Genomic DNA, 57,671 nt, shown 5'->3' with positions numbered 1-57,671 from the left:
CGCAACCCGTTGCCGAAGCGAAACCGGTTAACCCGGTAAAAGACAAAGTTCGCGCGATGCGTGAGCTGTTGTTGTCTGACGAATATGCCGAGCAGAAAAAAGCGGTCAACCGCTTTATGCTGATTCTGACTACACTCTATTCACTGGATCACCACGCGTTTGCGGAGGCGACGGAGTCGTTGCATGGCCGCACGCGCGTCTATTTTGCGGCGGATGAACAAACGCTGCTGAAAAATGGGAATCAAACTAAACCTAAGCACGTTCCCGGCACGCCGTACTGGGTGATCACCAACACCAACACCGGCCGTAAATGCAGCATGATCGAACACATCATGCAGTCAATGCAATTCCCGGCGGAATTGATTGAAAAGGTTTGCGGAACAATTTAATCCTTGCATTAGAAGGACCAGGCAATGGCAATCCACAACCGCGCAGGACAACCCGCGCAACAGAGTGATTTGATTAACGTCGCCCAACTGACGGCGCAGTATTATGTACTGAAACCGGAGGCAGGGAATGCAGAACATGCCGTGAAATTTGGCACTTCCGGCCATCGCGGTAGCGCAGGTCGTCACAGTTTCAACGAACCGCATATTCTGGCGATCGCCCAGGCGATTGCTGAAGAGCGGGCGAAAAATGGCATTACCGGCCCCTGCTATGTGGGGAAAGACACCCATGCGCTCTCGGAACCGGCCTTCATTTCCGTGCTGGAAGTGCTGGCGGCAAACGGCGTAGACGTTATCGTGCAGGAAAATAATGGCTTTACGCCAACGCCTGCCGTGTCAAATGCTATCCTGGTCCATAACAAAAAAGGCGGCCCGCTGGCTGATGGTATTGTCATTACGCCGTCGCACAACCCGCCGGAAGATGGCGGTATTAAATATAATCCGCCCAATGGCGGCCCGGCGGACACCAACGTCACTAAAGTGGTAGAAGATCGCGCCAATGCGCTGCTGGCGGATGGCCTGCAAGGCGTTAAGCGCATCTCTCTGGATGCGGCTATGGCCTCGGGCCACGTTAAAGCGGTAGATCTGGTACAGCCGTTTGTCGAAGGGCTGGCGGATATCGTTGATATGGCGGCGATTCAGAAAGCCGGTCTGACGCTGGGTGTCGATCCGCTGGGCGGCTCCGGTATTGAATACTGGAAACGTATCGCTGAGCATTACAAACTTAACCTGACGTTAGTTAACGATCAGGTTGATCAAACCTTCCGCTTTATGCACCTTGATAAAGATGGCGCGATCCGTATGGATTGCTCCTCCGAATGCGCGATGGCGGGTTTGCTGGCGCTGCGTGACAAGTTTGACCTGGCCTTCGCCAACGACCCGGACTACGACCGTCATGGCATCGTGACGCCTGCAGGGCTGATGAACCCGAACCATTATCTGGCGGTCGCCATTAACTATCTGTTCCAGCATCGTCCGCTGTGGGGCAAAGACGTGGCTGTCGGTAAAACGCTGGTCTCTTCCGCGATGATTGACCGCGTGGTGAATGACTTGGGACGCAAGCTGGTGGAAGTGCCGGTAGGCTTCAAATGGTTTGTTGACGGTTTGTTCGACGGCAGCTTTGGTTTCGGCGGGGAAGAGAGCGCGGGCGCTTCGTTCCTGCGTTTCGACGGTACGCCGTGGTCTACCGATAAAGACGGTATCATCATGTGCCTGCTGGCGGCGGAAATCACCGCCGTTACCGGGAAAAACCCGCAAGAGCATTACAATGAACTGGCAGCGCGTTTTGGCGCCCCGAGCTATAACCGTCTGCAGGCGAGCGCGACCTCCGCGCAGAAAGCGGCATTGTCTAAACTGTCTCCGGAAATGGTCAGCGCCAGCACGCTGGCAGGCGACCCGATCACCGCGCGTCTTACCGCAGCGCCGGGTAATGGCGCATCGATTGGCGGCCTGAAGGTAATGACCGATAACGGCTGGTTCGCCGCGCGTCCATCCGGTACGGAAGACGCTTACAAGATCTATTGCGAAAGCTTCCTGGGGGAAGAGCATCGCAAGCAGATTGAGAAAGAAGCCGTTGAAATCGTTAGCGAAGTATTGAAAAACGCCTGATGGGCGATATGGAAGAAAAAGGAGCCGTAAGGCTCCTTTTTTATATTAACGGCGTTGCGCTTATCAGGCCTGTAAATCGCCTCCAGGCCGGATAAGGCGCTTGTGATATCTGACTTATTCGCTCTGAGTCGCCAGATGTCGGCGGCAGGTGAGGGCGTCGCATTCGATACGCACCACGCAAACCGCTTTCATCATATCTTCCCGATAATTGAAGGTTTTTCCCGGATCGGTCTGGCGCATAATGACGTCCAGGCCGTAGCGCATCTCATCGCGTGTTTGCAATATCGATGCCAGTCCGGTGGCGAAAACGCTGGTGTAGGCGTAGCTATAATCACAGGGGTCATCGGCACGTAGTAATGCATGGTCGCCGTCCATTTCAATGCATACTGCCGGGTTCTTACGTAACAGACGCATCTTTTTCCCGGTGCGTGCGCCGTGAAAATAAAATATCCAGCGTCCGTTCTGATACTCGTAGCCAAAATTTACGGGGACAACATACGGACAGAGATTGTCATTAAACCCTATCCGACACACTTCGTGTTTACTGAGAATAGCCAGTATTTCTGCTATATCAGTGACTTCCCGTTCTGGATTACTCATTTCTATTATCTTATTCAAAGAGTGAAAATGCCCGGACTACCGTTACCGCAGCCCGGGCGCGCCATCAGCCGTGTTTATTTTTCAATTCAAAACGCGGTGAGACCAGGCCGTATAACGTCCAGCCGAGGAAGGTCACAATTGAGCCGTACAGCATGGCTTCTTCACCGGAGGAATATAGCGCGTAGAAGCTATACATGGCGCCAACGAAGGCTACGAAGTTAGCGACTTTCGCTTTTGATGACGGCACATTCGCCATTTTCTGAATGATAACCAGCGCGGCCATCGACAGAATATACGGAATAATGTTCGTCACCACCGCCAGGTTAACCAGGACGTTAAACTGACTATTCAGCGACGGGCTAATGGTCATCAGCGACAGGCCAGTCTGAATAATCACAATAATCAACATCCCCTGAACCGGCGCGTCGACTTTCGTTACACGAGAGAAGACTTTCGGGAAATAGCCTTCGTCAGCGGAGGATTTAAAGACCTGAGCGATAGTGAACTGCCAGCCCAGCAGCGAGCCGCAGCAGGACATTACCATCAGCGCCATGATCACTTTACCTACCGCAGGCGTGAACATCTGTGCAAACGCCAGACCAAACGGCGCCGTGGAGTTCGCCAGATCCATGTTCGGCACAATCCCGGCAATCACGTTAGTCGAAACGATATAGATGACCGCCGCGCCCAGCGTACCGCCCAGTACCGCAATGGGGACGTTCTTTTCCGGATTCTCGACCACGTCTGCGTTGGCGCAGGCGGATTCCAGTCCAAGAAATGCCCACAACGTCATGGCGATGGAAGAACCGACCGCGCTAAAGAACGGAACATGGTGCGGGTTCCATGACGCTACGTACATGCTGGGGCTAAACCAGAACCAGCCAATGATGCACAGGCCGACAACCGGAATGATGACGCCCCAAACGGTAACGCTACTGATCTGTCCGGTAATACGCGCGCCGCCAAAGTTTGCGATAGTACAAACCCACAATACGGCGATAGTCGCCAGGCCGATCTGGAGCGGCGTCAGCGCGGCGCCGAACAGTTCGGTGCCATAGCCGACAGCAGAGATGGCGATAGCCACGTTGGCGATCAGCAGCGAGACGCCGTAGGTATAGTTCGCCATAAAGTTGCCGGATTTACCGAAGGCATATTCGGCGTAACCGCCCATGCCGCCGGATTTACGGCTAAACATACCGCATTTCGCAAACGCCCAGGCCAGCGCCATCGAGCCGACGGCGGTGACCAGCCAGGAGATAATGGATATCGTGCCGACTTCAGACAGTTTGGTCGGTAGCATGATGATCCCGGAGCCCATCATGTTGACCATAGTCAGAATTGTGAGCTGCACGACACCCATTTTATTGGATTTAGGTTTACTCATAATTTTTCCTCCTTCAGCAGGGAGCGCTGCGCGTCACGAGGTTTAATGACGTAGCACCAGACCTGCTTACGGCCGTCGTGTTCTTCGATATAAACGCCCTGCAGTTCAGGCGCAAAGCCCGGCAGCAGGTTGATCCCTTCTTCCAGGGCGCTGAAGTAACGCAGGACAGAACCGCCCCAGATTTCACCCGGAACTACACACAGCACTCCCGGCGGGTAAGGCAGAGCGCCTTCAGCCGCGATACGACCTTCCGCTTCCGGCAGGCGAACCAGTTCGACCTCGCCGCGCAGATAGGCATAGTTGGCCTCTTGCGGATTCATACTGACTTTCGGGAAATGCGATTTACGGAACATCTCTTTTTGCAGCTGTTTCACGTTGTGCCGCGCATAGAGATCGTGCATCTCCTGGCAAAGCTGACGCAGGGTATAGCCGGCATAACGCGCTTCATGCTGTTTGTAGATGGACGGTAATACTTCCGCTAACGGCGCATCAGCTTCCAGCAGTTTTTCGAAACGAGCCAGCAGGGCGACAAGCTGTTGTAACTTCGCCATGTCTTCTGCCGGCGTCAGCAGGAACAGAATGGAGTTGAGGTCGCATTTTTCCGGCACAACGCCGTTCTCGCGCAGGAAGTTGGCGAGGATCGTGGCAGGAACGCCAAAGTCTTCATATTCGCCGCTTGCTGCATTAATGCCCGGTGTGGTGAGCAGCAGTTTGCAAGGGTCGACAAAGTACTGATGTTCGGCATAGCCTTCAAACGCATGCCAGTGTTCTCCCGGAACGAAGTGGAAGAAGCGTAGATCGCTGGCGATCTCTGATGTCGGGTATGACTGCCACGGCTTACCATCAATCAGTTCCGGTACGAACGGACGGATGTGATGACAGTTTTCGAGGATCAATTTACGAGCATCGATGCCGTTAACCACGCAATCCATCCACATATTGCGACCGCTGACGCCTTCGTGCATTTTGGCGTTAACGTCCAGCGCGGCGAACAGCGGATAGAACGGGCTGGTGGAGGCGTGCATCATAAAGGCGTTGTTCATGCGCTTATGCGGAACGTAGCGCGATTGCCCTTTGATATGGCTATCTTTTTTATGGATCTGCGAGGTCTGGGAGAAACCGGCTTGTTGTTTATGAACGGACTGCGTCACCAGAATACCCGGATCGTTTTCGTTCAGTTCCAGCAGCAGCGGCGAACAATCGGCCATCATCGGAATAAATTGTTCATAGCCGACCCAGGCGGAGTCAAACAGGATGTAGTCGCACAGATGACCAATTTTATCGACGACCTGACGGGCGTTATAAATGGTACCGTCGTAGGTGCCTAACTGGATGACGGCCAGACGGAATGGACGTGCTTCGCGGGCGCGCTGCGGCGCGACTTCGCTAATCAGCTCGCGCAGGTAATCTTCTTCGAAGCAGTGAGCGTCGATCCCGCCGATAAAACCATACGGGTTACGCGCGGTTTCCAGATAAACTGGCGTTGCGCCCGCCTGCAATAATGCGCCGTGGTGGTTAGATTTGTGGTTGTTACGGTCAAACAGAACCAGATCGCCCGGCGTTAACAGCGCGTTGAGTACGACTTTGTTAGAGGAGGAGGTCCCGTTCAGCACAAAGTAGGTCTTATCGGCGTTAAAGACTTTCGCCGCATGTTGCTGCGCAATGCAAGGCGCGCCTTCGTGAATCAGCAGATCGCCCATCGCCACGTCCGCGTTGCATAGGTCGGAGCGGAAGAGCGTTTCGCCAAAGTATTCCACAAACTGATTACCGGCAGGATGACGGCGGAAGAATTCGCCGCCCTGATGCCCCGGGCAGTCAAATGCGCTGTTGCCCTGGTTGACATAATCCACCAGCGCGCGGAAAAACGGCGGACGTAACTGCGTTTCGTAGTGGCTTGCCGCGGTTTCCAACTGGCGACCATAGAAGGCAGTACGGGATTCATTATATTCGAATACACCAGAGATACGCGGCAAATACTCAGGCGGTACGCGCCCTTCGTCATGAGTCGCGACAAACACGGGAATACCGTAACCCGTTGCGTCGATTTCATCGAGTTTTCCGTGTTCAATGTCGTCGATGGATAACACGATGGCAGCCACGTCGATGAAACGACTCTCATCAACATTTACAATATTACGGTGTGTAGAAAAACAATCCGGGCAATGACGGCTAACGGCAATTTTTAATTCTGACATTTTTCATCTCTTTATTTCAGGTAATAGCAGGCCCTCAATTTCTCGCATGAGAAACTGATTCTTCCGGAAAAAATCAAAGCTATCCCGCTGATAAAAAAATCAGTAAATTAGCTTTATTTTAGATGTAATAAATCCCAACCCGTCCGGTTGCAGGAAATTCAGGATTTAAGGAGTTGAGTACTACGATATACAGGCAGAAACCGCGATAACTAAAATTGCGCTGAGTCGGAATTTCTTCTGTCAAACCACATAGTTAGCTGGCTGGGCGTAAAGGAATTACCGTACTGTCGCTTTTAACAATTCGAGTTATTTAGGCAATAGACCTGAATGACATAAGGGTCGGAAAGACCTGTATGCTGAAGTACCCGTAGCAGAAAAACTACCGGGCATTAAAGAAATGAAAGTCGAAACTATTACGGTGGGCAAACATCATAATATGCGTTGTCCGCCTTATATGGGGCATAAAACGATTATTATTTTCCATTTTGAGGTCCTTTCATTGATTTATTGAAAGCATGGATATTTTATCCAGGAAGCGCCAGCAATCTGTGAACCAGATCAACAAAAAACGATCATTTGAAAAATAATTAGTCGGCGATTATGCATATCGTGCTGTGAAATAACGGATTGTTTCTTAAATGTTAATTATATGTTTTTTATATTCTCCATAAAATATAATATCGCCGCGAAAATAATTATTCGCGACGCCGAAAATAAATGACATAAAAATTAGAAGTTATTTAAAAATAATGAATAGCTATTCACGGCATAAAGCGATAGCCAATTCCGGTTTCGGTAATAAAATGGCGTGGGCGGGTGGGATCTTGTTCCAGTTTCTGGCGTAAATGTCCCATATAGATGCGCAAATAGTGGCTATGCTCCACGGCGTTAGGGCCCCAGACCTGGTTTAATAACTGCCGTTGGGTTAATACCTTGCCGGCATTATTGAGTAATACCGCCAGCAGGCGGAACTCAATCGGTGTCAGATGGATTTCTTCGTCGCCACGGTGGATTAACCGTGCGGCGAGATCGACCGTCACGCCGGAAAAGCGGACGATCGGATCGGCGCAAGGGCTGGCGGCGTGCCGTCGCAGCGCGACACGCAAACGCGCCTGCAACTCGCCAATGCCGAATGGCTTGCTCAGGTAATCATCAGCTCCGGCGTCAAGCGCGGCAATCTTATCGCTTTCTTCGCTGCGGGCGGAAAGGACAATCACCGGTATTGCGCTCCACTGACGCAGGTCGCGAATAAAATCGATTCCGTCGCCGTCTGGCAGGCCGAGATCGAGAATAATCAGATCGGGCTTTCGCGTGGCGGCTTCCAGTAAACCACGTTGTAATGTTTCAGCTTCATACACGCGCAGGCCGTCGCCTTCCAGCGCGGCGCGCAGAAAGCGGCGGATGGCCTGTTCATCTTCAACAATCAGAACGTTTGTCACATATCCTCATGAAAATCATCAAGTTCAGGTGGCTTTCCTTGCGGCAGCGTCACACGGAAACAGGCGCCGCCCTGCGGTCGATTATAGGCGGTAAGCGTGCCGCCGTGTACCTCTACGATAGCATGGCAAATCGCCAGCCCCAGCCCCACGCCGGGGACGGCGGACTCTTTGTTGCCGCGGGCGAACTTATCGAAAATCTTCTGTTCTTGCCCCGCAGGAATACCCGGCCCGTTATCCCAGACATCCAGTTGTAAACGATCGTCCTTAACCGCAGCATCAATGCCGATACTGGCCTGCGGTCCGGCGTACTTAACGGCGTTTTCCAGCAAGTTGATCAGGACACGCTCAAATAAGGGGCCATCGACATGGATAAGCGTTAACTGTTGCGGCAGCGACAATGTAATCGGATGCAATAAACCCGGCTCTAACATCTGTAACGCGCTACCGACGACCTCTTCCAGCGTCAGCCACTCTTTTTTAAGATTAAACCCGCCGGACTCAATACGCGCCATATCCAGCAAATTATTCACCAGCCGGGTGGTGTTGAGAATATGCTGGCGGATTTCACTGGCCTGACGCGCGTGGGGCGATCCTGCGCTGGCTAAATCCAGCGTCAAAATTTCCGCCTGGCCGAACAATACCGTCAGCGGCGTGCGTAAATCATGCGACAGCGCCGCCAGCAGAGCGTTGCGAATACTTTCGCGCTCGCTGGCGAGACGCGCCTGTTCTTCGCTGGCGGTCAGCGTCAGTCGTTCCAGAGCGTTGGCGACAAGCAGAGTGAATGTTTCCAGCAGACGTTGCTGCTCCGGCACCATTAACTGACGCAAATTACCCGGTTCGACGATAGCCAGACCGTACGTTTTATCGGCGCTTTTCAGCGGCAGGATTTGATAAGGCACGCCAGGGAGGGTATCGGTGCCTGCGCCGGCAGGCTGGCCTTTATCAAAACTCCAGCGCGCAATTGCGTCGTCCCACGGCGTCATGCCTTGCTGGTGGGTGAGAGGCAGCAACTTACCGTTAGCATCAGGTAATAAAATTTGGCTGCGCGCCTGGAACGTCGAGGCGATAAACCGCTCGCTGGTCGCGGCGATATCATGTTCGCTACGCCCGACGGCCAGCGCTTTAGACATTTCATATAAATGGCGGGTACGCTGTTCCCGATAACGGGCGACGCGCGCCTGATAGCGCACCCCGGCAGTAAGATTGCCAATTACCAGACCAACCGTCAGCATCACGGCAAAGGTCAGCAAATATTGCACGTCCGAAACGGCGAGCGTACCGCGTGGCGCGATAAAAAAGAGATCGAAACTCGCCACGTTAATCACCGTCGCCACCACCGACGGCCAGCGTCCGTAAAGCAGTGCAATCACTACTACACCCAGCAAATAGAGCATTACCAGATTGGCGGCGTCAAAGGTGACAAGCCACTGCATAGCGATAAGCGTGGTGATGGCGCAAAGCGCCACGGCGACCAGACAGCCCTGAATCTGCCCACGCCATTTCTCTTTAAAAGGCCGGTTATCAGGCGTTTGCGCCAACGCGCGGGCTGGCGGCTCTTCCAGCGCGACGATCACCTGATCGAGATCCGGCGCGCGCCTGGCAAGACGGTCGGCGAAAGCGTCACGTCGCCACCAGCGTCGCGACGCCGGACGGCCCATGACGATTTTCCCCAGATTATGCTCGCGGGCATAGCGCACGACCGCTTTCTCTTCGGCGGGATCGGACAGGGTGGCGGTTTCCGCGCCAAGCTCCTGCGCCAGGCGCAGCGCGCTTAAAATAGCCCGCCGTTGTTTTTCCGGTAAGCGGTGTAACGTTGGCGTTTCGACATAGACGGCGTGCCAGACGCTGCCGAGCCGGGAGGCCAGACGCGCCGCGGTACGCACCAGTTTTTCGCTGCCGGTGTTATGCCCGATACACAGTAAAATCGCATCGCGGGTATGCCATACTTTTTCTTCGCCCGGATGCGCGCGCCAGGCGCGCATCTGATCGTCCACGCGATCGGCTGTCCGGCGTAGCGCCAGCTCGCGGAGGGCGATCAGATTGCCCTTGCGGAAAAAATGTTCAATAGCGCGTTCCGCCTGACCGGCGATATACACTTTACCTTCGTTGAGCCGTTGGCGCAGATCGTCGGGCGGCAGATCGACCAGTACGACTTCATCAGCGGCATCAAAAAAGGGATCGGGGACGGTTTCGCGCACCTGAATCCCCGTGACGCCGCTCACCACATCGTTCAGACTTTCCAGATGTTGTACGTTCACGGTGGTGAAAACGTCGATTCCCGCTTCCAGCAGCTCTTCAATATCCTGCCAGCGCTTAGGATGGCGTGAGCCAGGCGCGTTACTGTGCGCCAGCTCATCCATTAAAATCAGCGCCGGACGCCGGGCGAGGGCGGCATCCAGGTCAAATTCGCGAATTTGCCGCCCCCGGTGCGAGTGACGTCTTGGCGGCAGAATGGTCAGCCCGTCAAGTAGTGCGGCGGTCTCTTCACGGCCGTGCGTCTCTACAACGCCGATCACCACATCCAGCCCCTGCGCTCGCAGCCGCTGCGCTTGCGCCAGCATCGCCCAGGTTTTTCCGACGCCTGCGCAGGCGCCGAAGAAAATTTTCAACTTCCCCCGGTGGGGCGGGGGCGTTTGTTCCAACAAGCGATCCGGATCAGGACGCAAGGGTTCGTCGTTCATTTCGCTCTGTGTCCCTGTAGCGCATCCAGCGCCAGATTAAGCTCAACAATATTCACCACCGGTTGCCCAAGAAAGCGCGCCAGCGGCCTGTGCGTATATTCTGCAACCAGTTGCGCGACCTGTTCAACGGGAAGCTGGCGAGCCGCCGCCACGCGGGGGATTTGCCATGCCGCGGCGCCGGGCGTCAGATTATTATCCAGCCCGCTTGCCGACGCCGTCGCCAGCTCAACCGGAACCGCGGAACTCGCCTGGGGGTTAGCGGCGCGTAGCGCGGCGACACGGGCCTGTATTTGCGCATCCAGTTCGGGATTGCTGGCGGCCAGGTTGCTTCCGCCCGACGCCAGTGGATTATAAGGCGTATCGGCGGTGGCGGAGGGCCGGCCATGAAAATAACCCGCGGCGGTAAACGATTGTCCGATAAGCGCTGAGCCGCGTATCACATTGTCTTTATGAATCAGCGAGCCATTAGCCTGCCAGGGAAACCACCACTGCCCCAACGCCGTGGTCAGAAGCGGATACACGCCGCCGGTCAATAACAGCAGAAATAACATTGTCGAAAAAGCAGGACGTAAACCGATCATCATACACCTCATGCCAGACCCAGCAGGGTCAGCAGCACATCAATCACTTTGATGCCAATAAACGGCACCACCAGACCACCCAGACCATAGTTCCATAAATTACGGCGCAGCATGGCCGATGCGGAAAGCGGCTTATAACTCACACCTTTTAATGCCAGCGGGATCAGAAAAATGATAATCAGGGCGTTAAAGATCACCGCGCTCAGAATGGCGGAGTTCGGCGAATGCAGCCCCATCACGTTGAGCGCGTTTAGCTGCGGATAGGTAGCGGCAAACGCGGCGGGAATAATGGCGAAATATTTCGCTACATCATTCGCGATACTGAAGGTGGTGAGCGAGCCGCGCGTCATCAGCATCTGCTTACCGATATGCACCACTTCAATCAACTTGGTCGGGTTAGAGTCCAGATCCACCATATTACCGGCTTCTTTCGCCGCCTGGGTGCCGGAGTTCATCGCCACCGCGACGTCAGCCTGCGCCAGCGCCGGGGCATCGTTAGTGCCGTCGCCGGTCATGGCGACCAGCCGTCCTTCCGCCTGATATTGACGGATCAACGCCAGCTTGGCTTCCGGCGTGGCTTCGGCAAGAAAATCGTCCACACCGGCTTCGGCGGCAATCGCTGCCGCCGTCAGGCGGTTATCGCCAGTGATCATCACCGTTTTAATACCCATCTTTCGTAGCTGGGCGAAACGTTCTTTAATGCCGCCTTTAACGATATCCTTGAGGGTGATAACACCCAGTACGCGCGCGCCTTCCACGACCACCAGCGGCGTCGCGCCCAGACGCGCCACGTTCTCGACGTTTTGCTCGACATCGGCGGGAAAATGGCCGCCATTGCTCTCGACATGACGCCGAATCGCGTCCACCGAGCCTTTACGGATCATCCGGTTATCGATATTAATCCCGCTCATGCGGCTTTGCGCGGTAAACGGAACAAAGGTGGCATGAAGCGACTGCACATCGCGTTCACGCAGGTTAAAGCGCTGTTTGGCGAGGATCACAATGCTGCGGCCTTCCGGCGTTTCGTCGGCCAGCGAAGCGAGCTGCGCGGCGTCAGCCAGCGTGCGTTCGTCCACCCCTCGGGCGGGTATAAAATCGGACGCCTGGCGGTTGCCGAGCGTGATAGTGCCGGTTTTATCCAACAGTAACACGTCGACATCGCCCGCGGCTTCTACGGCGCGGCCGCTGGTGGCGATGACGTTCGCGCCCAACATTCGGCTCATTCCGGCTACGCCAATGGCGGAGAGTAGCCCGCCGATGGTGGTGGGGATCAGGCACACCAGCAACGCTACCAACACGGTGACGCTGACCGCGTTACCGCCCCAGGCGGAGAAGGGCCACAGGGTGGCGGTCGCCAGTAAAAAGACAATGGTCAGGGCGATGAGCAAAATCGTCAGGGCAATCTCGTTAGGCGTTTTCCGCCGCTGCGCGCCTTCCACCATCGCGATCATCCGGTCAAGAAAGGTTTCGCCAGGATTGACGCTACAGGCAATCACCAGCCAGTCGGAAAGAATTCGCGTGCCGCCGGTGACAGAGGCGAAATCGCCGCCGGACTCACGGATCACGGGCGCGGATTCGCCGGTAATCGCACTTTCATCCACCGAGGCGCCGCCTTCGATGACCTCGCCGTCGCAGGGAATAATATCGCCCGCTTTGACCAGGACAATGTCGCCTTTCCGCAGTTCAGCGGCGGGCACGTTATCGGCCTGCGCATCATGGCGAGGGGCGCGCAGGCGGCGAGCGAACGCGGTCTTTTTCACTCCTTTCAGACTGTTTGCCTGGGCTTTGCTGCGGCCTTCCGCCAGCGCTTCGGCAAAATTGGCGAACAGTACGGTGAACCATAACCACAGGCTGATAATCCCTGTAAACAAGGCGCTTCCCGCTATTTGTCCTGTTACCATAGCGAGCGTTAACAGAGTGGTTAGCACGCTGCCGGCCCAGACCACAAACATCACCGGGTTACGCCACTGGGCGCGTGGGCTTAATTTTTTTACGGCATCCGTTAGCGCCTGTACGAGTAAAACAGGTTCAAACAGCGCCAGTTGCTTGCGACTCATATCAATGTACTCCACATCGCTCAAGGTAAAGAGAAATGTTCCGCTACCGGGCCAAGCGCCAGGGCAGGAATAAACGTCAGCGCGCCGACCAGCAGTACCGTGCCGATGAGCAGTCCAATAAATAGCGCGCCGTGGGTCGCCAGCGTTCCCTGACTGGCCGGCTGTACTTTTTTACTGACCAGCGATCCGGCGATGGCCATGACAGGAATAATCACGCCGAAACGTCCGACGAACATGCAGAACGCCAGCAAACAGTTCCAGAAAGGCGAGTTAGCGCTCAGACCCGCAAAGGCGCTACCGTTGTTGTTGGCGGCAGAGGAGACGGCATATAGCACTTCGCTAAAACCGTGCGGGCCAGGGTTCAGCATTGCGCTGCGTCCGGCATCCGTCATCATCGCCAGCGCCGAACCCAACAAGACCAGCATCGGCGTGACCAGAATCGCCAGCGCGGTCATTTTCATTTCGCGCACGTCGATTTTTTTCCCCAGATACTCCGGCGTGCGACCGATCATCAGCCCCGCGATAAACACCGCCAGCAGGACAAACAGCAACATGCCGTACAGGCCTGAACCGACGCCGCCAAAGACCACTTCGCCAATTTGCATCAGCCACATCGGCACCATACCGCCCAGAGCGGTAAACGAGTCGTGCATGGCATTTACCGCCCCGCAGGACGCCGCAGTCGTGACGACGGCAAACAGGCTGCTGGCCAGCACGCCAAAGCGTGTTTCTTTACCCTCCATGTTGACGCTACTGTCCGCGCCTGCCGCCAACAGATGTGGATTTCCCTGAACTTCCGCCCACATCACTACCGCTACGCAGACCACAAAAATGAATGACATTGCCCACAGTAGCGCGCGTCCCTGACGGCGATCGCCCGCCGCTTCGCCAAAGGCGAAACAGAGCGCGGCTGGAATCAAAAATATCGCCAGCATCTGCGCCAGATTAGTGAGCGCGGTGGGGTTTTCGAACGGATGCGAAGAGTTGGCGTTAAAGAAACCGCCGCCGTTAGTGCCAAGCATTTTGATCGCCTCCTGCGAAGCAACCGGCCCCATCGGCAAGAGTTGTTTAGCGCCTTCAAGGGTGGTGATGGGCTGATAAGCCGACAGGTTTTGCGGTACGCCTTGTTGGATAAAAAACAGCGCGATAATTAACGCGACAGGAAATAATATCCATAGCGTAATGCGTACCAGATCCTGCCAGGCATTACCCAGCGTGTGCACATTCTGGCGCGTAAAGGCGCGGATAAGCGCAAAAACCACCGCAATCCCGGTCGCCGCCGACAGGAAATTTTGCACCGTCAGCCCGGCCATCTGGCTAAAGTAGCTCAGCGTGCTTTCGCCGCTGTAGGCTTGCCAGTTGGTATTGGTGACAAAGCTGACGGCGGTATTCAGCGCCAGATCCCAGGACAGCCCCGGTAGCCGCTGCGGATTTAAGGGCAGCCACTCCTGCCAGAATAGCAGGCAAAACAGGATGCCCAGTCCCAGCAGATTGAGCGTCAGTAGCGCCAGTAAATACTGACGCCAGTTCATTTCGTGGTCGGTAATGCCAAGAGTCCGCCAGAGGATACGCTCAACGCCAGCCACGCCCGGCAACGGAACGGCGGCGATGAGCCTTGCCAGGCCCGAACCCAACGGTTTCGCCAGTACCAATAAAATCAGTAAAAAACTGGCGATCAGTAAAAATCCTTGCGCGGCCATCAGAACGCCTCCGCATTAATTAGGGCATAGACCAGATAACCTAAAAGTAAGAAAACCAGCACGATGCCGGTTATCACGCCTGCACTCACAGAGCACCTCCAGTGGCATTGTTTTACTCCTGAGCAAGGTAATTTTTTGGCTGCAAAGATTTCGCAAAAATTGGCGGGCGGAGTGTAAAAAAAGTATAAAAATGGCAAAGACCATTATTTAACTAATGGTTAGTATTAATTTAACCTTTTTGTAACTAATTTACGCTTTGAATGTAAATCTGCTGGAAAAGCGTGAAAATAAGTGGTCGGATGAGTAGTAAAATTACACCGAAAGCGGTACTATTTTAATCAGGTAACGAGGTTCAATTTTTCGGTGCTATTCACCGATTCAATCTATACCGGGGCGGGTAGCGTCGGTATAAAGGGGGGAAACGTATGGAACACTATAAAGACTATCCGGCGCATGTCATTTTTGTCCGTCGTGCTTTCGCGGTGATCGCAGGCGTGCTGGCGCTGCCGGTGATGCTCTTCTGGAAAGACCGCGCGCGTTTTTATAGTTATCTGCACCGTGTCTGGTCGAAAACCAGTGATAAACCGGTATGGATGGCGCAGGCTGAAAAAGCCACCTGCGACTTTTATTAATCGCGACCAGCCTGAAAAAACCGTCAGCCGCCACGCTGGCGGTTTTTTTATGCGCCAGGGTCTACACTGTTTAACGCTATTCGCCGTGACGTTTCATCTTTCAGGAGTTGTATGCCCACCCATTTAGTCTGGTTCAGGCGCGATCTGCGTTTACAGGATAACCTTGCGCTGGCCGCCGCCTGCCGCGATGCATCCGCGCGGGTGCTGGCGCTTTATATTTCCACCCCCGCGCAGTGGCAGGCCCATGATATGGCGCCGCGGCAGGCGGCATTCATCAGCGCGCAGCTCAATGCGCTACAGACGGCCCTTGCAGAGAAAGGCATTCCGCTGCTGTTTCATGAAGTGGCGGATTTTAACGCCAGTATTAAAACGGTCAAAAACGTTTGCCGACAGCATGACGTCAGCCATCTGTTTTATAACTATCAGTATGAGTTTAACGAGCGTCAGCGTGATGCGGCGGTGGAAAAAACGCTGCCCTCTGTCATCTGCGAAGGCTTTGACGATAGCGTGATTCTGGCGCCCGGCGCGGTGATGACCGGCAATCATGAAATGTATAAAGTTTTTACGCCGTTTAAAAACGCCTGGTTGAAACGGCTAAAAGAGGATATTCCGCCATGCGTTCCGGCCCCGAAGATCCGGGTGAGCGGCGCGCTTTCTACACCCTTAACGCCAGTCTCGCTTAACTACCCGCAACAGGCGTTTGACGCCGCGCTTTTCCCGGTGGAAGAAAACGCGGTCATCGCGCAGCTACGTCAGTTTTGCGCGCAGGGCGCAGACGGGTATGAGTCACGGCGGGATTTCCCTGCGGTCGACGGCACCAGTCGGCTTTCCGCCAGCCTGGCGACGGGTGGCCTGTCGCCGCGACAGTGCCTGCACCGATTACTGGCGGAGCAGCCGCAGGCGCTGGACGGCGGACCGGGAAGCGTCTGGTTGAATGAACTCATCTGGCGGGAATTTTACCGTCATTTAATGACCTGGTATCCGGCATTATGCAAACACCAGCCGTTTATCCGCTGGACAAAACGCGTCGCGTGGCAGGAGAACTCACACTATTTTCAGGCATGGCAGAAAGGCGAAACCGGTTATCCCATTGTCGATGCGGCGATGCGCCAGCTTAACGCGACGGGCTGGATGCATAACCGTTTACGCATGATTACCGCCAGCTTTCTGGTAAAAGATCTGCTGATTGACTGGCGGTTGGGGGAGCGCTATTTCATGTCGCAGCTTATTGACGGCGATCTTGCCGCCAATAATGGCGGCTGGCAGTGGGCCGCTTCAACCGGTACTGATGCCGCGCCTTATTTTCGTATTTTTAATCCCACGACTCAGGGAGAGAGGTTCGATCGCGACGGCGAATTTATCCGCCAGTGGCTACCGGCATTACGCGATATCCCTGGAAAAGCGATTCACGAGCCGTGGCGGTGGGCGGAAAAAGCGGGAGTCGTGCTTGATTATCCTCGGCCTATTGTGGAGCACAAACAGGCGAGAATCGCGACGCTTTCCGCCTATGAGGCGGCGAGAAAAGGGGCGTGATACAGGCCCGGTAGCGCAAACTACCGGGCCTTCTGCTATCAGGATTCGACGGCCAGCGCGCGGCTTTTGAATTTGAAGGACTGATACAGCCAAATCAGCAGGACAACCCCTACGCAGGCTAACGCGCCCCAGGTGATCTGTTCAAAAACATCCACATAGGCGTTGATGGCGTAATTAACCGCGCCGCTGGCGTCGAAGGCGCTTTGCGAGGTCTGGTCAGCGATGACGCCTGCCAGATAGTTAGCTATCGCGCCGGACAGCAGCATATAAATTCCGGTTAATACGCCGGTGACGCCGGGGATATCAATGCGCGTAATTTGCGACATGGCGACCGGGTCGATAAACAGCTCGGCAAAGCCCATCACCGCCAGTCCCAGCACCATTAGCGGCATTGAAGAGTGTCCGTAAGCGGCGGACCAGCGTGCGCTCAGGGTCAGAATACAGAATCCGGCGCTCATCAGACCGAGACCCAGCGCGAATTTGCCCCAGATACGCACGGTGCGATTACCGCTTACGCTCTCTTTAACCAGCCAGGCCAGGACGACCCCACACAGCATCACGGCAAAGGCGTTCACCGACTGGAACATGGCGGTAGGAACGGAATAGCCCAGAATATCGCGGTTCACAAAGCGGTCGATATACAGGCTGATAGAACTGCCGCCCTGCTGGGCAAACGCCCAGAACAGCATACTGAACAGGGTCAGGGTGACAATCAGCCCCAGTTCTTTGCGCTGTTTGGCCGTTTGCGCCTGACGATAAATTTTTGCCAGCACGACCAGGCCGATCGCGGTCGCCACAATTAAGGCATAGACTGACCATTCTTTCCAGAACAGAACGGTAATCAGCAACGGCGCCGCTACCAGCAAAATTAACAGCCAGCCCCAGTTCGGCAGCAGGTAGTTTCTGGCGCACAACACGGCTTTATTCACGCCGGTGGTGTGGGTGAAATGACGATTTCCACACAGGAAGATCACTAACCCCGCAAGCATACCAATGGCAGCGAGCGCAAAGCCCATCGCCCAACTGTACTCCTCTTGCACATAGCCGCAGGCGATAGGCGCCACGATCGAACCAATATTACCCGCTGCGTAAAGCAGCGAGAACCCGCCGTCGCGGCGCGGATCTTCCGGCTGGTACAGTTCGCCCAGCAGGCAGCTAATATTCGATTTAAACAGGCCGTAGCCGCAGACAATGATCGCCAGCGACAGATAAAGGAATGTCGGCGCGATCTCACTGGCGCCCAGCACTAAATGACCTATAGCCATTAAAAATGCGCCCAGCATGACTGCCATTCGGTTGCCAAGCACCTTATCCGCCAGATAGCCGCCAAGAATCGGCGTTACGTAGACCAGCGAACAATAAGCGCTGAATAACTCATAGGCGTGGTTATCGTCGTATTTTAGCTGATTGGTGAGATAAAGAATCAGTAGGGCGCGCATACCATAAAAGCTGAAGTACTCCCAAATTTGCAGGGCGACAACGTAGTAAATAGCGCGGGGTTGAGATGCTTGTTTATTCATCGTATTTCCGGGATAGAGGCACTGCGGCAAGAAAGCGGGCATCTCAGATAATGCCTTTCTTTGTGGGCTTATTAAGCCTGCCGCATCGCCGTGTTTCCTTAAAGTTACCAACATGATACAGAACTGATTTTTTCTGCAATATGCGTTCTGATTGCATAAATATACATGAAATCGATCGTGTTTTGCTAAGTAATTTGCGCCAAACCCGGGGGTGATTGTTTCTTGATGTGTCAAACAAATGTTTATCGACGAACGGCTAACGGGAGGCTATGTTAACGGAGGCTGAACCCGTAACGGGAAAGTAGAACGTGGGTTAAAGGGAGCGATGATGAAAAACACCGAGCTGGAACAACTGATTAACGACAAGCTGAACAGTGCGGCAATAAGCGATTATGCGCCGAATGGTTTACAGGTCGAAGGAAAAGAGACGGTACAGAAAATCGTTACCGGCGTGACCGCAAGTCAGGCGCTGCTCGATGAGGCGGTGCGTTTGCAGGCCGATGCGGTCATTGTTCATCATGGTTACTTCTGGAAAGGCGAGTCTCCGGTTATTCGCGGCATGAAACGCCGTCGCTTAAAAACGTTACTGGCAAATGATATTAACCTTTACGGTTGGCATCTGCCGCTGGATGCGCACCCTGAGCTGGGCAACAATGCGCAGTTGGCGACGCTATTGGGCATTACCGTGAAAGGAGAAATTGAGCCGCTGGTGCCGTGGGGAGAGCTCTCAATGCCGGTGCCGGGGCTGGAACTGGCCTCATGGATTGAAGCGCGTCTGGGGCGTAAACCGCTATGGTGCGGCGATACCGGGCCAGAGAATGTGCAGCGTGTCGCCTGGTGTACCGGCGGCGGGCAAAGTTTTATTGATAGCGCCGCCCGCTTCGGCGTGGATGCTTTTATTACCGGCGAGGTGTCTGAACAGACCATTCATTCCGCGCGCGAACAGGGGCTGCATTTTTATGCCGCCGGGCACCATGCCACTGAACGCGGCGGTATTCGCGCCCTGAGCGAATGGTTGAACGAAAACACGGCGTTGGATGTGACGTTTATTGATATCCCTAACCCGGCATAACTGAGAGGTAATAAAGTGCAGCGAGCGCGTTGTTATCTGTTAGGCGAAACGGCAGTCGTCCTGGAACTTGAACCGCCGATTACGCTGGCGAGCCAGAAACGCATCTGGCGTCTGACGCAGCGTCTGGTTGATATGCCGAACGTGGTGGAAGCCATTCCCGGGATGAACAATATCACCGTGATCTTGCGGGAACCGCAAACCCTGGCGCTGGATGCGATTGAGCGTCTGCAGCGCTGGTGGGAAGAGAGCGAGGCGCTGGAGCCGGACTCGCGTTCGGTTGAGATCCCGGTGATCTATGGCGGCGCAGGCGGGCCGGATCTGGCGGCGGTGGCACGGCACAGCGGTTTGAGTGAAAAGCAGGTCGTGGAGCTACATGCCTCCGTTGAGTATGTCGTCTGGTTTTTAGGCTTTCAGCCTGGCTTTCCCTATCTTGGGAATTTACCAGAACCGCTCCATATGCCCAGACGTGCGGAGCCGCGCCTGCAGGTTCCGGCCGGTTCTGTCGGCATCGGCGGCGCGCAGACGGGTATTTATCCATTATCCACGCCGGGCGGCTGGCAGCTGATCGGCCTCACGCCGTTGAAGTTATTCGATCCGATGCGGGAGCCTCCGGTTCTGCTACGCCCTGGCGATAGCGTACGCTTTGTGCCGCAAAAGGAGGGAATATGCTGAATATTATTCGCGCGGGGATTTATACCTCCGTGCAGGATAGCGGGCGTCACGGCTTTCGTCAGTCGGGGCTGAGTCACTGCGGTGCGCTGGATAAACCCGCCTTTCAGACCGCTAATCTCCTGGTCGGGAACGATGCGAATGCCCCGGCGCTGGAAATCACTCTCGGTCAACTGGTTGTCGAATTTGAAAATGAGACCTGGTTCGCTCTTACCGGCGCAGGCTGCGAAGCGCAGTTGGATGATCAACCGGTCTGGACAGGCTGGCGATTGCCGGTAAAAGCGGGTCAACGTCTTACGCTGCATCGACCGCTTCACGGGATGCGTAGCTATCTGGCGGTGGCTGGCGGTATTGCTGTGCCGGAGGTGATGGGATCGTGTAGTACCGATCTGAAGTCCGGTATCGGTGGGCTGGAAGGACGGCTGCTAAAAGATGGCGATCGGTTGGCGACGGGTAAACCATCGCGACAGTTTAGCGGGCCGCAGGGCGTGAAGCAGTTACTGTGGGGGAATCGCATCCGTGCGCTGCCGGGGCCGGAATACCGTGAGTTCGATCGCGCCTCGCAAGAAGCGTTCTGGCGTTCGCCGTGGCAGCTCAGTCCGCAAAGTAATCGCATGGGCTATCGTTTGCAGGGACAATCGTTAACGCGGACAACGGATCGCGAACTGCTGTCGCACGGTTTGCTGCCCGGTGTCGTACAGGTGCCTTACAACGGTCAACCTATTGTGCTAATGAATGATGCCCAGACAACTGGCGGCTATCCGCGCATTGCCTGCATCATCGAGGCAGATATGTACCATCTGGCGCAGATCCCGCTAGGACAACCGATCCATTTTGTGCAATGTTCGCTGGAGGAGGCGCTCAACGCGCGCCGCGAGCGTCAGCGCTATCTGGAGCAGCTTACCTGGCGACTTCAGCATGAACATTGATTTAAATGCGGATTTGGGCGAAGGTTGCGCCAGCGACAGCGAATTATTAACGCTGGTCTCCTCCGCCAATATCGCCTGTGGTTTTCACGCCGGTGATGCGCAAACCATGCTGACCTGCGTGCGCGAGGCGCTGAAAAACGGCGTGGCGATCGGCGCGCATCCCAGCTTTCCGGATCGGGATAATTTTGGGCGGACGGCGATGGTTTTGCCGCCGGAAACGGTATACGCCCAGACGCTGTACCAAATCGGCGCGCTGGGGGCGATTGTCCAGGCGCAAGGCGGCGTGATGCGCCATGTCAAACCGCACGGTATGCTCTATAACCAGGCGGCGAAAGATCCTCATCTGGCACAGGCGATTGCGAAAGCGGTACACGACTATGATCCGTCACTGATACTGGTTGGACTGGCGGGAAGTGAGCTGATCCGGGCCGGTGAGCGCCATCGCCTGGTGACGCGGCAGGAGGTGTTTGCCGATCGCGGCTATCAGGCCGACGGTAGCCTGGTGCCGCGCACGCAACCTGGCGCGCTGATTCACGACGAAGAGCAGGCGCTGGCGCAAACGCTGGATATGGTACAAGCCGGGAGAGTGAAAAGCGTTACTGGCGTGTGGACGACTGTCACGGCGCAAACGGTGTGCATTCATGGCGACGGCGAGTATGCGCTTGCATTCGCTCGCAGGTTACGCGCCGCGTTCAATGCGCGTAATATACACGTTATAGCCTGAGAGCCAGACGATTGAAGCTATTATATTACGGCTGTGGATGTTCATTATGGCGTTCGATGTGCATTCAAGATAGTCAGAGGCGGTGTAGTCCATTAATCAACTGTTAACAAAGGATATTATCATGCCTGAAGGCCCGGAAATTCGTCGTGCGGCGGATAACCTGGAGGCGGCAATCAAAGGCAAACCCTTAACCGATGTCTGGTTTGCCTTTGCACAGTTAAAACCGTATGAATCGCAACTTACCGGTCAAATTGTTACCCGGATAGAGACGCGGGGAAAAGCGTTATTGACCCACTTTTCAAATGGCCTGACGCTCTACAGCCACAACCAACTCTATGGCGTATGGCGGGTGATCGACACTGGTGAAATACCGAAGACTACGCGTATATTGCGCGTCAGGCTACAAACGGCGGATAAAACTATACTGCTTTATAGCGCGTCTGATATCGAAATGCTGACAGCAGAGCAGCTCACGACGCACCCCTTTTTACAGCGAGTCGGTCCGGATGTGCTGGACGCGCGTCTCACTCCGGAAGAGGTTAAAGCTCGATTGCTGTCGCCGCGTTTTCGCAACCGACAATTTTCCGGACTGTTGCTGGATCAGGCCTTTCTGGCGGGATTGGGGAATTATCTGCGCGTTGAAATCCTCTGGCAGGTAGGGTTAACCGGACAGCATAAAGCGAAAGATCTCAACGAGGCGCAACTGAATGCGCTTTCTCACGCGCTGTTGGATATTCCGCGCCTGTCCTACACGACTCGCGGTCAGGCGGATGAGAACAAGCATCATGGCGCACTGTTTCGCTTTAAGGTTTTCCACCGTGACGGCGAAGCGTGCGAGCGGTGCGGCGGCATTATTGAAAAGACAACACTGTCCTCACGCCCGTTTTACTGGTGCCCGCATTGCCAGAAATAGCCGGAACCGCCATCGGCGAGCGGCTATTGCCTGATGGCGCGACGCTTATCAGTCCTACAAAGGTTGTCTGGGCGCATAGGTTGATATAAAACGGGCCACTGCTGGCCCAGTTAACAGAATGCTGAACAGCCGTAGGGTTTGCATTGCCATGATGAGCGCCATATCGGCACTGCTTCCTGCCGCGATCGCGGCAACCGTATCCAGACCACCGGGACTGGTGGCGAGATAAGCCGTCATAAAATCAATCTGCATGTAGTAAGCCATTCCCCACGCCATCGCGGCGCAAATCGCCATCAGCGCGAAAATTGACAATAAGATTTGCGGCAATGGCCGCAGCGCCATAAAAAACACCTGTCTGTCAAAACCCAGCCCAATACGCCAGCCTATCGCCATATACGCCACGGCCAGCAGCCATTCGGGTAATTCAATCTCAATGATGCCTTGCGAATGGAGAAGCGCGCCTGCCAACATGGGGAGCAGCATCGTGCCGGAAGGGATACGCATCAGGCGACCGGCAATGCCCGCCACGATCGCTAATAGCAGTGTCGTCAATAAATTACCGCTAAGCGGCGGAAACCAGATCACCTGTTGGCTGACCGCTGCCGCGCTGTCGCCGAGTATCAGGCGTGTCACCAGCACCGCCGCGCCAGCCACAAACAGTACCCGCAGATACTGCATAAACGCCACCAGGCGGATATCCGCCCCGTAATCTTGCGCCATCGCTACCATTGCCGCCGCGCCGCCCGGCGAAGACCCCCATGCGCCAGTGTTGCCGGGCAGCGAGCTGTAACGTACCAGCAGCCAGCCGACTACCGCGCTGGAAAGCAGCGTCACCAGCAACACTAAAAGCACGACCGGCCAGTAGAGGGCGAGGGTGGTCAATATCGAACCGGTTAGATTTTGGGCGATCATACAGCCGAGAATCGCCTGCGCGGCGAGAAAAATACCGCGCGGAAGTTGTAGCGTACTACCTCGCAAACTCAACACGATACCCGCAATCATTGGACCGAGCAGCATTGCCGCCGGAAGGTGCAGATAGAGAAAAATAAGGGAAATGAGCAGCGATAACAGGAACAACAAAAACCACTGCAGAATCGGCATTCCATGCTCCCTGAATGATATTTAGCGAAACCTTAATTAATCATAGAGAGTAACGGGGTAAGAATAAAATAATGAGGATAAGAAAAAAGGGAAAATGTATCGGATGGCGAGGGTTGCGTCGCCATCCGGTTGTCAATTAACGCTTCAGCGCCGATTTAAAATCGCGTTTATCGTAGCCGGTATACAGCTGACGAGGACGGGCGATTTTCATGCCGTCAGTGTGCATTTCATTCCAGTGTGCAATCCAGCCAACGGTACGCGCCATGGCGAAGATCACGGTGAACATGGAGGACGGAATGCCCATCGCTTTCAGAATGATGCCGGAGTAGAAGTCTACGTTCGGGTACAGTTTCTTCTCGATGAAGTACGGGTCGTTGAGCGCAATGTGCTCAAGCTCCATCGCCACTTCCAGCAGATCGTCTTTGGTGCCCAGCTCTTTCAGCACTTCGTGGCAGGTTTCACGCATCACGGTGGCGCGCGGATCGTAGTTTTTGTAAACACGGTGACCGAAGCCCATCAGGCGGAAAGAATCATTCTTGTCTTTCGCACGGCGAACAAATTCCGGAATGTGTTTAACAGAGCTGATTTCTTCCAGCATTTTCAGCGCGGCTTCGTTGGCGCCGCCGTGCGCGGGTCCCCACAGGGAGGCGATCCCGGCGGCAATGCAGGCGAACGGGTTGGCGCCGCTTGAACCTGCGGTACGTACCGTTGACGTAGAGGCGTTCTGCTCATGGTCAGCGTGCAGGATCAGAATACGGTCCATCGCGCGCTCTAGTACCGGATTCACTTCATAGGTTTCACACGGCGTGGAGAACATCATGTTCAGGAAGTTACCGGCGTAGGAAAGGTCGTTGCGCGGATAAACAAACGGCTGACCGATGGAATATTTGTAACACATCGCCGCCATGGTCGGCATTTTGGACAGCAGGCGGAACGCCGCGATTTCACGGTGGCGCGGATTGTTCACATCCAGCGAGTCGTGGTAGAACGCCGCCAGCGCGCCAGTAATCCCGCACATTACCGCCATCGGATGTGAGTCGCGACGGAAAGCATGGAACAGGCGAGTGATTTGCTCATGGATCATCGTATGGCGGGTGACTGTCGTTCTGAACTCGTCATACTCTTCCTGCGTCGGTTTTTCGCCGTACAGCAGGATGTAACAGACTTCCAGATAGTTGGAATCGGTAGCAAGCTGGTCAATCGGGAAACCGCGATGCAACAAAATGCCTTCGTCGCCGTCGATGAAGGTGATTTTAGATTCGCAGGATGCGGTAGAGGTGAAACCAGGGTCAAAAGTAAAAACTCCTTTTGAACCGAGACTACGAATATCAATAACATCTTGACCGAGTGTACCTTTTAGCACATCCAGTTCAATAGCAGTATCACCAGTAAGGGTGATTTTTGCCTTTGTATCAGCCATTTACGGTCTCCTTAGCGCCTTATTGCTTAAGACTGCCGGAACTCAGACTTGCCTTCTACACGTCATCTTCCTCGTCGTTAGTGCAGGGAAGATTCTGTGTATGCATCAATCAACCGTTACCAGTTTGTTATTTGGCTCGCCGCTCTGTGAAAGAGGGGATGACCTGGGTACAGAGCAATGGGCGCTTGCAGGTAACGGCTTGATTAATTTCGAATTAGCAGCAAATCAGGAACGTAGCAATCCGAGTAATGTAACCTGTCTATCACTAATAACTGTCCTGAAAGAATGGGTCAATATCATTGTACTGTTGCATAACTTATTAACAGGTGAAAGAGTGACCCCATAACTTTTACGCATTATATGCTTTTTCTGGTGTTGTTTGTAACAATTTTGTTTAATGTTTGTCAAATCAGATGATTGAAAATTAAAAAAATGTTGTTATCGTGACCTGTGTCACTGTTCAGGATAAAACCTGACAAACTATATGTAGGTTAATTGTAATGATTTTGTGAACGCCCTATACTGCCGCCAGGTCTCCGGAATACCCTGCAATCCCGAGCCACCCAGCGTTGTAACGTGTCGTTTTAGCTACTGGAAGCAGTGTTTTACATGACGCGCAGTTATAGAAAGGACGCTGTCTGACCCGCACGCAGACCGGAGGAAGGAAATCCCGTCGTCTTTCTGGCTACAGGTAGATTCACCTCTGTAACCGAAGTCTTAAGGGAATAATAAGAACAGCATGTGGGCGTTATTCATGATAAGAAATGTGAAAAAACAAAGACCTGTCAATCTGGATCTACAAACGATTCGGTTCCCCATCACAGCGATAGCGTCCATTCTCCATCGCGTATCCGGTGTGATTACTTTCATCGCCGTCGGCATACTACTGTGGCTACTGGGCACCAGCCTCTCTTCTCCGGAAGGATTCCAGCAGGCCGCCGACATCATGGACGGCTTCATCGTTAAATTTATCATGTGGGGCATCCTTACCGCGCTGGCGTATCACGTCATCGTGGGAATTCGTCACATGTTAATGGATTTTGGCTATCTGGAAGAAACATTCGAAGCGGGTCAACGCTCTGCCAAAATCTCTTTTGTTATCACTGTCGTGCTTTCACTTCTCGCAGGAGTCCTCGTATGGTAAGCAACGCCTCCGCATTAGGACGCAATGGCGTACATGACTTCATCCTGGTCCGTGCTACCGCTATCGTTCTGACGTTATACATCATCTACATGGTGGGTTTTTTCGCCACGAGCGGCGAACTGACCTTTGAAGCCTGGACCGGTTTCTTCTCATCGGCCTTCACCAAAGTCTTCACCCTGCTGGCGCTTTTTTCCATCTTGATTCATGCCTGGATCGGCATGTGGCAGGTGTTAACCGACTACGTTAAACCACTGGCAGTGCGTCTGATACTGCAACTCGTTATTGTTGTTGCGCTGGTGGTTTACGTCATCTATGGATTTGTTGTGGTGTGGGGTGTGTAATGAAACTGCCAGTCAGAGAATTTGATGCTGTTGTGATTGGTGCCGGTGGCGCAGGTATGCGCGCGGCGCTGCAAATTTCCCAGAGCGGCCAAACCTGTGCGCTGCTCTCGAAAGTCTTCCCGACCCGTTCCCATACCGTTTCCGCGCAGGGCGGTATTACCGTGGCGCTCGGCAATACCCATGAAGATAACTGGGAATGGCACATGTACGATACCGTAAAAGGGTCGGACTACATTGGTGACCAGGATGCCATCGAGTATATGTGTAAGACCGGACCGGAAGCGATTCTGGAACTGGAGCACATGGGGCTACCGTTCTCCCGTCTTGATGATGGACGTATCTATCAGCGCCCGTTCGGCGGCCAGTCGAAAAACTTTGGCGGCGAGCAGGCGGCACGTACCGCGGCGGCGGCTGACCGTACCGGTCACGCCTTGCTGCACACGCTGTATCAACAGAATTTGAAAAACCACACCACGATTTTCTCCGAATGGTATGCGCTGGATCTGGTGAAAAACCAGGATGGCGCGGTGGTGGGGTGTACCGCACTGTGCATCGAAACCGGTGAAGTGGTGTACTTCAAAGCCCGCGCGACGGTGCTGGCGACCGGCGGCGCAGGCCGTATCTACCAGTCCACCACCAACGCTCACATCAACACCGGTGATGGTGTCGGTATGGCGCTGCGTGCCGGTGTCCCGGTGCAGGACATGGAAATGTGGCAGTTCCACCCGACCGGCATCGCCGGGGCGGGCGTGCTGGTGACAGAAGGCTGCCGCGGCGAAGGCGGTTACCTGCTGAACAAACACGGCGAGCGCTTTATGGAGCGTTATGCGCCGAACGCCAAAGACCTGGCGGGTCGTGACGTGGTGGCGCGTTCCATCATGATCGAAATCCGTGAAGGCCGCGGCTGCGATGGTCCGTGGGGGCCGCACGCTAAACTGAAACTGGATCACCTGGGTAAAGAGGTGCTGGAATCTCGCCTGCCGGGTATCCTGGAGCTGTCCCGCACTTTCGCTCACGTTGACCCGGTGAAAGAGCCGATTCCGGTTATCCCGACCTGCCACTACATGATGGGCGGTATTCCGACTAAAGTGACCGGTCAGGCGCTGACCGTGAACGAGCAGGGCGAAGACGTGGTCATTCCGGGGCTGTTTGCGGTAGGCGAAATCGCCTGTGTATCGGTTCACGGCGCCAACCGTCTGGGCGGTAACTCACTGCTGGATCTGGTGGTCTTTGGCCGCGCGGCGGGGCTGCATTTACAGGAATCCATCGCCGAGCAGGGCGTGCTGCGCGACGCCAGCGAGTCTGACGTTGAAGGTTCTCTGGAGCGCCTGAATCGCTGGAACAATAACCGCAATGGTGAAGATCCGGTGGCTATCCGCAAAGCGTTGCAGGAGTGTATGCAGCATAACTTCTCCGTATTCCGTGAAGGTGACGCGATGGCGAAAGGGCTTGAGCAGTTGAAAGTGATCCGCGAGCGTCTGAAAAACGCCCGTCTGGATGACACGTCCAGCGAGTTTAATACCCAGCGTGTTGAGTGTCTGGAGCTGGATAACCTGATGGAAACCGCCTACGCCACTGCCGTATCAGCCAACTTCCGAACGGAAAGCCGCGGCGCGCATAGCCGCTTCGATTTCCCGGAGCGTGATGATGCCAACTGGTTGTGTCATACCCTGTATCAGCCGCAAACGGAATCCATGACGCGCCGAAGCGTCAATATGGAGCCGAAACTGCGTCCGGCGTTCCCGCCGAAGATTCGTACTTATTAATTGCGGAGACAGGATGATGAAACTCGAATTTTCGATTTATCGTTATAACCCGGATGTCGATAACGCTCCGCGTATGCAGGATTACACCCTGGAAGGCGAAGAAGGGCGCGACATGATGCTGCTGGATGCGTTAATCCAGCTTAAAGAAAAAGATCCCAGCCTTTCTTTCCGCCGTTCCTGCCGCGAAGGCGTGTGTGGTTCTGATGGTTTGAATATGAACGGTAAGAATGGTCTGGCCTGTATTACCCCTATTTCGGCGCTGACTCAGCCGGGTAAGAAGATTGTGATTCGCCCGCTGCCCGGTTTGCCGGTGATCCGCGATTTGGTGGTAGACATGGGGCAATTCTACGCACAATATGAGAAGATTAAGCCTTACTTATTGAATAATGGGCAAAATCCACCGGCTCGTGAGCATCTGCAGATGCCGGAGCAGCGTGAAAAACTCGATGGGCTGTATGAATGTATTCTTTGCGCCTGTTGCTCAACATCCTGTCCGTCATTCTGGTGGAACCCGGATAAGTTTATCGGTCCGGCGGGTCTGCTCGCGGCGTATCGATTCCTGATCGATAGTCGTGATACCGAGACCGATAGTCGTCTGGAAGGGATGAGCGATGCATTCAGCGTATTCCGCTGTCACAGCATTATGAACTGCGTCAGTGTATGTCCTAAGGGACTAAACCCGACGCGCGCTATCGGCCATATTAAGTCGATGCTGTTGCAGCGTAGCGCATAAGTAGTTGTAGTGGTTGCCGGATGGCGACGTACCGTCTTATCCGGCCTACAGGCGCAATCCCGTAGGCCTGATAAGCGCAGCGCCATCGGGCAATAGAAGTGCAGGAAACCTCTAAAAACTGCCATATGATTAGTAATAATCGAGATGTTCAGAGCGAGACAAGGCGCGGTCTGAACGAATCTTCGGGAGCATAGTTAACTATGTGACCGGAGTGAGCGAAGGCCGCAACGCAGTCGTAGCCTGAACAGCGAAGATTATTAGACAGTTTTTAAAGGTTCCTTAGCGGACGCAGATGACACGACAGTCCGCAACAAGTGAACCCCGGCACGCATACAGCGTATGCGTGGTTAGTATCCACGGCGAAATACTCGTCATAGTTCACGTTGCATGTGCGTTGGCTGCACTTGCTCACCCCGGTCACTTACTGGATGTAAGCTCCCAGGGATTCGCAAGCTTGCCGCCTTCCTGAAACGTGACCTATTTAGAGTATTAAATAAGCAGAAAAGATGCTTAAGGGATCACGATGCAGAACAGCGCTTTGAAAGCCTGGTTGGACTCTTCTTACCTCTCTGGTTCGAATCAGAGCTGGATAGAACAGCTCTATGAAGACTTCTTAACCGATCCTGACTCGGTAGACGCTAACTGGCGTTTGACGTTCCAGCAGTTACCTGGTACCGGAGTCAAACCGGATCAACTCCATTCAAAAACACGTGAATATTTCCGGCGGCAGGCGTTGGCTGGCTCACGTCACTCTTCTACGATTTCCGACCCTGACACCAATGTGAAGCAGGTTAAAGTCCTGCAGCTTATCAACGCTTATCGTTTCCGTGGCCATCAGCATGCAAACCTCGATCCGCTGGGACTGTGGAAGCAAGAACGCGTGGCGGATCTGGACCCTTCTTTCCATGATTTGACCGAGGCCGATTTCCAGGAAACCTTCAATGTCGGCTCCTTTGCCAGCGGCAAAGAGACGATGAAGCTGGGCGAGCTGCTCGACGCGCTCAAACAGACCTACTGCGGCCCGATTGGCGCTGAGTATATGCACATCACCAGCACCGAAGAGAAACGCTGGATCCAACAGCGCATCGAATCCGGTCGTGCGGCCTTTAGCGCTGACGAGAAAAAACGTTTCCTGAACGAACTGACCGCCGCTGAAGGGCTGGAACGTTATCTGGGCGCCAAATTCCCGGGTGCGAAACGTTTCTCGCTCGAGGGGGGAGATGCGCTGATACCCATGCTGAAAGAGATGGTTCGCCATGCGGGTAACAGCGGCACTCGCGAAGTGGTGCTGGGGATGGCGCACCGCGGTCGCCTGAACGTGCTGATCAACGTACTGGGTAAAAAACCGCAGGATCTGTTCGACGAATTTGCCGGTAAGCATAAAGAACATCTGGGTACCGGCGACGTGAAGTATCACATGGGCTTCTCGTCAGATATCGAAACCGAAGGCGGTCTGGTTCACCTGGCGCTGGCGTTTAACCCATCGCATCTGGAAATTGTGAGCCCGGTGGTGATGGGCTCCGTGCGCGCCCGTCTGGACAGACTGGACGAACCGAGCAGCAACAAAGTGTTGCCGATTACTATTCACGGCGACGCCGCGGTGACCGGCCAGGGCGTGGTTCAGGAAACCCTGAACATGTCGAAAGCGCGCGGTTACGAAGTGGGCGGTACGGTACGTATCGTTATCAACAACCAGGTGGGCTTCACCACCTCTAACCCACTGGATGCGCGTTCAACGCCTTACTGCACCGATATCGGTAAAATGGTCCAGGCGCCGATTTTCCACGTCAATGCGGACGATCCGGAAGCCGTCGCTTTTGTGACCCGTCTGGCGCTGGACTTCCGTAATACCTTTAAACGCGATGTGTTCATCGATCTGGTGTGCTACCGCCGTCACGGCCACAACGAAGCCGACGAGCCAAGCGCAACCCAGCCGCTGATGTACCAGAAAATCAAAAAGCATCCGACGCCGCGTAAAATCTACGCCGACAAACTGGAAGCTGATAAGGTCGCAACGCTGGAAGATGCCACCGAAATGGTCAACCTCTATCGCGATGCGCTGGATGCAGGCGAATGCGTGGTGAAAGAGTGGCGTCCGATGAATATGCACTCGTTCACCTGGTCGCCGTATCTAAACCACGAATGGGATGAAGCATACCCGAACAAGGTAGAAATGAAGCGTCTGCAGGAGCTGGCAAAACGTATCAGCACCGTGCCGGAAGCCATTGAAATGCAGTCTCGCGTGGCGAAAATTTATGGCGACCGTCAGGCAATGGCGGCAGGCGAGAAATTGTTTGACTGGGGCGGCGCGGAAAATCTGGCTTACGCCACGCTGGTCGATGAAGGCATTCCGGTGCGCCTGTCCGGGGAAGACTCCGGTCGCGGCACCTTCTTCCATCGTCATGCGGTGATCCACAACCAGACGAACGGCTCAACGTATACGCCGTTGCAGCATATTCACAGCGGTCAGGGACAGTTTAAAGTCTGGGACTCCGTGCTGTCTGAAGAAGCGGTACTGGCTTTTGAATACGGTTATGCCACGGCGGAACCACGTACCCTGACTATCTGGGAAGCGCAGTTTGGCGATTTTGCCAACGGCGCGCAGGTAGTGATTGACCAGTTCATCTCCTCCGGCGAGCAGAAATGGGGCCGGATGTGCGGTCTGGTGATGCTGTTGCCGCATGGCTATGAAGGGCAGGGCCCGGAGCACTCTTCCGCGCGTCTGGAACGTTATCTGCAACTTTGCGCCGAGCAGAATATGCAGGTTTGCGTGCCGTCCACCCCGGCGCAGGTCTACCATATGCTGCGCCGTCAGGCGCTGCGCGGGATGCGTCGTCCGCTGGTGGTGATGTCGCCGAAATCGCTGCTGCGTCACCCGCTGGCGGTTTCCACGCTTGATGAACTGGCGAACGGTTCCTTCCAGCCGGCCATTGGCGAAATTGACGAGCTGGACCCTAAAGCCGTAAAACGCGTGGTAATGTGTTCTGGTAAGGTTTATTACGACCTGCTGGAACAACGTCGCAAAAACGACCAGAAAGATGTCGCTATCGTGCGCATCGAACAGCTCTATCCGTTCCCGCATAAAGCGGTGCAGGAAGCGCTGCAACCATACGCTCACGTCCATGATTTTGTCTGGTGCCAGGAAGAGCCGCTCAACCAGGGCGCATGGTACTGCAGCCAGCATCATTTCCGTGAAGTGATTCCGTTTGGGGCCGCTCTGCGTTACGCAGGTCGCCCGGCCTCCGCCTCTCCGGCGGTAGGGTATATGTCCGTTCACCAGAAACAGCAACAAGATCTGGTTAATGACGCGCTGAACGTCGATTAAATAAAGGATAAATAATGAGTAGCGTAGATATTCTTGTTCCCGACCTGCCTGAGTCCGTAGCGGACGCGACCGTCGCCACCTGGCATAAAAAACCGGGCGATGCGGTTGTTCGTGACGAAGTGCTGGTAGAAATCGAAACTGACAAAGTGGTACTGGAAGTACCGGCATCAGCGGACGGCATTCTGGATGCGGTTCTGGAAGAGGAGGGGACGACTGTCACCTCTCGCCAGATCCTGGGTCGCCTGCGTGAAGGCAACAGCGCGGGTAAAGAGACCAGCGCGAAATCTGAAGAGAAAGCGTCTACGCCGGCACAGCGCCAGCAGGCTTCGCTGGAAGAACAAAACAACGATGCGCTCAGCCCGGCGATCCGTCGCCTGCTGGCTGAACACAATCTGGAAGCCAGCGCCATTAAAGGCACTGGTGTGGGTGGGCGTCTGACCCGTGAAGATGTGGAAAAACATCTGGCGAAAGGCGAGTCTAAAGCACCCGCTGTTGAACCTGCAGCACAACCCGCTCTGGGCGCGCGCGGCGAAAAACGCGTGCCAATGACCCGCCTGCGTAAGCGCGTGGCCGAGCGTCTGCTGGAAGCGAAAAATTCCACCGCCATGCTGACGACCTTCAATGAAGTCAACATGAAGCCGATTATGGATTTGCGTAAGCAGTATGGCGAAGTGTTTGAAAAACGTCATGGTATCCGCCTGGGCTTTATGTCCTTCTACGTGAAAGCGGTAGTGGAAGCGCTGAAGCGTTATCCGGAGGTGAACGCCTCTATCGACGGCGATGACGTGGTGTACCACAACTACTTTGATGTGAGCATGGCGGTGTCTACGCCGCGCGGCCTGGTCACGCCGGTCCTGCGTGACGTGGATACGCTGGGCATGGCTGACATTGAGAAAAAAATTAAAGAACTGGCTGTCAAAGGCCGCGACGGCAAGCTGACCGTAGAGGACCTGACCGGTGGTAACTTTACCATTACCAACGGCGGCGTATTCGGTTCGCTGATGTCTACCCCGATCATCAACCCGCCGCAGAGCGCGATTCTGGGAATGCATGCTATTAAAGACAGGCCGATGGCGGTGGATGGCAAGGTGGAAATCCTGCCGATGATGTACCTGGCGCTCTCTTACGATCATCGCCTGATCGATGGTCGTGAATCCGTGGGCTTCCTGGTCACCATCAAAGAGTTGCTGGAAGATCCGACCCGTCTGCTGTTGGACGTGTAGTCAGCAAGAGCATCACCTGCTACCTGTAGGCCGGATAAGGCGTTCACGCCGCCATCCGGCGATGGTGTAATGCCTGATGGCGCGCAGCTTTCAGGCCTACAGGTCTAAAGATAACGATTACCTGAAGGATGGACAGAACACATGAACTTACATGAATATCAGGCAAAACAACTTTTTGCCCGCTATGGCTTACCGGCGCCGGTGGGTTATGCCTGTACTACTCCGCGTGAAGCCGAAGAAGCCGCGTCTAAAATCGGTGCCGGCCCGTGGGTAGTGAAATGTCAGGTTCACGCTGGCGGCCGCGGCAAAGCGGGCGGTGTGAAGGTAGTAAAAAGCAAAGAAGAGATTCGCGCCTTTGCGGAAAACTGGCTGGGCAAACGTCTGGTGACCTATCAAACAGACGCTAATGGCCAACCGGTAAACCAGATTCTGGTTGAAGCGGCGACCGACATCGGCAAAGAACTGTACCTCGGCGCGGTGGTTGACCGTAGTTCTCGTCGCGTGGTCTTTATGGCATCTACCGAAGGCGGCGTAGAGATCGAAAAAGTCGCGGAGGAAACCCCGCATCTGATCCATAAAGTCGCGCTCGATCCGCTGACCGGCCCGATGCCGTATCAGGGGCGGGAGCTAGCGTTCAAATTGGGTCTGGAAGGTAAACTGGTGCAGCAGTTCACCAAAATCTTTATGGGCCTGGCAACCATTTTCCTTGAGCGCGACCTGGCGCTAATCGAAATTAATCCGCTGGTGATCACTAAGCAGGGCGATCTGATTTGCCTCGACGGCAAGCTGGGCGCTGACGGCAACGCGCTGTTCCGCCAGCCGGATCTGCGTGAAATGCGCGACCAGTCTCAGGAAGACCCGCGTGAAGCGCAGGCGGCGCAGTGGGAACTGAACTACGTCGCGCTGGACGGCAACATTGGTTGCATGGTGAACGGCGCGGGCCTGGCGATGGGCACCATGGACATCGTTAAGCTGCATGGCGGCGAACCGGCTAACTTCCTTGACGTGGGCGGCGGCGCAACCAAAGAGCGCGTCACCGAAGCGTTTAAAATTATCCTCTCGGATGACAACGTGAAAGCGGTTCTGGTTAACATCTTCGGCGGTATCGTCCGTTGTGACCTGATTGCCGACGGTATCATCGGCGCGGTGGAAGAAGTGGGCGTTAACGTTCCGGTGGTGGTGCGTCTGGAAGGCAACAACGCCGAACTCGGCGCGAAGAAACTGGCTGACAGTGGCCTGAATATTATTGCAGCGAAAAGTCTGACGGATGCAGCTCAGCAGGTTGTTGCCGCAGTGGAGGGGAAATAATGTCCGTTTTAATTAATAAAGATACCAAGGTTATCTGCCAGGGCTTCACCGGTAGCCAGGGGACTTTCCACTCCGAACAGGCGATTGCTTACGGTACGCAAATGGTCGGCGGCGTAACGCCGGGCAAAGGCGGCACCACGCATCTGGGTCTGCCGGTGTTCAACACCGTGCGCGAAGCGGTAGAAGCTACCGGTGCGACCGCATCCGTTATCTACGTGCCAGCGCCGTTCTGCAAAGACTCCATTCTGGAAGCGATCGACGCAGGCATCAAACTGATTATCACCATCACCGAAGGTATTCCGACGCTGGATATGCTGACCGTGAAAGTGAAGCTGGACGAAGCGGGCGTACGCATGATCGGCCCGAACTGCCCAGGTGTGATCACCCCGGGCGAATGCAAAATCGGCATCATGCCGGGTCACATTCATAAGCCGGGTAAAGTGGGTATCGTTTCCCGTTCCGGCACGCTGACCTATGAAGCGGTTAAGCAGACCACCGACTACGGTTTCGGCCAGTCCACCTGCGTGGGTATCGGCGGCGACCCGATTCCGGGCTCTAACTTCATCGACATTCTGAAACTGTTCCAGGAAGATCCGCAGACTGAAGCGATCGTGATGATCGGCGAGATCGGCGGTAGCGCAGAAGAAGAAGCGGCGGCTTACATTAAAGACCACGTGACCAAGCCGGTTGTTGGCTATATCGCGGGTGTTACCGCGCCGAAAGGCAAGCGTATGGGCCACGCGGGCGCCATCATTGCCGGTGGTAAAGGCACTGCGGATGAAAAATTCGCCGCGCTGGAAGCCGCGGGCGTGAAAACCGTTCGCAGCCTGGCCGATATCGGCGAAGCGCTGAAAGCAATTATAAAATAAAACTCGCTGTTCCTGCGGGAACAGATAAATGTCCGTTTTCGACATGGTTGGCCACCTTTACGGTGGCCTTTTTTATGGCTTTATTGTTTGTGGCAAAGTACGGGTGAAGCATCCGGGATATAAAATTATTGGCTTTGTAAATATTGAACTATAGGAAAATAATGCCTCATTAAAAAAACATGGTGGAGTCTAAAAATAATTGATAATAACCGTCTGGCAGCGGCAGTAAATTTACTCAGTTTGCCGGTTAACTCTTTTGCAGCAAATACAGATGCTGTCTTAGTGAAATACCTGCCGACCTCACTGGAGACGGATTATGCGCTTTCCGCCATGAAAAAAACGCATTGCAGCATTACACTATGTTGACGCTAACCTCTATAGTAAATTGACGCTTGACTCTGTGGCCGCGCATGTTTGCCTGAGCGCGAACTACATGTCTCCTCAGATGTATCGCGCTTACACAGACTGCTTGTTTAATGGCAGAATAAAACAGCTATTTTAATCATAAGAGTACCGGCATTATTTCCCTGAAGTATTAAAGATATCGTTTAATAAATTATATGAACTTTTGCTGGTTAAAAGAGGTTAACTTTAAAAATTATTAAGAACTTATTGACACTATTCGTTCGTGATTAATCATGTTTAAAGGGTATTTATGGCTGCGAATAAACAGAATTATCACTATGAGTGACGTAGAAATTGAGGGTGAATCTGTGAAGGTGATAACAGAATCTTCGCTATAATAATTATAGAGAGGTAAATACGGTGTTATTGAAATAAAGAAAAAGTAGCGAATAAAATGTTTGTTTCTGGCTATCTGGAAAGCTTATTAGCGATAATTAAGGCGATAACCTGGCAAGATGATCCTGGCCGTTAGTCGTCGGGAAAGGGAAGTTGGGGCAGGGTAATCACGGTGGGATGATGGCGCGTGTGCAATGAGATAGTTTCTTTGCGGTGTTAATTATAAGTAAAATAAAAATAGACTAAATGTATAAAATAATAAGTGTTGATAATCTGCAGAAAAAATCTGTGAGCTATTTAGCAATAATTGAACATCAATGTGGAATGTTTTTTACTGGATGCGGGGCAGTAAAAAACGCACAAAATGTTTAGCCTTATCGAATAAGCCTCTTTTTACAGGGGGTTTGAAATTACTCTTTGCAAAAACAAAAAGTTAACAAAAAATTCACCATGCATTCAATGAATAAACATTATTAACATTAACTTCAAAAATTGATTTTAATCAATATTTAAATGTTGGAAAAGAGCATCAAAACTGGTTAAATTGTCCGTGATCAAATTCCCTGAAAAGCGATAGATTAGCCATAAATTGATCGCTGTCGAAAAAAGCAAATCTGACCCACTAAAAACCTGTTTATTGTAAGGGTTTTACGGCGTAATATATTTGCGGGATCAATTTGGGTTTTTTATTAACATGTTTGTAACTTTTCATCATTACTGTTTCCTTCCCGAGGGGATAGTACGATGGAAGGCCGCAAATAAATTTGTATTGGGGCATGCGTGTGACCCTTTCTAACGGGGTTCACTCTCGGAGTCTTCATGCGATGAGCAAGGAGTCATGATGTTAGATATAGTCGAACTGTCGCGCTTACAGTTTGCCTTGACCGCGATGTACCACTTCCTGTTTGTGCCGCTAACGCTCGGTATGGCGTTCCTGCTGGCCATTATGGAAACGGTATACGTCCTTTCCGGCAAACAGATTTATAAAGATATGACCAAGTTCTGGGGCAAGTTGTTTGGTATCAACTTTGCTCTGGGTGTGGCTACCGGTTTGACCATGGAGTTCCAGTTCGGGACAAACTGGTCGTACTACTCCCACTATGTTGGGGACATCTTCGGTGCGCCGCTGGCCATCGAAGGTTTGATGGCCTTCTTCCTCGAATCCACCTTTGTAGGTCTGTTCTTCTTCGGCTGGGATCGTCTGAGTAAAGTTCAGCATATGTGCGTCACCTGGCTGGTGGCTCTGGGGTCCAACCTCTCCGCGTTGTGGATTCTGGTAGCGAACGGCTGGATGCAAAACCCAATCGCTGCGGATTTCAATTTCGAAACCATGCGTATGGAAATGGTGAGCTTCTCTGAACTGGTACTGAACCCGGTAGCACAGGTGAAATTTGTTCACACTGTGGCGTCCGGCTATGTCACCGGCGCGATGTTCATCCTCGGTATCAGCGCTTACTACATGCTGAAAGGTCGTGACTTCGCCTTTGCTAAACGCTCCTTTGCTATTGCTGCCAGCTTCGGTATGGCTGCCGTACTGTCCGTTATCGTACTCGGTGACGAATCCGGTTACGAAATGGGCGATGTGCAGAAAACCAAGCTCGCTGCGATTGAAGCTGAATGGGAAACGCAACCTGCTCCGGCCTCCTTTACCCTGTTCGGCATTCCTGACCAGGACAAACAGGAAAACCATCTGGCGATTCAGATCCCTTATGCGCTCGGCATTATCGCTACGCGTTCCGTGGACACGCCGGTTATTGGCCTGAAAGATCTCATGGTTCAGCATGAAGAGCGTATCCGTAACGGGATGAAAGCCTATGAACTGCTGGAGCAGCTGCGCGCCGGTTCTACCGACCAGGCCGTTCGCGACCAGTTTAACAGCATGAAGAAAGATCTCGGTTACGGCCTGCTGCTGAAACGCTATACGCCTAATGTGACTGACGCGACCGAAGCGCAGATCCAGCAAGCGACGAAAGATTCCATTCCTCGCGTTGCGCCGCTGTACTTCGCTTTCCGTATCATGGTGGCGTGCGGCTTCCTGCTGCTGGCGATCATCGCACTTTCCTTCTGGAGCGTGATTCGTAACCGCATCGGTGAGAAAAAATGGCTGTTGCGCGCGGCGCTGTACGGTATTCCACTGCCGTGGATTGCGGTTGAAGCAGGTTGGTTCGTCGCCGAGTATGGTCGTCAGCCGTGGGCGATCGGCGAAGTGTTGCCGACAGCCGTGGCGAACTCATCGCTGACCGTGGGCGATCTGCTGTTCTCCATGTTCCTGATTTGCGGCCTGTATACCCTGTTCCTGGTGGCAGAATTGTTCCTGATGTTCAAATTTGCACGCCTTGGCCCAAGCAGCCTGAAAACCGGTCGCTATCACTTTGAGCAGTCCACCGTGACTTCTCAGCCGGCACGCTAAGACAGGAGTCGTCAAATGATCGATTATGAAGTACTACGTTTTATCTGGTGGCTGCTGGTTGGCATTTTGCTAATTGGTTTCGCCGTCACCGATGGGTTCGACATGGGGGTGGGGATGCTCACCCGTTTCCTCGGTCGTAACGACACCGAACGTCGAATTATGATTAACTCTATCGCCCCGCACTGGGACGGTAACCAGGTGTGGTTGATCACCGCGGGCGGCGCGTTGTTTGCTGCCTGGCCGATGGTTTACGCTGCGGCGTTCTCCGGTTTCTATGTGGCGATGATCCTGGTGCTGGCGTCTTTGTTCTTCCGTCCGGTCGGTTTTGATTACCGTTCCAAGATTGAAGACCCGCGCTGGCGCAACATGTGGGACTGGGGCGTGTTCATCGGTAGCTTTGTGCCGCCGCTGGTGATTGGCGTGGCCTTTGGCAACCTGTTGCAGGGCGTACCGTTCCATGTAGATGAGTATCTGCGTCTGTACTACACCGGTAACTTCTTCCAGTTGCTGAACCCGTTTGGTCTGCTGGCGGGTATCGTAAGCGTAGGGATGATCATCACGCAGGGGGCGACTTACCTGCAAATGCGCACCGTTGGCGAACTGCACCTGCGCGCGCGCGCCACCTCGCAGATTGCGGCGCTGGTGACATTAGTGTGCTTTGCGCTGGCGGGCGTTTGGGTAATGTATGGTATTGATGGTTATGTCGTGACATCCGCGATTGATCATCATGCCGCCTCTAACCCGCTGACTAAAGAAGTGGCGCGTGAAGCTGGCGCCTGGCTGGTGAACTTTAATAATGCTCCGATCCTGTGGTTGGTTCCGGCTCTGGGCGTGGTTCTGCCGCTGCTGACTATCCTGACTTCCCGTATGGAGAAAGGCGCGTGGGCATTCCTGTTCTCTTCGCTGACCCTGGCCTGCATTATTCTGACGGCGGGTATCGCTATGTTCCCATTTGTGATGCCGTCCAGCACGATGATGAATGCCAGCCTGACCATGTGGGATGCGACATCCAGCCAGATGACGCTGAACCTGATGACCTGGGTTGCGGCGGTGTTCGTACCGATCATTCTGATCTACACCAGCTGGTGTTACTGGAAAATGTTCGGTCGTATCACTAAAGAACATATTGAAAGCAACACCCACTCTCTGTACTAAAGTAAGGAGCTTAAAATGTGGTATTTCGCATGGATTCTGGGAACGCTTCTTGCCTGTGCATTCGGGATCATTACCGCCCTGGCGCTTGAGCACGTTGAAGCGGGTAAAACCGGTCAAGAAGAAAGCTAATGACCCATATTATCGCAAAACTGTATGCGGTAATGGACAAGCGCCCCTTAAGGGCGCTTTCCTTCGTGATGGCGATAGTGCTGGCAGGATGTATGTTCTGGGACCCGTCACGGTTTGCCGCCAGGACCAGCACGCTTGAAATCTGGCACGGATTATTGCTGATGTGGGCGGTTTGCGCAGGCATAATCCACGGTGTGGGGTTTCGCCCTGAATCCGTACACTGGCAAGGGATTTTTTGTCCGCTCCTTGCGGATATCGTCCTTATCGTCGGCCTGATTTTCTTCTTCTTGTGAATAAGAAACCTCCTTAAAAATATAGGGGCTTGCATAAGCCCATATATTTTTACTCTCCCTTAACTTCCCCCCATTCCCAAGCCTCATTCCCACGCGTATAGTAGCAACGTTTAAAAGCTCTACTTTTGTTGCATTACCGGGATGTAAAGTGAATACAAGGCGATATACAACGGCATTCTTGAGGCATTACGGCGGCAAGCGGATGACGCCAACAAAGAGGCTGCAGGGATGAATAAGTATATGTTTCGATGGCCAATTCGAGTTTATTACGAAGACACGGACGCCGGCGGTGTGGTTTATCACGCCAGCTATGTCGCTTTTTATGAAAGAGCGCGCACGGAGATGCTGCGTCACCATCACTTCAGCCAACAGGTGCTGCTGGCGGAGCGGGTCGCCTTTGTGGTGCGCAAGATGACGCTGGAATACTATGCGCCTGCGCGGCTCGACGATATGCTTGAAGTTCAAACAGAAATTACGTCAATGCGTGGCACCGCTTTGGTTTTCACGCAACGCATTGTCAACGCAGAGAACACGCTGCTAAATGAAGCAGAGGTTCTGATTGTTTGCGTTGATCCACTCAAAATGAAGCCTCGTGCGCTTCCTAAGTCTATTGTCGCGGAGTTTAAGCAGTGACTGACATGAATATCCTTGATTTGTTCCTGAAGGCAAGCCTTCTGGTTAAACTTATCATGTTGATTTTGATTGGTTTTTCAATAGCATCCTGGGCCATCATTATCCAGCGAACGCGTATCCTGAACGCCGCTGCGCGTGAGGCGGAAGCGTTTGAAGATAAGTTCTGGTCCGGAATCGAACTATCGCGTCTGTACCAGGAAAGCCAGGGGAGACGCGATAGTCTGTCGGGCTCGGAACAAATTTTTTATAGCGGGTTCAAAGAGTTTGTCCGGCTCCATCGCGCCAACAGCCATGCGCCGGAGGCAGTGGTAGAGGGGGCGTCGCGTGCGATGCGCATCTCCATGAACCGAGAGCTGGAAACGCTGGAAACGCATATCCCGTTTCTTGGCACGGTAGGCTCTATCAGTCCTTATATCGGTCTGTTTGGCACCGTATGGGGGATTATGCATGCGTTTATCGCCCTGGGCGCGGTGAAACAGGCGACTCTGCAAATGGTTGCGCCGGGTATTGCCGAAGCATTGATTGCCACGGCGATTGGTCTGTTTGCCGCTATCCCTGCGGTTATGGCTTACAACCGACTGAATCAGCGCGTGAACAAGCTGGAACTGAATTACGACAACTTTATGGAAGAGTTCACCGCGATTCTGCACCGCCAGGCGTTTACCGTAAGCGAAAGCAACAAGGGGTAAGCCATGGCCAGAACGCGTGGACGAGGTCGTCGCGAACTTAAGTCCGAAATCAATATTGTACCGCTACTCGACGTACTGTTGGTGTTGCTGCTGATCTTTATGGCAACCGCGCCGATCATTACCCAGAGCGTGGAGGTCGACTTGCCGGAGGCGAATCAGTCGCAGGCGGTCAGTAGTAACGACGATCCACCGGTCATTATTGAGGTTTCCGGAGTAGGGCAATACAGCGTAGTGGTTGATAAAGATCGAATGGATCAACTGCCGTCTGAACAGGTGATCGCAGAAGTAAAGCGTCATCTGCAGGCTAATCCGAAAACAGTCTTTTTAATCGGCGGCGCGAAAGAGGTGCCGTACGATGAAATAATTAAAGCGCTGAACTTGTTACACAGCGCGGGCGTAAAATCGGTTGGCTTAATGACGCAGCCAATCTGAAGTCTGCGTCCCGTTGGCTTGAAAGACGGCGAGTAACAGGCGAACAGTTTTTTGGGAACCGAGAGTGTCAAAGGCAACCGAACAAAACGACAAGCTCAAACGGGCGATAATTATTTCAGCCGTGCTGCATATCATCTTATTTGCAGTGCTGATCTGGAGTTCGTTTGATGAGCATATAGAGGCTTCTGCCGGCGGCGGCGGTGGTTCCGCTATCGACGCGGTGATGGTCGATCCTGGCGCCGTTGTGCAGCAGTACAACCGTCAGCAGGATCAACAGGCCAGCGCCAGACGCGCGGAAGAAGAGCGTAAAAAGCTGCAACAGCAGCAAGCAGAGGAGCTGCAGCAGAAGCAGGCTGCCGAACAGGAGCGGTTGAAACAACTTGAGAAAGAACGTTTAGCGGCTCAGGAGCAACAAAAGCAGGCTGAAGAAGCGGCAAAACTGGCGCAACAGCAGCAGCAACAGGCCGAAGAAGCGGCGAAAGCGGCGGCGGACGCGAAGAAAAAAGCGGAGGCCGAAGCGGCGAAAGCGGCGGCGGACGCGAAGAAGAAAGCGGAAGCCGAAGCGGCGAAAGCGGCGGCGGACGCGAAGAAGAAAGCGGAAGCCGAAGCGGCGAAAGCGGCGGCAGACGCGAAGAAGAAAGCAGAGGCCGAAGCGGCGAAAGCTGCGTCGGAGGCGAAGAAGAAAGCGGAGGCCGAAGCGGCGAAAGCAGCGGCGGAGGCGAAGAAGAAAGCGGATGCCGAGGCGGCGAAAGCGGCGGCGGAGGCGAAGAAGAAAGCGGATGCCGCGGCGGCGAAAGCAGCGGCGGACGCTAAGAAGAAAGCGGCTGCCGAAAAAGCGGCCGCCGCAGAAGGCGTCGACGATCTGCTTGGCGATCTCAGCTCGGGTAAGAATGCGCCGAAAACCGGCGGCGGCGCGAAAGGGAATGGCCAGCCATCGAAAGATAGCGGTACATCGGGCGCTAACGGTGGGGCGACAGGCGCTGATATCAGCGCCTACGCGAAACAGATTCAGGTCGCGATTCAGAGCCGTCTGTATGATGCGAGCCTGTATCAGGGCAAACAATGTGTCTTGCATATTAGCCTGGCGCCGGATGGCTCATTAAAAAGCATTACGTCTGAGGGCGGCGATCCGGCGCTTTGTCAGGCGGCGTTAATGGCGGCAAAAACCGCGAAAATTCCTAAACCGCCAAGCCAGGCTGTTTATGAGAAAATAAAGGATGCCAAACTAGACTTTAAACTGTAGATACTTTTCTTTATGGAAGTTGGAGCAGTTGAGTTGTTACTGGTCCTGGTGGTTTTGTGTATTTGAGTTTGTTAACATTCTGCTAAATTATCGTGGGTCGCAGGCCCAGGTATGGGAGATATGATGAAGCAGGCATTACGAGTAGCATTTGGTTTTCTGATGCTGTGGGCGGCAGTGCTGCACGCAGAAGTCCGTATCGAGATCACCCAGGGGGTGGACTCGGCGCGACCGATTGGCGTTGTGCCTTTTAAATGGGCCGGGCCGGGCGCTGCGCCTGAAGATATCGGTGGCATCGTGGCGGCAGATTTACGCAATAGCGGTAAATTTAATCCGCTAGACCGGTCCCGACTGCCGCAGCAGCCAGCCACCGCTCAGGAAGTTCAGCCTACCGCATGGTCTGCGCTGGGTATTGATGCCGTCGTCGTTGGGCAGGTAACGCCGAATCCGGACGGTTCCTACAATGTTGCTTATCAGCTGGTTGACACTGGCGGCGCGCCGGGGACTGTACTGGCGCAAAACTCTTATAAAGTGAACAAGCAGTGGCTGCGTTATGCAGGCCATACCGCCAGTGACGAAGTCTTTGAAAAACTGACGGGCATTAAGGGCGCGTTCCGTACTCGTATCGCCTATGTGGTACAGACTAATGGCGGTCAGTTCCCGTATGAACTGCGTGTGTCGGATTACGATGGTTACAATCAGTTTGTGGTGCACCGTTCTCCGCAGCCGTTGATGTCTCCGGCGTGGTCTCCGGACGGCTCAAAACTGGCTTACGTGACATTTGAAAGCGGTCGCTCCGCGCTGGTTATCCAGACGCTGGCAAACGGCGCAGTGCGTCAGGTTGCGTCCTTCCCGCGTCACAACGGCGCGCCGGCCTTCTCGCCGGATGGGACGAAACTGGCGTTCGCGTTATCGAAAACCGGAAGTCTGAACCTGTACGTTATGGATCTCGCCTCCGGCCAGATTCGTCAGATAACGGACGGGCGTAGCAACAATACGGAGCCGACCTGGTTCCCGGACAGCCAGACTCTGGCCTTTACTTCTGACCAGGCTGGACGTCCGCAAGTGTATAAAATGAACATTAACGGCGGTGCGGCGCAACGTATTACCTGGGAAGGTTCGCAAAACCAGGATGCGGATGTCAGCAGCGACGGTAAATTTATGGTAATGGTAAGCTCAAATAACGGGCAGCAGCACATTGCCAAACAAGATCTGGTGACGGGGGGCGTACAGGTTCTGTCGTCAACGTTCCTGGATGAAACGCCAAGTCTGGCACCTAACGGCACGATGGTAATCTACAGCTCTTCTCAGGGGATGGGATCTGTGCTGAATTTGGTTTCTACAGATGGGCGTTTCAAAGCGCGTCTTCCGGCAACTGATGGTCAGGTGAAATCGCCTGCCTGGTCGCCGTATCTGTGATAATAATTAATTGATTACTAAAGGAATTAAAGAAATGCAACTGAACAAAGTGCTGAAGGGCCTGATGATTGCCCTGCCTGTTATGGCAATCGCGGCATGTTCTTCCAACAAGAACGCCAGCAATGACGGTAGCGAAGGCGGTATGCTGAACGGCGCCGGCACGGGTATGGATTCGAACGGTAGCGGCAATATGTCGTCTGAAGAGCAAGCGCGTCTGCAGATGCAGCAGCTGCAGCAGAACAACATCGTTTACTTCGATCTCGACAAGTACGATATCCGTTCTGACTTCGCGGCAATGCTGGATGCGCACGCTAACTTCCTGCGTAGCAACCCGTCTTACAAAGTCACCGTAGAAGGTCACGCGGACGAACGTGGTACGCCTGAGTACAACATCTCCCTGGGCGAACGTCGTGCTAACGCCGTTAAAATGTACCTGCAGGGTAAAGGCGTTTCCGCTGACCAGATCTCCATCGTTTCTTACGGTAAAGAAAAACCTGCCGTACTGGGCCACGACGAAGCGGCTTACGCTAAGAACCGTCGCGCTGTACTGGTTTACTAAGAGAATTGCATGAGCAGTAACTTCAGACATCACCTGTTGAGTCTGTCGTTACTGGTTGGCATAGCGGCCCCCTGGGCCGCTTTTGCTCAGGCGCCAATCAGTAGTGTCGGCTCAGGCTCGGTCGAAGACCGCGTCACTCAACTTGAGCGTATCTCTAACGCTCACAGCCAGCTTTTAACCCAACTTCAGCAGCAGCTCTCCGATAATCAGTCTGATATCGATTCTTTGCGCGGCCAAATCCAGGAAAATCAGTATCAACTGAATCAGGTGATGGAGCGCCAGAAGCAAATTATGCTGCAGCTGGGGAGCTTAAATAATGGCGGCGCAGCGCAGCCAGCGGCTGGTGACCAGAGCGGGACGGCAACCACTGCGACCCCCGCCCCGGATGCCGGTACGGCAACCTCAGGGGCGCCGGTACAAAGTGGCGATGCGAATACCGATTACAATGCGGCAATTGCGCTGGTGCAGGATAAGTCTCGCCAGGATGATGCGATTGTGGCGTTTCAGAACTTCATCAAGAAATACCCTGATTCTACTTATCAGCCGAACGCCAATTATTGGCTGGGCCAGTTGAATTACAACAAGGGTAAAAAAGATGATGCCGCCTATTATTTCGCCTCGGTAGTAAAAAACTATCCTAAGTCGCCGAAGGCTGCGGACGCGATGTACAAAGTTGGCGTTATCATGCAGGACAAAGGTGATACGGCAAAAGCGAAAGCGGTTTATCAGCAGGTGATTAACAAATATCCTGGCACTGATGGCGCGAAACAGGCGCAGAAGCGTCTTAACGCGATGTAATGCGTACCATGCGACCAGAAAACGCCTTTTTTCTGGTCGCGTCGTGCGATTCCTAAGCAGTTGAGCCCTCTGCGTCGAAATTTTTGTTGCGCTCAAATCTGAAATCAGTAATATATGCCGCCGTTGCCACGGGATATTAAACAACTCGAAAGCAACGTAAAAGTGGGTCGTTAGCTCAGTTGGTAGAGCAGTTGACTTTTAATCAATTGGTCGCAGGTTCGAATCCTGCACGACCCACCAATCGTTCGGTGGAAACGAGAATAAAACGTGAAGGATAACGTTGCGTCAGCAACGGCCCGTAGGGCGAGGCAAAGCCGAGTCATCCTGCACAACCCACCACTAACTTCGGTTAGTCAGTAATATCCAGCGTAGTATCGGGTGATTAGCTCAGCTGGGAGAGCACCTCCCTTACAAGGAGGGGGTCGGCGGTTCGATCCCGTCATCACCCACCACTCGGGTCGTTAGCTCAGTTGGTAGAGCAGTTGACTTTTAATCAATTGGTCGCAGGTTCGAATCCTGCACGACCCACCAATTTAACATCAAACTCAGATGTTGAACGTGAAGGATAACGTTGCGTCAGCAACGGCCCGTAGGGCAAGGCGAAGCCGAGTCATCCTGCACGACCCACCATCTTTAGATGGTCCGAGTAAAATCTTTCAGGCAGCACCCGTATGGGTCGTTAGCTCAGTTGGTAGAGCAGTTGACTTTTAATCAATTGGTCGCAGGTTCGAATCCTGCACGACCCACCAATATACAAGGTGGTAACTGGTAGAGAACGTGAAGGATAACGTTGCTTTAGCAACGGCCCGAAGGGCGAGGCGAAGCCGAGTCATCCTGCACGACCCACCATCCTGAATGATTGAAGCAGTAACCCTTATCCAAGGGGTCGTTAGCTCAGTTGGTAGAGCAGTTGACTTTTAATCAATTGGTCGCAGGTTCGAATCCTGCACGACCCACCAATTTAACATCAAACTCAGATGTTGAGCGTGAAGGATAACGTTGCGTCAGCAACGGCCCGAAGGGCGAGGCGAAGCCGAGTCATCCTGCACGACCCACCAATGTAAAAAAGCGCCCTAAAGGCGCTTTTTTGCTATCTGCGATATGGAAGATTCGAACCTGCCGCAGGTTTGGGTCTTGCCTGATGCGCTGCGCTTATCAGGCCTACAGACGGCACCGCTCACGTAGGCCAGATAAGACGTTACGCCGCCATCAGATACGGGGCTACGTAATTATTGTGACTTTCCTTATTGAATCAGCTATCTTGTTTAGCATATAAAACAAACTAACCGATTGTGGCGTTTATTACGCTTTCATTCGGTTGTTTCGTTAAGTCAGTAAAACGAGAAGCCACGATGAGCGTAATGTTTGACCCACAAGCCGCAATCTACCCGTTCCCGCCGAAACCAACGCCGTTGAACGACGATGAAAAGCAATTTTATCGTGAGAAAATCAAGCGGTTGCTCAAAGAGCGCAATGCCGTCATGGTGGCGCACTACTACACCGATCCGGAAATTCAACAGTTAGCAGAAGAAACCGGCGGCTGTATTTCCGACTCACTGGAAATGGCCCGTTTCGGCGCGAAGCACGCCGCATCCACGCTGCTGGTAGCGGGCGTACGGTTTATGGGGGAAACCGCCAAAATCCTCAGCCCGGCAAAGACCATTCTTATGCCTACCCTGGCGGCGGAATGTTCGCTGGATTTAGGCTGCCCAATAGACGAATTTAGCGCTTTTTGTGATGCGCACCCTGACAGAACCGTAGTGGTCTATGCTAACACCTCGGCTGCTGTTAAAGCGCGTGCGGACTGGGTTGTGACCTCCAGTATCGCCGTAGAACTGATTGAGCATCTGGATAGTTTGGGGGAAAAAATTATCTGGGCGCCGGACAGACACCTGGGGAATTACGTGCAAAAACAGACCGGGGCCGATGTACTGTGCTGGCAAGGAGCGTGTATCGTGCATGACGAGTTTAAAACTCAGGCGTTGACCCGTTTAAAAAAAATCTATCCCGATGCCGCTCTTCTGGTTCACCCTGAATCGCCGCAGTCCATTGTCGAGATGGCCGATGCGGTGGGCTCCACCAGTCAGCTTATTAAGGCGGCAAAAACGCTGCCGCACAGACAGCTTATCGTGGCGACCGATCGCGGCATCTTCTACAAAATGCAGCAGGCGGTGCCTGAAAAAGAGCTGCTTGAAGCGCCCACGGCTGGCGAGGGGGCGACCTGCCGTAGCTGCGCGCACTGTCCGTGGATGGCGATGAATGGCCTGAAAGCCATTGCTGAAGGGCTGGAGCAGGGAGGCGCGGCGCATGAAATACAGGTTGATGCGGCGCTACGCGAGGGCGCATTACTGCCCCTCAACCGGATGCTGGATTTTGCGACTACACTTCGGGCGTAAAGACGGAAATCTTTGGGGGAGAGAATGGATTTTTTTAGTACACACAACATACTGATTCATATTCCGATTGGCGCTGGCGGGTACGATCTCTCGTGGATCGAAGCGGTAGGAACCATCGCCGGCCTGCTCTGTATTTGGCTTGCCAGTCTGGAGAAGATCAGCAACTACTTTTTTGGGCTGGTTAACGTCACCCTGTTTGCGATTATTTTCTTTCAGATCCAGCTTTATGCCAGCCTGTTGCTGCAACTCTTTTTCTTTGCCGCCAATATTTATGGCTGGTATGCGTGGTCGCGGCAAACAAAGGATAATCAAGCCGAGCTTAAAATCCGCTGGCTGCCGTTGCCAAAAGCAATGGCATGGCTGGCGATATGTGTGATAGCTATCGGTTTGATGACGCGATATATCGATCCCGTATTCGCCGTCCTGACGCGCGTGGCCGTCGCCATTATGCAGATGCTGGGGTTACAGGTGACAATGCCTGTACTGCAACCGGACGCTTTCCCGTTCTGGGACTCTTGCATGATGGTGCTGTCTATCGCGGCGATGATTCTGATGACACGCAAATATGTCGAAAACTGGCTCCTGTGGGTGGTAATCAACGTGATCAGTGTGGTGATTTTTGCTTTGCAGGGCGTCTATGCGATGTCGCTGGAATATCTGATCCTGACATTTATCGCCGTGAACGGTAGCCGCCTGTGGATAAACAGCGCGCGGGAGCGAGGATCGCGCGCGCTTTCCCGTTAATGGTGATGAACATGCCCGGATGGCGTCTGATTCAGATGACAGTCCGGGCCGTGACACACTTGATACTCCATCTGAATCGTAGCGTGCGCAATATGGTATTCGTGCATCAGAAAATCCTGGATACGTTCCAGCAGCGCATCATGGTCGTGTGGCGGAATGACCTGAGCGTGCAATGTCATGACCGGTTTTTCGCCGACCATCCAGACATGCACATGGTGTACGTTACGGACTTCGGGGATTTCCCGGCTTAAATGGCGCTGTAAGGCATTAATATCCAGCGAAACCGGCGCGCCTTCCAGCAATTCGTTGACGCTATCTTTTAACAAACGCCAGGCGCTGCGTAACACCAGTACCGAAACCAGAATAGAGAGAATCGGGTCCGCTGGCGTCCAGCCCGTCCAGATAATGATCAGCGCGGCGACTATTGCGCCGACGGAACCCAGCAAATCGCCCATCACATGTAGCGCGGCAGCGCGCACGTTCAGGTTTTTTTCATCGCTTCCCCGATGGAGAATCCAGAACGCAAACAGGTTCGCCAGCAGACCCGCAACCGCAATCACCATCATCAGATTGCCCGCCACCGGACGTGGCGTGTAAAAGCGCTCTATCGCTTCCCAGACAATGAGAAGGGTAATGACCACCAACGCAATGGCATTCACAAAGGCCGCCAGAGTGGTGAGTCTTAGCCAGCCAAAAGTGTGGCGAACAGTCGGGGGACGACGGGAGAATTGAACCGCCAGCAGCGCAAAGAGAAGGGCCGCCGCGTCGGTGAGCATATGTCCCGCATCCGCCAACAACGCCAGAGAGCCGGAGAGTATCCCGCCCACCACCTCAAGGAGCATAAATCCGGCAGTGACGATAAAGGCGAAAAGCAGGCGACGAGCATTATTATCTTTCGGCAGGTGTGAATCGGCATGAGAGTGTGAGTGCGCCATAACGTCATTCCTTTGTTATTCTCATCAATACTGTAGACATCATACTGATTTTTCGCTGACAAAATAAAAAGGAGAGCGAAAGCTCTCCCGTTATCAGACTTTTTTCTGCATTACTGTGTGGTACCGTCGGTTTTGGTATTCACGTCATTATTGACGCCATTACCGGTTTCCACTTTTTTATTAATATCCGGGCAGCGACCGTCTTTACACATGGTATTTTTATGCTCTTCATCCTTGGTCATTCCGTCATGATTCATGGTTGAACCGTCTGGATGCTGCATCGTGCTGTTAGTATTGCCGTTGGTATTGATGTCGTTGTTATTCACATCATTCGGCGCTACATTCTGGCGGGCGTCCGGGGCAACCTGACCGGCATTTGCCGCCGAGTTCGCCTGGCCATTACTGGATTGCGCGTTAGATTCAGCAGCTAACGCTGCGCCGCTGGCAAGGCCGAGGGTAGCGGTGAGTAAAAGCGTAGTCAGTTTTGTCATTTTCATAAGATGCTCCTGTTATGGTGGATATGTCGGATAACCTCTTCCAACAGTGCACGTGTCAGTCAAATCCTCAAATAAGGGATAAAAAACGTTCGCCGCCGCGGGTTAACGCAGCAGAGAATCTTGCAATAATTCATAAACAGAGTGGTTACAGTTAAAAAGTGTAGGTTAGATCCCATTTTTCGCTACATTTGTGCGTTTTTTTCCTGAATTCCAGGATTATTCCGTTCAAAGTGTAAAAGCCCGTTTACACTATTTAATTGAAGAGATAGATTGGAGGGATTGCATTCATTGGGATAAGTACGGCAACACTGGAATAAACATGAATTATCAGAACGACGATTTACGCATTAAAGAAATCAACGAGTTATTACCTCCGGTCGCGCTGCTGGAAAAGTTTCCCGCTACGGAAAATGCAGCGAATACCGTTGCTCACGCGCGCAAAGCCATCCATAAAATTCTCAAAGGCAATGACGATCGTCTGCTGGTGGTGATCGGTCCTTGTTCAATTCATGATCCGGCAGCGGCGAAAGAGTATGCCGCCCGTTTGCTGGCGCTACGTGATGAGCTTCAAGGCGAGCTTGAAATTGTCATGCGCGTCTATTTTGAGAAACCGCGTACCACCGTCGGCTGGAAAGGGCTGATTAACGATCCGCATATGGATAACAGTTTCCAGATTAACGACGGTCTGCGTATTGCGCGCAAACTGCTGCTGGATATTAACGACAGCGGCCTGCCTGCCGCCGGCGAATTCCTCGATATGATCACGCCGCAATATCTGGCCGATCTGATGAGCTGGGGCGCCATTGGCGCGCGGACTACTGAATCCCAGGTTCATCGCGAACTGGCGTCTGGCCTCTCTTGTCCGGTCGGTTTTAAAAATGGTACTGATGGCACGATTAAAGTCGCCATTGACGCCATCAACGCCGCCGGCGCGCCGCATTGCTTCCTCTCCGTCACTAAATGGGGTCATTCGGCGATTGTGAATACCAGCGGCAACGGCGACTGCCATATCATTCTGCGCGGCGGTAAAGCGCCAAACTATAGCGCGCAGCATGTTGCTGAGGTGAAAGAAGGCCTCACCAAAGCGGGACTGACGCCGCAGGTCATGATCGATTTCAGCCATGCCAACTCCTGTAAGCAATTTCAAAAGCAGATGGAGGTTTGCGCCGATGTCTGTCAGCAGATAGCGGGCGGTGAAAAAGCGATTATTGGCGTGATGGTAGAGAGTCATCTGGTAGAAGGAAACCAGAGTCTGGAAAGCGGTCAGCCGCTGACCTACGGTAAAAGCATTACTGACGCCTGTATTGGCTGGGAAGATACCGATGCGCTGCTTCGTCAGTTGTCGGCAGCGGTAAAAGCCCGTCGCGGCTAAGTTTAGTTTCTATCCTGTGGTGAAGTGCAGGATAGAAAACATATCGGTCCGGTAACAGCCTACCGGACCGATATTGCCAATATTAATGTATTATTATTTGGCGTACTTGGGTACTTCCTGCTTCTGGAGAGTATTTCCTTCCGAATCAATTCCTACAATGACTCTATAGCGGTCAAAATATAACTTCTTAATGGATTCTGTTCCTAATTCTTCGTAGGCAACAATTTCTACTGATTTAACATGTTTTGTATTAATTGCAGACGCTCCTCCAATCCCGAGTAGCGAAACCCCACCGTATTTTTTACAAAGCTCAGCGACATAATCAGCACGATCGCCTTTGCCAAGAAACGCAGTTGCCCCTTGTTGAAACATCATTTCTACAAATGGGTCCATACGCGCGGCCGTTGTAGGGCCGTTGGAGCCAATAGGTAAACCAGGTCTGGCAGGGCAGGGGCCAGCATAGTAAATCGTTTGATTTTGAAAATCGACCGGTGATTTTTCTCCGTTACTAAGCGCTACTTCGATTTTTTTATGCGCGGCGTCACGGCAGGTGTAAGCAAATCCAGTGAGAAATAATATATCGCCGACCTTAAGAGTTTTCGCTTTCTCTTTAGTCAATGGTAATGTTAATTCCATCATAGCTTCTCCAGGTATTAAATGATTTCACTAGCGTGGCGGCTTGCATTACATTGGAAATTGATTGCGACTGGCAGTGCAGTGATATGGCAAGGATAGTAATCGACATGCACGCCTAACGCCGTAATACGCCCGCCCATACCTAAAGGGCCGATCCCTGTATTATTCACGGCCTCTAATAATTCAGCTTCGAGCTGGGCATAAAGTGGTTTAGCATTGAACTCACCAAGAGGGCGTAATAATGCTTTCTTCGCCATCCACGAACAGTGATCCATTGTACCGCCAACGCCGATACCAATAATATAAGGAGGGCATGGATTGCCTCCTACACGACGGACAGTTTCCAGAACAAAATCTTTTATACCATCAATACCATCGCCGGGAAGCAATGTTTTAAAAGTTCCCATATTTTCGCTACCGCCGCCCTTTGGCATAACGGTAATTGTCACTCGGTCACCATCAACAATTTCAGTATGTAAAATTGCAGGAGTATTATCATTAGTATTAATACGTTCTAATGGATCTGCAACCATGGATTTTCTTAAGTATCCATTTTCATAGCCCTGGCGAACACCCTGGTTCACCTGATCTTTAAGCGGCTTACCTTCCCAGCATACATGTTGTCCAATTTCCATTATAACGATACAAGTGCCGGTATCATGGCAGCATGCAAGTTGTTCTTTTTTTGCATACTCTCCATTATCAATTAATATCTTAATGGTTTCCTTGCCGATCTTTGACTCTTCTTTATCATATGCTTTACGAAAAGAACACATGAGATTATCATCCAGTTCATAACAAGCTTTTTTTACAAGTTTTTCGATAACCGGAATGATAATTTCTGTATTTAATATACGACTCATACTCCCTCCAGTGCTATGTTGCATTGTTTTATCCATTGATCACATTTTCATGATATTCGTATTCATTGTAGGAAGGAAATATGTTATTTTTATTAAATGATAAATTTTATTTATAGTAGTGGAAAATAGATGGAAATTAGACAATTAGAATATTTTGTAAGCGCTTCTTTGTTAGGTAACTTAACCAGAGTTGCTGAGCGGCATTTTGTTTCTCAACCTAATATCACCATTGCTATTAAGAAGTTAGAGACTGAATTAGGGGTGACATTATTTGACAGAAAGAAAAATAAACTTGTCCTTACTGAGGAGGGCATGTTTTTCTTACAAAAAATTGAACCTATCCTTATTGCGTTAAAAAATAGCGTAGCGGAAATGAAAGATTATCGTAATGAAAATGGTGGCATAGTAACTTTGGGGATCCCACCGATGATAAGTTTGTTTCTTTTTTCACCGCTCTTCAAGCATTTCCGAGAGATTTATCCAGAGATGGAACTCTCTCTTGTTGAAGAGGGGACTTTTGGTTTACATGATAAACTTTCTGCTGGAGAGCTGGATCTTGCTATTGTTATTATTAATGACTGTCCAAAAGAATTAGTTACGGTACCATTAATGACTCAGCAGCACGTGGTATGTATGTCAGATAAACATCCCCTGGCAAAAAAGGATAGTATCGATTGGGAAGATCTACAATATGAGCCATTGATACTAATGAAAAAAGATTCCTGGCATAGAAAAACGATTATTGAAGAATGTACAAAGCGAGGAATTCATACACATATTTTTCTATCATCAAACAGGGTTCAAACCGACATAGATCTGGTTGCTAAAAATGAAGGAATTTCTTTCATTTTGGACGCTGTCGATCTTAAAGCCGAAAAAGTAATAACCAAGGCCATGACTGAGCCGACTTATGTTACGATTGGTTTGGCCTGGAAGAAAGATAAATATTTATCATATGCAACCAGAGCGTTAATTAAATTCATTGAGGATTATATTAAAGAACATTTTACAATTAAATAATTATATTTGTTCTTCAACAAAAATTTCCCATAGCTCTTCGGCATCTGGAGGCATTCTCTTGGCTGGTCTATAAAGTCTTATTTCTATGGGGACCCATAAATTGCTTTCTTTTTCCGCTGCAGTAACAATAGTTTTAGCCTCTATATCTTGCCTGGCAAGGCTTTGAGGTATCCAGGCAACACCATCGCCAGATCTGACCATTGCCAATAGTGTTGCAGCCAGATCGGCCACAAAGGCAACATTTATATTATGGGTAATTCTGTTAATAGACGCTGTATTTGCTATTATTCTTCCCAGACCTGATTGTGATGAAAAAGAAAGGTAAGGGAATTGAATCTTATTATTTATATTCCACAACGGTTTTAACGTTTCTGAGTCTGGTTTACTGAATGGAATTAATGTATCAAACCCAAGACGAATGCTCATAAAGTTATTTTTATTTAAATTTAGATGCATATGTGGGTGATGGTGACACAGCAAAAATTGTGAATCTCCCTGCCGCATCATTTTTTCGCACGCATTCAATGAGTCAGATAAAAGACGAAATGAACCAAATTTTGCAATTTTATCACTCTGTTTTAACAAATGCGGTACAAAAGAGAAAGACAAAGCATGCGTTGCTGAAAAAACAAGACTAGGTTGTTTATTACCTGCAGCCTCAAGGGTATCACTTTTCAATGTGTACAAGGAGTGGATCAGTTCGGGAAGCTGGTCTGTAAATACTTCTCCGGCCTTGGTAAGGGTGACTCCCCGTTTACTTCTTTCAAAAAGGGGCGTCCCCACCCATTCTTCGAGAGATTGTATCCGACGACTAAATGCGGGTTGAGTCACATATCTTGAGGCAGACGCTTTTGAGAAATTCAACGTTTCTTTTAGAGCCAGACAGTCTTCGAGCCATGTTAGTTCGAGGTGATGCCGATATTGCATAAGCTGCAACCTTATTAGCATTGGATGAGTTTCATTTATATAAGTAGCATTATACACAGACAGATTTTAAGAGGAAATTATTTGATTAAACAGAAACAAAAGCAGTAAGAATATGTTATGCCTTTGTCGGGTAAGTGTTGTTATTTATGTGAGTGTATTCTTTCTCAATAGAAATTAATTAGATGTAATTTTAGTATAACATGTGATTTATGCTTGTTGCAGTTGTATTCATGACTGTAATGAGTTGTTTTTGTACCCTAATAATATAAGGACGTATACATGTCACCAGCGATTATTACTTTGTTGGTTTTAGTGGTTGCAATAATTATCTTTGTTAGCGATCGTCTTCCTATGGGATTAGTTGCGTTTATGGTCCCAATGGCACTTTATTTTACCGGTGTTATCGATGCTAAGGATATTTTTGCTTCAATCGTAAATGCGAATGTTATTCTTATCGTCGCCATGTGTGTACTCGGTGCGGCATTTTTTAAAACAGGTTTGGCATGGCAATCAAGTAAAATTTTACTAAAATATGCTAAAACAGAAAGAAGCCTTAGTGTATTGATTTTTCTTATTGGTGGAGTTATGTCTGCCTTTGTTTCTAATAGCGGAACAGTTGCTGTGCTAATTCCTATTGTTTTAGGTATTGCCGCCAGTAGTCAGATTAAGCCTATTAAACTTCTTATGCCTCTGGTTTTTGGGGCAACAATCGGTGCTGACATTTCTATTATCGGTTCGCCAGGAAATCTGATTGCTAAAAATACTATTGAAACTTTTAGTAAGGGAAGTCTGTCGGTGCCATTTTTCGAATACGCTAAAATTGGTATTCCTTTGCTGATTGCATGCTCTATATTTCTCTATTTCTTCGGTTCAAAACTCATCGCAGATCGTGATGGAAATACACAATCTGATTCTCAAATGGATTATAGCCAAATTCCGGCCTGGCATAGAAATTTAACTTTAGCCGTTTTTATTCTGTCTATCGCTGGAATGGTGGCAACTGATTATATTAAGTTTCTGCCTCCAATGCATATTATTGCATGTTGTGCGGCTATTGTTCTTGTATTCGCTGGCGTTTTAACACAAAAGGAAACTTTTAATTCTTTTGAAACGCTAACTGTTTTCATGCTTGCGTTTATGATGCCTTTAGGTGCCGCGCTTAATTCTACTGGTGCTGGAGAAATGATTGCCAATGCCGTTATTTCAGTAACCGGAGATTCTGGCGTTATGATTATTATGGCGTCATTGTGGATACTTACATGGGCTTTGACTCAAGTAATGAGTAACACTGCAGCATGTACGTTGTTATGCCCGGTAGGATGGACTATCGCACAATCTATTGGCGCAGACCCTCGTGCAGTTGTTATTGCTGTTTTTATTGCGAGTAGTGTTGCTGTTTGTACCCCAATGGCTATTCCAGCAAACTCAATGATTATTGGCCCGGGGAATGTTAAATTTAAAGATTTCTTAAAACCCGGATTGGCGATTAGTTTGGTTTGTTTTATCGTTAGTATGATTTTACTACCGGTATTTTATCCCTTCTATTAATGCCTGATATTACTTTTCTATTTTAGATTATTAAATTTGAGACTTTATTATGAATAGTTCGGTGCTATTAGGTGAAGGCTTCACTCTGATGTTCCTCGGCATGGGGTTCGTGCTGGCGTTTCTGTTCTTGCTGATTTTCGCCATCCGCGGCATGTCCGCCGCCGTCAACCGTTTCTTCCCTGAACCGGTCCCAGTACCGAAGGCGGCACCTGCCGCCGCCGCGCCCGCTGACGACTTTGCCCGCCTCAAGCCGGTGATTGCCGCCGCTATCCACCACCATCGCCGCCTTAACCCTTAATTTACGGAGGAATCCATGACCATT

54 protein-coding genes and 5 tRNA genes (2 of these 59 running past the window's edge) are annotated in these 57,671 nt (G+C 52.4%); 41 read left to right on the top strand and 18 right to left on the bottom strand.

The annotated features are described in order from the left end of the window. Positions 1-389, top strand: partial view of a replication initiation negative regulator SeqA gene (seqA, locus tag ACH0WD_RS17655; protein WP_000848395.1) — the 3' portion only. It extends 154 nt beyond the left edge of the window; the window shows 389 of its 543 coding nt (coding positions 155-543); the start codon falls outside the window, past its left edge; it ends in the stop codon at positions 387-389. Between the two features lie 24 nt (positions 390-413). After that, on the top strand, positions 414-2,054 hold the full coding sequence (gene pgm / locus ACH0WD_RS17650; RefSeq protein ID WP_000974375.1) for a phosphoglucomutase (alpha-D-glucose-1,6-bisphosphate-dependent): 1,641 nt from the start codon (positions 414-416) through the stop codon (positions 2,052-2,054). A 114-nt stretch (positions 2,055-2,168) separates the two neighbouring features. Here pgm and ACH0WD_RS17645 read toward each other — a convergent pair whose 3' ends face one another. The 10 genes from ACH0WD_RS17645 to kdpF all read right to left on the bottom strand — a co-directional run bounded on the left by ACH0WD_RS17645 (position 2,169) and on the right by kdpF (position 14,780). Then, positions 2,169-2,654, bottom strand: a complete 486-nt coding sequence (locus ACH0WD_RS17645) for a pyridoxamine 5'-phosphate oxidase family protein (RefSeq protein WP_000070051.1) — start codon at positions 2,652-2,654, stop codon at positions 2,169-2,171. 64 nt (positions 2,655-2,718) lie between these two features. Beyond that, complete coding sequence (gene potE / locus ACH0WD_RS17640; protein ID WP_000042658.1) at positions 2,719-4,038, bottom strand: putrescine-ornithine antiporter; 1,320 nt, start codon at positions 4,036-4,038, stop codon at positions 2,719-2,721. Then, positions 4,035-6,233: an ornithine decarboxylase SpeF gene (speF, locus tag ACH0WD_RS17635; RefSeq protein ID WP_001292402.1), complete on the bottom strand. Its 2,199-nt coding sequence runs from the start codon at positions 6,231-6,233 to the stop codon at positions 4,035-4,037. Before speF ends, potE begins: the two co-directional genes overlap by 4 nt. A 379-nt stretch (positions 6,234-6,612) precedes the next feature. After that, entirely contained in the window at positions 6,613-6,717 is a 105-nt protein-coding gene (gene speFL, locus ACH0WD_RS17630; protein WP_015632840.1) for a leader peptide SpeFL, read from the bottom strand. Positions 6,718-6,994: 277 nt separating this feature from the next. After that, a complete protein-coding gene (gene kdpE / locus ACH0WD_RS17625) occupies positions 6,995-7,672 on the bottom strand; it encodes a two-component system response regulator KdpE (protein WP_000186053.1) in 678 nt (225 codons plus the stop codon). Further along, on the bottom strand, positions 7,669-10,353 hold the full coding sequence (gene kdpD / locus ACH0WD_RS17620; protein WP_000997475.1) for a two-component system sensor histidine kinase KdpD: 2,685 nt from the start codon (positions 10,351-10,353) through the stop codon (positions 7,669-7,671). Before kdpD ends, kdpE begins: the two co-directional genes overlap by 4 nt. Then, positions 10,350-10,934: a potassium-transporting ATPase subunit KdpC gene (gene kdpC, locus ACH0WD_RS17615; RefSeq protein ID WP_000579804.1), complete on the bottom strand. Its 585-nt coding sequence runs from the start codon at positions 10,932-10,934 to the stop codon at positions 10,350-10,352. Before kdpC ends, kdpD begins: the two co-directional genes overlap by 4 nt. Positions 10,935-10,942: 8 nt before the next feature. Then, on the bottom strand, positions 10,943-12,991 hold the full coding sequence (gene kdpB, locus ACH0WD_RS17610; protein ID WP_000088030.1) for a potassium-transporting ATPase subunit KdpB: 2,049 nt from the start codon (positions 12,989-12,991) through the stop codon (positions 10,943-10,945). Positions 12,992-13,011: 20 nt separating this feature from the next. Next, positions 13,012-14,691: a potassium-transporting ATPase subunit KdpA gene (gene kdpA / locus ACH0WD_RS17605; protein WP_000730078.1), complete on the bottom strand. Its 1,680-nt coding sequence runs from the start codon at positions 14,689-14,691 to the stop codon at positions 13,012-13,014. Next, entirely contained in the window at positions 14,691-14,780 is a 90-nt protein-coding gene (gene kdpF, locus ACH0WD_RS17600; protein WP_001670793.1) for a K(+)-transporting ATPase subunit F, read from the bottom strand. The genes kdpA and kdpF overlap by 1 nt, the downstream gene beginning before the upstream one ends. Positions 14,781-15,116: 336 nt before the next feature. Between kdpF and ACH0WD_RS17595 the strand changes: the two genes are divergently transcribed. Both ACH0WD_RS17595 and phrB read left to right on the top strand, forming a co-directional pair. After that, positions 15,117-15,323: a YbfA family protein gene (locus ACH0WD_RS17595; RefSeq protein ID WP_000401437.1), complete on the top strand. Its 207-nt coding sequence runs from the start codon at positions 15,117-15,119 to the stop codon at positions 15,321-15,323. Between the two features lie 111 nt (positions 15,324-15,434). Beyond that, on the top strand, positions 15,435-16,856 hold the full coding sequence (phrB, locus tag ACH0WD_RS17590; protein ID WP_001142030.1) for a deoxyribodipyrimidine photo-lyase: 1,422 nt from the start codon (positions 15,435-15,437) through the stop codon (positions 16,854-16,856). Between the two features lie 38 nt (positions 16,857-16,894). Here the strand turns inward: phrB and ACH0WD_RS17585 are convergent, their stop codons facing one another. Then, on the bottom strand, positions 16,895-18,376 hold the full coding sequence (locus tag ACH0WD_RS17585) for an MFS transporter (RefSeq protein ID WP_001041123.1): 1,482 nt from the start codon (positions 18,374-18,376) through the stop codon (positions 16,895-16,897). Between the two features lie 328 nt (positions 18,377-18,704). On the opposite strand from ACH0WD_RS17585, the gene ybgI reads away from it, so the two are divergent. From ybgI to nei, 5 genes are all read left to right on the top strand, one after another. Then, complete coding sequence (ybgI, locus tag ACH0WD_RS17580) at positions 18,705-19,448, top strand: radiation resistance protein YbgI (RefSeq protein WP_000798849.1); 744 nt, start codon at positions 18,705-18,707, stop codon at positions 19,446-19,448. A 15-nt stretch (positions 19,449-19,463) separates the two neighbouring features. Continuing rightward, positions 19,464-20,120, top strand: coding sequence for a 5-oxoprolinase subunit PxpB (pxpB, locus tag ACH0WD_RS17575; protein WP_001188371.1), 657 nt, complete (start codon positions 19,464-19,466; stop codon positions 20,118-20,120). After that, the gene (gene pxpC, locus ACH0WD_RS17570) at positions 20,114-21,046 is read left to right on the top strand and encodes a 5-oxoprolinase subunit PxpC (protein ID WP_000932044.1); all 933 of its coding nucleotides are present in this window, start codon (positions 20,114-20,116) and stop codon (positions 21,044-21,046) included. Before pxpB ends, pxpC begins: the two co-directional genes overlap by 7 nt. Continuing rightward, positions 21,036-21,770 carry a 5-oxoprolinase subunit PxpA gene (gene pxpA / locus ACH0WD_RS17565; RefSeq protein WP_001017911.1) on the top strand — a complete coding sequence of 245 codons (735 nt, stop codon included), beginning with the start codon at positions 21,036-21,038 and terminating at the stop codon, positions 21,768-21,770. Before pxpC ends, pxpA begins: the two co-directional genes overlap by 11 nt. A 121-nt stretch (positions 21,771-21,891) precedes the next feature. Beyond that, entirely contained in the window at positions 21,892-22,683 is a 792-nt protein-coding gene (gene nei, locus ACH0WD_RS17560) for an endonuclease VIII (protein WP_001113960.1), read from the top strand. A 54-nt stretch (positions 22,684-22,737) separates the two neighbouring features. Here nei and ACH0WD_RS17555 read toward each other — a convergent pair whose 3' ends face one another. Further along, positions 22,738-23,784 carry an AbrB family transcriptional regulator gene (locus ACH0WD_RS17555; protein ID WP_001122056.1) on the bottom strand — a complete coding sequence of 349 codons (1,047 nt, stop codon included), beginning with the start codon at positions 23,782-23,784 and terminating at the stop codon, positions 22,738-22,740. A gap of 136 nt (positions 23,785-23,920) precedes the next feature. Then, on the bottom strand, positions 23,921-25,204 hold the full coding sequence (locus ACH0WD_RS17550; RefSeq protein WP_000785811.1) for a citrate synthase: 1,284 nt from the start codon (positions 25,202-25,204) through the stop codon (positions 23,921-23,923). Between the two features lie 100 nt (positions 25,205-25,304). Here ACH0WD_RS17550 and ACH0WD_RS17545 point away from each other — a divergent pair, with 100 nt between their 5' ends. The 27 genes from ACH0WD_RS17545 to pnuC all read left to right on the top strand — a co-directional run bounded on the left by ACH0WD_RS17545 (position 25,305) and on the right by pnuC (position 49,551). Beyond that, a complete protein-coding gene (locus ACH0WD_RS17545; RefSeq protein WP_001539488.1) occupies positions 25,305-25,550 on the top strand; it encodes a hypothetical protein in 246 nt (81 codons plus the stop codon). 393 nt (positions 25,551-25,943) lie between these two features. After that, the gene (sdhC, locus tag ACH0WD_RS17540; RefSeq protein WP_000263340.1) at positions 25,944-26,348 is read left to right on the top strand and encodes a succinate dehydrogenase cytochrome b556 subunit; all 405 of its coding nucleotides are present in this window, start codon (positions 25,944-25,946) and stop codon (positions 26,346-26,348) included. Continuing rightward, entirely contained in the window at positions 26,342-26,689 is a 348-nt protein-coding gene (gene sdhD, locus ACH0WD_RS17535) for a succinate dehydrogenase membrane anchor subunit (RefSeq protein WP_000254356.1), read from the top strand. The genes sdhC and sdhD overlap by 7 nt, the downstream gene beginning before the upstream one ends. After that, positions 26,689-28,455: a succinate dehydrogenase flavoprotein subunit gene (gene sdhA, locus ACH0WD_RS17530; RefSeq protein ID WP_000775561.1), complete on the top strand. Its 1,767-nt coding sequence runs from the start codon at positions 26,689-26,691 to the stop codon at positions 28,453-28,455. Before sdhD ends, sdhA begins: the two co-directional genes overlap by 1 nt. Before the next feature lie 16 nt (positions 28,456-28,471). Beyond that, complete coding sequence (gene sdhB / locus ACH0WD_RS17525) at positions 28,472-29,188, top strand: succinate dehydrogenase iron-sulfur subunit SdhB (RefSeq protein ID WP_001537859.1); 717 nt, start codon at positions 28,472-28,474, stop codon at positions 29,186-29,188. A gap of 523 nt (positions 29,189-29,711) precedes the next feature. Continuing rightward, positions 29,712-32,513 (top strand): 2-oxoglutarate dehydrogenase E1 component, encoded by a 2,802-nt coding sequence (gene sucA, locus ACH0WD_RS17520; protein WP_001181500.1) that lies wholly within the window; start codon positions 29,712-29,714, stop codon positions 32,511-32,513. A 14-nt stretch (positions 32,514-32,527) separates the two neighbouring features. Then, the gene (gene odhB / locus ACH0WD_RS17515; RefSeq protein ID WP_000099858.1) at positions 32,528-33,736 is read left to right on the top strand and encodes a 2-oxoglutarate dehydrogenase complex dihydrolipoyllysine-residue succinyltransferase; all 1,209 of its coding nucleotides are present in this window, start codon (positions 32,528-32,530) and stop codon (positions 33,734-33,736) included. A gap of 141 nt (positions 33,737-33,877) precedes the next feature. Continuing rightward, positions 33,878-35,044 (top strand): ADP-forming succinate--CoA ligase subunit beta, encoded by a 1,167-nt coding sequence (sucC, locus tag ACH0WD_RS17510; protein WP_001048590.1) that lies wholly within the window; start codon positions 33,878-33,880, stop codon positions 35,042-35,044. Further along, a complete protein-coding gene (gene sucD / locus ACH0WD_RS17505) occupies positions 35,044-35,913 on the top strand; it encodes a succinate--CoA ligase subunit alpha (RefSeq protein ID WP_000114631.1) in 870 nt (289 codons plus the stop codon). Before sucC ends, sucD begins: the two co-directional genes overlap by 1 nt. Positions 35,914-37,495: 1,582 nt before the next feature. Then, positions 37,496-39,064: a cytochrome ubiquinol oxidase subunit I gene (gene cydA / locus ACH0WD_RS17500; protein ID WP_000884369.1), complete on the top strand. Its 1,569-nt coding sequence runs from the start codon at positions 37,496-37,498 to the stop codon at positions 39,062-39,064. Positions 39,065-39,079: 15 nt separating this feature from the next. Beyond that, entirely contained in the window at positions 39,080-40,219 is a 1,140-nt protein-coding gene (gene cydB / locus ACH0WD_RS17495; protein WP_000568258.1) for a cytochrome d ubiquinol oxidase subunit II, read from the top strand. A 15-nt stretch (positions 40,220-40,234) separates the two neighbouring features. Continuing rightward, a complete protein-coding gene (gene cydX / locus ACH0WD_RS17490; protein WP_000270278.1) occupies positions 40,235-40,348 on the top strand; it encodes a cytochrome bd-I oxidase subunit CydX in 114 nt (37 codons plus the stop codon). Next, positions 40,348-40,641 (top strand): cyd operon protein YbgE, encoded by a 294-nt coding sequence (gene ybgE / locus ACH0WD_RS17485; RefSeq protein ID WP_000148790.1) that lies wholly within the window; start codon positions 40,348-40,350, stop codon positions 40,639-40,641. Before cydX ends, ybgE begins: the two co-directional genes overlap by 1 nt. Before the next feature lie 228 nt (positions 40,642-40,869). After that, a complete protein-coding gene (ybgC, locus tag ACH0WD_RS17480; protein ID WP_001046240.1) occupies positions 40,870-41,274 on the top strand; it encodes a tol-pal system-associated acyl-CoA thioesterase in 405 nt (134 codons plus the stop codon). After that, positions 41,271-41,963, top strand: coding sequence for a Tol-Pal system protein TolQ (gene tolQ / locus ACH0WD_RS17475; protein ID WP_000131318.1), 693 nt, complete (start codon positions 41,271-41,273; stop codon positions 41,961-41,963). The genes ybgC and tolQ overlap by 4 nt, the downstream gene beginning before the upstream one ends. Before the next feature lie 3 nt (positions 41,964-41,966). After that, complete coding sequence (gene tolR, locus ACH0WD_RS17470; protein ID WP_000124676.1) at positions 41,967-42,395, top strand: colicin uptake protein TolR; 429 nt, start codon at positions 41,967-41,969, stop codon at positions 42,393-42,395. Positions 42,396-42,459: 64 nt separating this feature from the next. Continuing rightward, positions 42,460-43,638 (top strand): cell envelope integrity protein TolA, encoded by a 1,179-nt coding sequence (gene tolA, locus ACH0WD_RS17465; RefSeq protein ID WP_000030571.1) that lies wholly within the window; start codon positions 42,460-42,462, stop codon positions 43,636-43,638. Between the two features lie 123 nt (positions 43,639-43,761). After that, positions 43,762-45,054, top strand: coding sequence for a Tol-Pal system beta propeller repeat protein TolB (tolB, locus tag ACH0WD_RS17460; protein ID WP_001562341.1), 1,293 nt, complete (start codon positions 43,762-43,764; stop codon positions 45,052-45,054). Positions 45,055-45,088: 34 nt separating this feature from the next. Further along, positions 45,089-45,613, top strand: a complete 525-nt coding sequence (gene pal / locus ACH0WD_RS17455) for a peptidoglycan-associated lipoprotein Pal (RefSeq protein WP_001176623.1) — start codon at positions 45,089-45,091, stop codon at positions 45,611-45,613. A 9-nt stretch (positions 45,614-45,622) separates the two neighbouring features. Further along, complete coding sequence (gene cpoB / locus ACH0WD_RS17450) at positions 45,623-46,411, top strand: cell division protein CpoB (protein ID WP_000097553.1); 789 nt, start codon at positions 45,623-45,625, stop codon at positions 46,409-46,411. Positions 46,412-46,575: 164 nt separating this feature from the next. After that, a tRNA-Lys gene (locus ACH0WD_RS17445) sits at positions 46,576-46,651 on the top strand. Positions 46,652-46,787: 136 nt separating this feature from the next. Continuing rightward, positions 46,788-46,863, top strand: a tRNA-Val gene (locus ACH0WD_RS17440). A gap of 3 nt (positions 46,864-46,866) precedes the next feature. Continuing rightward, a tRNA-Lys gene (locus tag ACH0WD_RS17435) sits at positions 46,867-46,942 on the top strand. Between the two features lie 142 nt (positions 46,943-47,084). Then, positions 47,085-47,160 (top strand) — tRNA-Lys (locus ACH0WD_RS17430). A 134-nt stretch (positions 47,161-47,294) separates the two neighbouring features. Then, positions 47,295-47,370 (top strand) — tRNA-Lys (locus tag ACH0WD_RS17425). A gap of 393 nt (positions 47,371-47,763) precedes the next feature. After that, positions 47,764-48,807 carry a quinolinate synthase NadA gene (nadA, locus tag ACH0WD_RS17420; protein ID WP_000115331.1) on the top strand — a complete coding sequence of 348 codons (1,044 nt, stop codon included), beginning with the start codon at positions 47,764-47,766 and terminating at the stop codon, positions 48,805-48,807. Between the two features lie 24 nt (positions 48,808-48,831). Beyond that, on the top strand, positions 48,832-49,551 hold the full coding sequence (gene pnuC, locus ACH0WD_RS17415; RefSeq protein ID WP_000345367.1) for a nicotinamide riboside transporter PnuC: 720 nt from the start codon (positions 48,832-48,834) through the stop codon (positions 49,549-49,551). Here pnuC and zitB read toward each other — a convergent pair. Together zitB and ACH0WD_RS17405 are read right to left on the bottom strand one after the other, a co-directional pair. Further along, complete coding sequence (zitB, locus tag ACH0WD_RS17410) at positions 49,548-50,486, bottom strand: CDF family zinc transporter ZitB (RefSeq protein WP_000951250.1); 939 nt, start codon at positions 50,484-50,486, stop codon at positions 49,548-49,550. The two genes, pnuC and zitB, sit on opposite strands and share 4 nt — an antisense overlap. Positions 50,487-50,596: 110 nt before the next feature. Further along, positions 50,597-50,983, bottom strand: coding sequence for a YbgS-like family protein (locus tag ACH0WD_RS17405; RefSeq protein ID WP_000784380.1), 387 nt, complete (start codon positions 50,981-50,983; stop codon positions 50,597-50,599). Between the two features lie 319 nt (positions 50,984-51,302). Here ACH0WD_RS17405 and aroG point away from each other — a divergent pair, with 319 nt between their 5' ends. Continuing rightward, complete coding sequence (aroG, locus tag ACH0WD_RS17400) at positions 51,303-52,355, top strand: 3-deoxy-7-phosphoheptulonate synthase AroG (RefSeq protein WP_001109234.1); 1,053 nt, start codon at positions 51,303-51,305, stop codon at positions 52,353-52,355. 93 nt (positions 52,356-52,448) lie between these two features. On the opposite strand, the gene ACH0WD_RS17395 is transcribed toward aroG, so the two are convergent. Next, positions 52,449-52,994 (bottom strand): FumA C-terminus/TtdB family hydratase beta subunit, encoded by a 546-nt coding sequence (locus ACH0WD_RS17395; RefSeq protein WP_000970374.1) that lies wholly within the window; start codon positions 52,992-52,994, stop codon positions 52,449-52,451. A 14-nt stretch (positions 52,995-53,008) separates the two neighbouring features. Next, positions 53,009-53,854, bottom strand: a complete 846-nt coding sequence (locus ACH0WD_RS17390) for a fumarate hydratase (protein WP_000086831.1) — start codon at positions 53,852-53,854, stop codon at positions 53,009-53,011. Positions 53,855-53,983: 129 nt separating this feature from the next. Here ACH0WD_RS17390 and ACH0WD_RS17385 point away from each other — a divergent pair, with 129 nt between their 5' ends. Further along, positions 53,984-54,874, top strand: a complete 891-nt coding sequence (locus ACH0WD_RS17385; protein WP_006683387.1) for a LysR family transcriptional regulator — start codon at positions 53,984-53,986, stop codon at positions 54,872-54,874. Here the strand turns inward: ACH0WD_RS17385 and ACH0WD_RS17380 are convergent, their stop codons facing one another. Continuing rightward, entirely contained in the window at positions 54,875-55,858 is a 984-nt protein-coding gene (locus ACH0WD_RS17380; RefSeq protein ID WP_000282119.1) for a LysR family transcriptional regulator, read from the bottom strand. Between the two features lie 222 nt (positions 55,859-56,080). On the opposite strand from ACH0WD_RS17380, the gene ACH0WD_RS17375 reads away from it, so the two are divergent. The 3 genes in view from ACH0WD_RS17375 to oadA are tightly spaced (at most 49 nt apart) and all read left to right on the top strand, a layout consistent with a single transcriptional unit that may run on beyond the window. Next, positions 56,081-57,349, top strand: coding sequence for an SLC13 family permease (locus tag ACH0WD_RS17375; protein ID WP_000074129.1), 1,269 nt, complete (start codon positions 56,081-56,083; stop codon positions 57,347-57,349). A 49-nt stretch (positions 57,350-57,398) separates the two neighbouring features. Next, entirely contained in the window at positions 57,399-57,647 is a 249-nt protein-coding gene (locus tag ACH0WD_RS17370) for an oxaloacetate decarboxylase subunit gamma (RefSeq protein WP_001089087.1), read from the top strand. A 15-nt stretch (positions 57,648-57,662) separates the two neighbouring features. Next, positions 57,663-57,671 carry the 5' end (the start) of a sodium-extruding oxaloacetate decarboxylase subunit alpha gene (gene oadA, locus ACH0WD_RS17365; protein WP_000150469.1) on the top strand. It continues 1,761 nt past the right edge of the window, so the window shows 9 of its 1,770 coding nt (coding positions 1-9); it begins with the start codon at positions 57,663-57,665; its stop codon lies beyond the right edge, outside the window.

The organism is Salmonella sp. 2020_1395, from assembly GCF_043848115.1.
GTDB lineage: Bacteria > Pseudomonadota > Gammaproteobacteria > Enterobacterales > Enterobacteriaceae > Salmonella > Salmonella enterica.
The sequence above is the reverse complement of the archived record's forward strand: the minus strand, read 5'-3'. Positions and strand labels throughout refer to the sequence as shown.

Excerpts from the sequence above, each read along its gene's own strand:
- pgm (WP_000974375.1), top strand. The coding sequence starts at position 414 with ATGGCAATCCACAACCGCGCAGGACAACCCGCGCAACAGAGTGATTTG.
- ACH0WD_RS17645 (WP_000070051.1), bottom strand. The coding sequence starts at position 2,654 with ATGAGTAATCCAGAACGGGAAGTCACTGATATAGCAGAAATACTGGCT.
- potE (WP_000042658.1), bottom strand. The coding sequence starts at position 4,038 with ATGAGTAAACCTAAATCCAATAAAATGGGTGTCGTGCAGCTCACAATT.
- speF (WP_001292402.1), bottom strand. The coding sequence starts at position 6,233 with ATGTCAGAATTAAAAATTGCCGTTAGCCGTCATTGCCCGGATTGTTTT.
- speFL (WP_015632840.1), bottom strand. The coding sequence starts at position 6,717 with ATGGAAAATAATAATCGTTTTATGCCCCATATAAGGCGGACAACGCAT.
- kdpD (WP_000997475.1), bottom strand. The coding sequence starts at position 10,353 with ATGAACGACGAACCCTTGCGTCCTGATCCGGATCGCTTGTTGGAACAA.
- kdpC (WP_000579804.1), bottom strand. The coding sequence starts at position 10,934 with ATGATCGGTTTACGTCCTGCTTTTTCGACAATGTTATTTCTGCTGTTA.
- kdpB (WP_000088030.1), bottom strand. The coding sequence starts at position 12,991 with ATGAGTCGCAAGCAACTGGCGCTGTTTGAACCTGTTTTACTCGTACAG.
- kdpA (WP_000730078.1), bottom strand. The coding sequence starts at position 14,691 with ATGGCCGCGCAAGGATTTTTACTGATCGCCAGTTTTTTACTGATTTTA.
- ACH0WD_RS17595 (WP_000401437.1), top strand. The coding sequence starts at position 15,117 with ATGGAACACTATAAAGACTATCCGGCGCATGTCATTTTTGTCCGTCGT.
- phrB (WP_001142030.1), top strand. The coding sequence starts at position 15,435 with ATGCCCACCCATTTAGTCTGGTTCAGGCGCGATCTGCGTTTACAGGAT.
- ACH0WD_RS17585 (WP_001041123.1), bottom strand. The coding sequence starts at position 18,376 with ATGAATAAACAAGCATCTCAACCCCGCGCTATTTACTACGTTGTCGCC.
- ybgI (WP_000798849.1), top strand. The coding sequence starts at position 18,705 with ATGAAAAACACCGAGCTGGAACAACTGATTAACGACAAGCTGAACAGT.
- pxpC (WP_000932044.1), top strand. The coding sequence starts at position 20,114 with ATGCTGAATATTATTCGCGCGGGGATTTATACCTCCGTGCAGGATAGC.
- pxpA (WP_001017911.1), top strand. The coding sequence starts at position 21,036 with ATGAACATTGATTTAAATGCGGATTTGGGCGAAGGTTGCGCCAGCGAC.
- nei (WP_001113960.1), top strand. The coding sequence starts at position 21,892 with ATGCCTGAAGGCCCGGAAATTCGTCGTGCGGCGGATAACCTGGAGGCG.
- ACH0WD_RS17555 (WP_001122056.1), bottom strand. The coding sequence starts at position 23,784 with ATGCCGATTCTGCAGTGGTTTTTGTTGTTCCTGTTATCGCTGCTCATT.
- ACH0WD_RS17550 (WP_000785811.1), bottom strand. The coding sequence starts at position 25,204 with ATGGCTGATACAAAGGCAAAAATCACCCTTACTGGTGATACTGCTATT.
- ACH0WD_RS17545 (WP_001539488.1), top strand. The coding sequence starts at position 25,305 with ATGCATCAATCAACCGTTACCAGTTTGTTATTTGGCTCGCCGCTCTGT.
- sdhC (WP_000263340.1), top strand. The coding sequence starts at position 25,944 with ATGTGGGCGTTATTCATGATAAGAAATGTGAAAAAACAAAGACCTGTC.
- sdhD (WP_000254356.1), top strand. The coding sequence starts at position 26,342 with ATGGTAAGCAACGCCTCCGCATTAGGACGCAATGGCGTACATGACTTC.
- sdhA (WP_000775561.1), top strand. The coding sequence starts at position 26,689 with ATGAAACTGCCAGTCAGAGAATTTGATGCTGTTGTGATTGGTGCCGGT.
- sdhB (WP_001537859.1), top strand. The coding sequence starts at position 28,472 with ATGAAACTCGAATTTTCGATTTATCGTTATAACCCGGATGTCGATAAC.
- sucA (WP_001181500.1), top strand. The coding sequence starts at position 29,712 with ATGCAGAACAGCGCTTTGAAAGCCTGGTTGGACTCTTCTTACCTCTCT.
- odhB (WP_000099858.1), top strand. The coding sequence starts at position 32,528 with ATGAGTAGCGTAGATATTCTTGTTCCCGACCTGCCTGAGTCCGTAGCG.
- sucC (WP_001048590.1), top strand. The coding sequence starts at position 33,878 with ATGAACTTACATGAATATCAGGCAAAACAACTTTTTGCCCGCTATGGC.
- sucD (WP_000114631.1), top strand. The coding sequence starts at position 35,044 with ATGTCCGTTTTAATTAATAAAGATACCAAGGTTATCTGCCAGGGCTTC.
- cydA (WP_000884369.1), top strand. The coding sequence starts at position 37,496 with ATGTTAGATATAGTCGAACTGTCGCGCTTACAGTTTGCCTTGACCGCG.
- cydB (WP_000568258.1), top strand. The coding sequence starts at position 39,080 with ATGATCGATTATGAAGTACTACGTTTTATCTGGTGGCTGCTGGTTGGC.
- cydX (WP_000270278.1), top strand. The coding sequence starts at position 40,235 with ATGTGGTATTTCGCATGGATTCTGGGAACGCTTCTTGCCTGTGCATTC.
- ybgE (WP_000148790.1), top strand. The coding sequence starts at position 40,348 with ATGACCCATATTATCGCAAAACTGTATGCGGTAATGGACAAGCGCCCC.
- ybgC (WP_001046240.1), top strand. The coding sequence starts at position 40,870 with ATGAATAAGTATATGTTTCGATGGCCAATTCGAGTTTATTACGAAGAC.
- tolR (WP_000124676.1), top strand. The coding sequence starts at position 41,967 with ATGGCCAGAACGCGTGGACGAGGTCGTCGCGAACTTAAGTCCGAAATC.
- tolB (WP_001562341.1), top strand. The coding sequence starts at position 43,762 with ATGAAGCAGGCATTACGAGTAGCATTTGGTTTTCTGATGCTGTGGGCG.
- pal (WP_001176623.1), top strand. The coding sequence starts at position 45,089 with ATGCAACTGAACAAAGTGCTGAAGGGCCTGATGATTGCCCTGCCTGTT.
- cpoB (WP_000097553.1), top strand. The coding sequence starts at position 45,623 with ATGAGCAGTAACTTCAGACATCACCTGTTGAGTCTGTCGTTACTGGTT.
- nadA (WP_000115331.1), top strand. The coding sequence starts at position 47,764 with ATGAGCGTAATGTTTGACCCACAAGCCGCAATCTACCCGTTCCCGCCG.
- pnuC (WP_000345367.1), top strand. The coding sequence starts at position 48,832 with ATGGATTTTTTTAGTACACACAACATACTGATTCATATTCCGATTGGC.
- zitB (WP_000951250.1), bottom strand. The coding sequence starts at position 50,486 with ATGGCGCACTCACACTCTCATGCCGATTCACACCTGCCGAAAGATAAT.
- ACH0WD_RS17405 (WP_000784380.1), bottom strand. The coding sequence starts at position 50,983 with ATGAAAATGACAAAACTGACTACGCTTTTACTCACCGCTACCCTCGGC.
- aroG (WP_001109234.1), top strand. The coding sequence starts at position 51,303 with ATGAATTATCAGAACGACGATTTACGCATTAAAGAAATCAACGAGTTA.
- ACH0WD_RS17395 (WP_000970374.1), bottom strand. The coding sequence starts at position 52,994 with ATGATGGAATTAACATTACCATTGACTAAAGAGAAAGCGAAAACTCTT.
- ACH0WD_RS17390 (WP_000086831.1), bottom strand. The coding sequence starts at position 53,854 with ATGAGTCGTATATTAAATACAGAAATTATCATTCCGGTTATCGAAAAA.
- ACH0WD_RS17385 (WP_006683387.1), top strand. The coding sequence starts at position 53,984 with ATGGAAATTAGACAATTAGAATATTTTGTAAGCGCTTCTTTGTTAGGT.
- ACH0WD_RS17375 (WP_000074129.1), top strand. The coding sequence starts at position 56,081 with ATGTCACCAGCGATTATTACTTTGTTGGTTTTAGTGGTTGCAATAATT.
- ACH0WD_RS17370 (WP_001089087.1), top strand. The coding sequence starts at position 57,399 with ATGAATAGTTCGGTGCTATTAGGTGAAGGCTTCACTCTGATGTTCCTC.